Raw genomic sequence first — 47,248 nt, 5'->3', positions numbered from 1 at the left:
CTGACCAGTCCGGGGTATAAATCATAATTGGCACTGGCTTATCAAGCACCCTGTTGAGTTCTCAAAGAACAACCACACACCGCCCAGAAACCCCACACCGTGGAGCCCCCGACCCGGGGCATTTCGTCCGCGCCCCCGCCGCTCTCGCGCCGGGCACTTTTACTACGTTACCCAGTGATTTCCGCCGTGTCAAACCGCTTCGTAGCGATCCGCACCACTTCAATCCCATTTCCGGGCGCCACCCGACAACGGCTCGCGCCGTTCCCGAGAGTGGTTTCCGGCAGGCCGGCCGTCGCAGTCTCCCGCGAACTCGCCCGGTTCCCTACCGGCGGTGAACCATACCCGGTCGGCTCCGCCTCGCCAAATCCGCCTCGCGGCGAATCCGGGGCACCGCCCGGCCCGGGACCGACGAGTGCGACGCACCCGGCCCCGAAGTTCGTTCCCGCGCCCGGCCTACCGGAGCAATCGCCCCGTTCGTCCGTTCCGCGCTGGCAGAGAGAAAGTTACGCCTTCGGCGGATCGACCGTCAAATCCGCCGGGGGCGTCCCGCGTCACACAGGCCCGGCAGGCGCCGCCGTTCGCGGGGCACCACGCACCACCACCGCCACGCACCACCACCGCCACGCACCACCGCCGCCACCACGCACCGCGACCGCGACCACGCTCGTGCCCGCAGGAGGCCGCCAGGCCGATCGGCGCCGGGTCCACCGGCGTGCCGGCGGGCACGAGCGGACCGCAGCATCGGCGCGACCAACGGCGGCGCGGGGGCGGACGTACGGCTAGCCGCGCAGCTCGACCCCGGCGAACGACCGCTTGCCACGGCGCAGCACCAGGTACCGGCCGTGCAGCAGGTCGTCGGCGCCCACCGTGGCGTCGGTCTCGACAACCCGGGTGTTGTTCACGTAGGCGCCGCCCTCGGCGATCACCCGTCGCGCCTCCTTGAGGCTCGACACCAGCCCGGAGTCGCGCAGCAGGCCCGCGACGTCGGGCAGCTCGTCGACGTGGACCAGGCCGGCCTCGCTCAGCGCGGCCCGCAGCGTCGCCGGCGCGAGGTCGTCCAGCGAGCCGCGGCCGAACAGCGCCTGGCTCGCGGCGACCACCTGCGCCATCTCCCGCTCCCCGTGCACGAGAGTGGTCAACTCCTCCGCGAGCGCGCGCTGCGCCGCCCGGGCCGCCGGGCGTTCGGCGGTCTCCTTCTCCAACGCCTCCAGTTCCTCGCGGGACCGGAAGCTGAAGTACCGCAGGTAGCGGCCCACGTCCCGGTCGTCGACGTTGACCCAGAACTGGTAGAAGGCGTACGGGCTGGTCATCTCCGGGTCGAGCCAGATGGCGCCGCCCTCGGTCTTGCCGAACTTCGTCCCGTCGGACTTCGTCACCAGCGGCGTGGTGAACGCCTGCACCGGGCCGGCGCCACGCCGGCGGATGTAGTCGACGCCGGCGGTGATGTTGCCCCACTGGTCCGAGCCGCCGAACTGGAGCTGACAGCCGTGCCGCCGGTGCAGCTCGAAGAAGTCGTTGGCCTGGAGCAGTTGGTAGCTGAACTCGGTGAAGCTGATGCCGCTCTCCAGCCGCGCCCGGACCACCTCCCGGGCCAGCATCTTGTTGACCGGGAAGTGCTTGCCGACGTCGCGGAGGAACTCGACCACCGACATCTCGCCGGTCCAGTCCAGGTTGTTGACCAGCCGCGCCGCGTTCGCCCCCTCGTACGAGACGAAGGGGGCGAGCTGGTCGCGGATCCGCGCCACCCAGCCGGCGACCACCTCGGGCGGGTTGAGGGTCCGCTCGGCGCTCTCCTTCGGGTCGCCGATCTGGCCGGTGGCGCCGCCGACGAGCAGCAGCGGCCGGTGCCCGGCGAGCTGGAGCCGACGCGCCGTGGCGACCTGCATGAGGTGGCCGACGTGCAGGCTCGGCGCGGTCGGGTCGAAGCCCACGTAGTAGGCGGCGCCGCCGCCGTCGAGGAGCGCACGCAGCTCGTCGAGGCCGGTGGAGTCCTGGATCAGGCCCCGCCACCGCAGGTCATCGGTCAGGGAGTCCCGCCCGGACGGCGGGAGGCTGCTGCTGTCGGTCACGGTCACCGATTCTCCCCCATCACCGCGGACGGAACGTAGCGGGTTTGCCGGGCGGCCCACGGCGTAGGCTGGCGGCGCCGTGACCGAGGAGGGAGAGACCGTGGACATGCCGGATCTGACGGGCGGCTTCGTCGCCCTGCTCGGCCTCAAGCTCGACGAGGTCGGCGAAGACCGGGTGGTGATCCGTTGGCAGGTCCGCCCCGAGCTGCACCAGCCGGCCGGGATCCAGCACGGCGGTGTGTACTGCTCCGTGGTCGAGACGGCCGCCAGCATCGGCGGGTCGCTGTGGCTGCGCGAGCGGGGACGTGTGGTGGGCGTGTCGAACCAGACCGACTTCCTCCGCGCGGTGCACGACGGCGAGCTGACCGCGGTGGGCACCCCCGTGCACCGGGGGCGTAGCCAGCAGCTCTGGCAGGTGGAGATCACCGACGCCGACGCCCGGCTCGTGGCCCGCGGCCAGGTCCGGTTGCAGAACCTCTATCCGGCCTGACCGTTCAGCTGCGGGCCTCGTCCAGCACGGCCTCCGCGTCGCCGGGCACCGGCTCGGCCCGTCGGCGCAGGCGGACCCCGGCGATGGCCCGGTGGTCGATGCGGGTCACCTCCAGCTCCCAACCGTCGACGACGACGCTCTCCCCCGCAACGGTGGGGATGTGACCGAGACAGGCGAGCACGAGACCGGCGATGGTGGTGTAGTCGCCGCCGGGACGGCCGGGCAGCTCGACGCCGAGGTCGGCCAGGTCGTGCACGGGGAAGGTGCCGGGAAGCCACATCGCGCCGTCCGGCTCGGTGCGTACGGAGCGCACGTCCCGGTCGGTCTCGTCGTAGATCTCCCCGACGATCTCCTCGAGGATGTCCTCCAGGGTGACGATCCCGTCGACCGCGCCCCGCTCGTCCACCACCAGGGCGATGTGCTGGCGTTCGGCCTTGAACTGCCGCAGCGCGTCCACCACCGGCAGGGAGTCCGGCAGCAGCATCGGCGGGCGCACGCACTCGTCGACGGGCCGGTCCTCGGGGACGCCGACCAGGTCACGCAGGTGGATCACGCCGACCGCGTCGTCGAGGCCGCCGTGCCGGACCACCGGCGCCCGGGAGTGGCCGGTGGCCGCCAGCAGCAGCCGTGCGGCCTCCGCCGGGGTGCCGCTGTCGAGCGTGAAGACCTGCAACCGGGGTACGAGCACCGCCCGCAGCTGCCGGTCGGCGATCTCCACGGCGCCGGCGATGATCGTCCGCTGCTCCTTGGTGAAGCCGTGGTTGCCGGAGACGATGTCCCGCAGCTCGTCGGGGCCGATCTCCTCGGGCTCGTGCTTCGGGTTGAGCCCGACCAGGCGTACCACCAGGTCGCTGGTGGCGCCGAGGGCCCAGACGGCCGGCCGGGTCACGGAGGCCAGCAGGTCCAGCGGGCGGGCCACCAGCAGCGCCCACCGCTCGGCCGACTGCATGGCGATCCGCTTCGGGGCCAGCTCGCCGAAGACCAGGGTGACGAAGGTCAGCGCGAGGGTGACCACCACGATGGCGACGGTCTCGGCGGCGCCGCCGAACGCGCTGAGCAGCGGCACGAGGGGCTTGGCCAGCGACACCGCAGCCGCGGCCGACGCCAGGAAGCCGGCGAGGGTGATCCCGATCTGGATGGTGGCCAGGAAGCGGTTCGGGTCCTTGGCGAGGCGGGCCAGCACCCGGCCGGCCCGGCTGGTGCGCTCCAGCCGCTGGATCTGGCTGTCCCGCAGCGACACCAGCGCCATCTCGCTGCCGGCGAAGACCGCGTTGAGGACGACCAGGACACCGACCAGGGCCAGTTGGGTCCAGATGCTCTGCACGCCTGGCTCTCCTCACGCGGGACCGGTGACCGCCGGCACGGCGGGCACCGCCGGCCGAACGTCACGGCCGGCGTAGGCCAGTCTGTGCCCAGCGGGCCGGGCGGCGAATCCTCGACCGGCACACGACGTGGTCAGGCCCGCCCGGCGACCGGTGGGGCGGGCAGGTCGAGGACGTACGAGCGGCCCTCGGGGCGGAAGCCGAGCCGGTGGTAGTACGGGGCGACCATGCCGGGCGGGGTGACGACGCGGCGGAAGCCCCGGTCGGTGAAGAGGCTGCTGCGCCGGTAGACGAACTCGCCCGGGGTGAAGTCCCGGAACCGTCGGGTGACGTAGTCGAGGTCGACCTGCGCCACGCCGTCCGCCGCGGCGTGCGACAGCACCACGCCGACCACCTCGTCGGCGCGCACGACCAGGAACGCCGAGCGTTCGGCGGCGGTGCCGGGGGGCCAGCGGAAGCCGGGATTGAACCGGGCGATGTCGGCGGCGTGCACCTTCAGGGTGTGGGCCAGGAACTGGTCGTCGACCCCGACCTCGACCACCTGGTAGGTGTCCTCGTCGTGGCGGGTGGCGAGCATGCTCCGCAGGTACCAGACGTTGATCACGGCGAGCACGACGTTCAGCCCGACCATCGGCCAGACCTGCACGGCGGCGTTGTAACCGATCAGGATCAGGCAGCCGACCAGGTTCAGGGCACGCAGCCGGAGGATGCGCGTCTGCAGCAGCGACCAGACCAGCAGCGCGGAGCCGGTCCAGCCGATCAGTTCCAGCCAGTTCACGCCGCGAGAGTAGTGGTCGCCCGGTTGCGGCGGCCCGGCGGGCGGGCACGGGTCAGTCTCCGGCGAGCTCCAGCACCCACTCCTCCACCTCGGTGCCCCGGCCGTCGGCGTACCCCCGGTCCTCGCCGGTGACGACGAAGCCGCACTTGCGCAGCACCGCGAGCGAGGCCCGGTTGTCCTTGGCGGCGCGGGCGTGCACGGGCCGCTGCGGCAGCTCGCGCAGCAGCGCGGCGAGCGCCGCGGTGGCGTATCCCCGGCCCCAGCGTCGCGGGTCGATCCAGTAGCTGACCTCGGTCCGCTCGCCGACGGGGAAGGCTGCCACGCGGCCCACGACCTCGTCGTCGACGACCGCCGTGCGGGTGACGATCCGCTCGTCGGCGCGCACGCGACGCCAGTGCGCGTCGAACCGCTCCCGATCGGCCGGGTCCTTCGGCCCGAAGGCCGCCATCCAGTTGGCCTCGGCGTCCTGCTCGTGGCTGAAGAAGGCGGGCAGGTCGTCGTCGCGGACGGGACGCAGGCACAGGTCGGCGGTCACGACCCGAGGATAGGCCCGGGGGGTGACAGGTCCGGGACCTCCGGCCCGTCGCGGGGCGGCGGGTCGCTGCCGGCGAGGGGCGGCGGGCCCACCGGATCGTGACCGGACGCCGGGGGCACACGGGGACGTCCGCCGGGCGGCCCGCCGACAGGGGCCGGAGGTCCCGGGCCGGGACGGTCCTGAGCCTCTGCCCCGGCCCCGCCCCGGCCGGCACGCTGGTGGACGGAAGCGAGAAGCTAGTTGGGAGGCCCTCGATGCGAGCCACCGTCGTCACCGCGTTCGATCGTCCGCTGGAGATCTTCGACGTGCCGGTGCCGGAGCCCGGCCCCGGCCAGGTGCTGGTGCGCATCGAGGCCAGCGGGCTGTGCCACACCGACATCCACGCCGCCCGCGGCGACTGGCCGGTCAGGCCGAACCCGCCCTTCGTCCCGGGCCACGAGGGGGTCGGCATCGTCGAGCGGGTCGGCCCCGACGTCACCGAGCACGCCGTCGGCGACCGGGTCGCGCTGCCCTGGCTCGGCTGGGCCTGCGGCACCTGCGAGTACTGCGTCACCGGCTGGGAGACGCTGTGCGAGTCCCAGCGCAACACCGGCTACGCCATCGACGGCGCGCACGCCGAGTACGCCCTCGCGTCGGCCCGCTACGCGGTCCGGGTGCCGGCCGGCGTCGACCCGGCGGAGGCGGCCCCGCTGACCTGCGCGGGTGTCACCACGTACAAGGCGGTCAGGGTGGCCGGGGTGCGTCCGGGCGAGCGGGTCGCCGTCTTCGGCATCGGCGGCCTCGGGCACCTGGCGCAGCAGTACGCGCAGCTGCACGGTGCCGAGACCGTGGCCGTGGACGTCACCGAGGAGAAGCTGGCACTGGCCACCTCCCTCGGCGCGACCCACACGGTCGACGCGTCCCGGGTCGACCCGGTCGAGGCGATCACCGCCCTCGGCGGCGTCGACGTGGCGGTCGTGCTGGCCGCCAGCCCGGCCGTGATCGCGCAGGCGCACGCCTGCCTGCGTCGTGGCGGCCGGCTGGTGCTGGTCTCGCTGCCGAAGGACAACACGATGAGCCTGCCGGTCTTCGAGACCGTCCTCAAGGGGATCACCGTGATCGGCTCGATCGTCGGCACCCGCGCCGACCTGGCGGAGGTGTTCCGCCTGCACTCGGCCGGCCGCACCCGGGTCGTCCACCAGGTGCGCAAGCTCGACGAGATCAACGAGGCGATCGAGGACGTGCTGGCCGGGCGGGTCGCCGCCCGCCTGGTGCTCCAGCCCTGACCCGGCTGCCCGGCCGCCGTCACCGCGGCGGCCGGGCGGCACCCACCGGCGCTCGGAAGGAACCGAAGATGGCCGCGAACCAGCACCTGGACCCGTGGCGGGGCTTCGCCGCCGGCGACTGGCGGGAGTCCGTCGACGTGGCGGACTTCATCCGGCGCCACCACGAGCCGTACACCGGGGACGGGTCGTTCCTCGCCGGACCGACCGACCGGACCCTGGCGGTCTGGGGGGCGTTGCAGGAACTCTTCGTCGCCGAGCGCCGCCGGGGCGTGCTCGACGTGGACGCCGCCACCCCGTCGACGATCACGTCGCACGGCCCCGGATACATCGACCGGGAGAAGGAGCTGATCGTCGGCCTGCAGACCGACGCGCCGCTGCGTCGGGCGATCATGCCCGCCGGCGGGCTCCGGATGGTCGAGGCCGCCCTCGAGGCGTACGGCTTCGCGCCGGACCCCGTCGTGCACCGGATCTTCACCACCTACCGCAAGACCCACAACGACGCGGTCTTCGACGCCTACCCGGCCGACGTGCTGGCGGCCCGCCGCTCGCACGTCATCACGGGGCTGCCGGACGCGTACGGCAGGGGTCGGATCATCGGCGACTACCGGCGGGTGGCGCTGTACGGGGTGGACCGGCTCGTCGCCGAACGCCGGGCGCTGAGGGCGGCGCTGGATGCGCGGCCGTCGACCGACGAGGTGATCCGGGACCGTGAGGAGCTGGCCGAGCAGGCCCGCGCCCTCGGCGAGCTGAAGGAGATGGCCGCCGGCTACGGCCTCGACGTCTCCGCGCCCGCCGCCACCGCCCGGCAGGCCGTCCAGTGGTTGTACCTCGCGTACCTCGCCGCCACGAAGGAGCAGAACGGGGCCGCGATGTCGCTGGGGCGCACCGCGAGCTTCCTCGACGTCTACCTGCGGCGGGACCTGGCCGAGGGTCGGCTGACGGAGACGACCGCCCAGGAGTTGATCGACGACTTCGTGATCAAGCTACGGATCGTCCGGTTCCTGCGTACCCCCGAATACGACCAGCTCTTCTCCGGGGACCCGACGTGGGTGACCGAGTCGCTGGGCGGGATGGGCGCCGACGGCCGGCCGCTGGTGACCCGGACCAGCTTCCGCTACCTGCAGACCCTGTACAACCTGGGCCCGGCGCCGGAGCCGAACCTGACCGTGCTCTGGTCGCCGCGGCTGCCGGAGGGGTTCAAGCGGTTCTGCGCGCAGGTGTCGCTGGACACCAGCGCCATCCAGTACGAGAACGACGACCTGATCCGCCCGGCGTACGACGACGACACCGCGATCGCCTGCTGCGTGTCCGCGCTGCGGGTGGGTCGGGACATGCAGTTCTTCGGCGCCCGGGCCAACCTCGCCAAGGCGCTGCTCTACGCGGTCAACGGCGGGCGCGACGAGCTGACCGGCGAGCAGGTGGCGCCGGCCGCGCCGCCGGTCGGCGGGGAGGTCCTCGACCACGCCGAGGTGCTGGCCGCGTACGACCGGACGCTGGACTGGCTGGCCGAGACGTACGTGGACGCGCTCAACGTCATCCACCACATGCACGACCGGTACGCGTACGAGCGGCTGGAGATGGCCCTGCACGACCACCCGGTGCGCCGGTTCATGGCCACCGGCATCGCCGGCCTGTCGGTCGCGGTGGACAGCCTCGCGGCGATCCGGTACGGCCGGGTGAAGGTGCTGCGCGACGCCACCGGTCTGGCCGTCGACTACGTCGTCGAGGGCGAGCCTCCCGCCTTCGGCAACAACGACGACCGGGCCGACGAGATCGCCGTGTGGCTGGTGGAGACGTTCGCGGAGAAGCTGCGCCGGCAGCGCACCTACCGCGACGCCGAGCTGACGCTGTCGGTGCTGACCATCACCTCCAACGTGGTGTACGGCAGGCACACCGGCAACACCCCCGACGGGCGGCGTGCCGGCGAGCCGTTCGCGCCGGGCGCGAACCCGATGAACGGGCGGGACACGCACGGCCTCGTCGCGGCCGCGCTGTCGGTGGCGAAGCTGCCGTACGCCGCCGCCCGCGACGGCATCTCGCTGACCGGCACGGTCACCCCGGACGGCCTGGGCCACACCCGGCAGGAGCGGATCACGAACCTGGCCGGGGTGCTCGACGGGTACGCCGATGCGGGTGGGTTCCACCTCAACGTCAACGTGCTCGACCGGGCGACGCTGCTCGACGCGATGGCTCACCCGGAGCGGTACCCGCAGCTCACCGTCCGGGTGTCCGGGTACGCGGTCAACTTCGTCCGGCTCACCGCCGAGCAGCAGCGGGACGTGGTGTCCCGCACGTTCCACGGCGCGCTGTGAACACCGTCGAGCGGGAGCTGACCGGGGCCGTGCACTCCTTCGACCTGTCGATCGGGGTGGACGGTCCCGGCACCCGGTTCGTGGCCTTCCTCGCCGGGTGTCCCCTGCGCTGCCGCTACTGCCACAGCCCGGACACCTGGTACCGGCGCAGCGGCCAGCACCGGAGCGTGACCGAACTCGTCGCCGAGATCGAGCGGTACCGGCGGTTCATCACGGTGGCCGGCGGCGGGGTGACGATCAGCGGCGGGGAGCCGTTGCAGCAGGCCCGGTTCACCGGGGAGGTGCTGCGCCGCTGCCACGAGCTGGGCCTGCACACCGCGCTGGACACGTCCGGCTTCCTGGGCGACCGCGCCGACGACGCCCTGCTCGACGCCACCGACCTGGTGCTGCTGGACGTGAAGTCGTGGGACCCGGCGACGTACCGGACCGTGACCGGGACGGGCGAGGTCGCGCCCACCCTGCGGTTCGGCCGCCGCCTGGCGGCCAGGGGCACCCCGATCTGGATCCGGTTCGTCCTGGTGCCGGGGCTCACCGACGCCGTGTCCAACGTCGCCGGGGTGGCGGACTTCGCCGCCTCGCTCGCCACGGTCGAGCGGGTGGAGGTGCTGCCGTTCCACCGGCTCGGCGCACACAAGTACACGGAGTTGGGGCTGCGGTTCCCCCTCGTCGACACCGAGCCGCCCACGCCGGAGCTGCTGGAGCGGGTCCGTGGGCAGTTCGCGGCGCGCGGCCTGACGGTCTGCTGAGCCGGGGCCGTCCGCAGGGTGAGGCGGGCCGCTCGCCGGGCGCGGCGCGACGGTCCGCTGAGGCGGGGCGTGCGGGTGGAGCCGACGGGCGGGGGCGGACGGGTCAGCCCGCGGGCGGGGCGCCCACCGGGTAGCCGTACAGGTCGAGCAGCCGGCCCCGGGCCGCGTGCAGCCGGTCGACCACCACGCTCATGAAGCGGGTGGTGAGCTGCCGGCCGAGCGCGTCGTCGGACTCCATCAACCGGCGCACCCCCTCGGCGGTGAACTCCACCGCCGTGCTGCGCTGCGCGGCCACCGCCCCGAACTGCCAGCGGTACGGCGGGAACAGCCACGACCAGCCCAGCACTCCGCCCGGGCCGATCGTCTCGATCTCCACGTCGCCCCGGCCGGGCACCGCGAAGTCGAGCGCCACCCGACCGCTGCGGACCAGCCAGAAGCGCTCGGCCGGCCGGCCGGCCCGGAACAGCCGGTGCCCGGGGTGCCAGACCACCGGCCGGGCGTGACCGGCGAGCCGGGGCAGCCAGGGCTCGGGCAGCCCGGCGAGGAACGGATGCGCGTGCAGCACGTCCAGAGTGGTCATGCGGTGCCCCTTTCGTCGGGCGGGGCCGGCGGTGGCCGGGTGCCTGCGACGGGTCGTCCCAACGCCCATTGCACCGCGCGGCGTGGCCTGCCCGGCAGGGCCGTTGGTCCCGGCTCTGACGGGCGCAACTTCCCTGGCGGGCACGGCGCGACCGGACGAGAGTGGAATCGGGACGGTGCGCCGCGACGGCGCCACGGCAGGGTGGAGGACGATGTGGAACAGTCCGGACGGCGGCGACCTCGGGGGCGTACCGGTGCCCGCTGACACCTCGACCAGGCCGGCGGCCGGGCTCAGTACGGCGGAGGCCGCCGCGCGGCTGCGCGCGGACGGGCCGAACGCGGCGGTCGCGCCGGCCCGCCGCCACCTCGGTGGCCGCGTCCTGCACCAGCTCACCGATCCGCTGGTGGCGTTGCTGCTGGCTGCCGCCGTGGTCACCGCCGTGCTGCGCGACTACCCCGACACCGCGGTGATCGTGCTGGTGGTGCTGGTGAACACCGCCATCGGGGTGGTGCAGGAGATCCGCGCCGACCGGGCGATCGCCGCCTTGGACCAGCTCGCCGCGCCCACGGCCCGCGTGGTGCGCGACGGGCGGGACGTCGTCCTGCCCGCCGCCGACCTGGTCCGCGGTGACCTGGTGCGGGTCGAGGCCGGCGACGTGGTCCCCGCCGACCTGCTGCTCGCCGAGGCGGCGCGGCTGAGCGTCGACGAGTCGGCGCTGACCGGCGAGTCGGTGCCGGTGCTCCGGGCCGCGGGCGAGGAGGCCAGTGCGGGAACGGTGGTCACCACCGGGCGGGCCACCGGCACGGTGGTACGCACGGGCGCCGCCAGCGCGCTCGGCCGGATCACCGCCCTGGTGGCGTCCACCCGGCCCGCCGCCACCCCGCTGCAGCGCCGCCTCGCAGGGCTGGGCCGGATGCTCGGTTTCGCCGCGGTGGTGCTCTCGGGGCTGGTCTTCGTCATCGGCGTCGTCGGCGGACGGCCGGTGGTCGACATGGCGGTCACCGCGGTGAGCCTGGTGGTGGCGGTCGTGCCGGAGTCGCTGCCGGCGGTCGTCACCCTCGCCCTCGCCCTCGGCGCCCGCCGGATGGCCGGGGCGCGGGCCATCCCGCGCCGCCTGCACGCGGTCGAGACGCTCGGCTCCGTCACCGTCATCGCCTCGGACAAGACCGGCACGCTCACCGAGGGCCGGATGGCGGTGCAGCACGCCGTGACCGGCGACGGGTCCCGCTACGGGGTCACCGGCAGTGGCTACGCGCCGCGCGGCGCGGTGCACCAGCGGGGTGCGCAAGTGGCCGTACCGGACGAGCTGCGTCGCTTGGCGCGGGCCGGGCTGCTCTGCAACGACGCGACCCTGGCGCCGCCCACCGACGAACGGCCGGAGTGGACGGCCGTCGGCGACCCGCTGGAGGCGGCGCTGGTCGCCTTCGCCGCCCGGTGCGGGCTCGACCCGGAGCGCACCCGGTCGGCGTGGCCGCGGGTCGCGGAGCACCCCTTCGACCAGGATCTGCGCCGGATGACCACCGTGCACCGCTCCTGCGACCGGCGCTACCTGGTGGTGTGCAAGGGCGCCCCGGAGAACGTGCTGGCCGCGCCGCTGGTCGACGCCTCCGCCGAGGAGCTCGCCGAGCTGACCGCCGCCGCGCACCGGCTGGCCGCCGAGGGGCTGCGGGTGCTGGCGGTCGCGTCCGCCGTGGTGGACGCCCCGCCGGCCGACCCCGCCCGGCCGGTCGGGCTGCGCCCGGCGGGCCTGGTCGCCGTCGGTGACCCGCTGCGCGCGGGCGCGGCCGACATCGCGGGCAGTTTCGAGGAAGCGGGGGTCCGGCTGGTGCTGATCACCGGCGACCACCCCGCGACCGCCGCGGCGATCGGCGGCCAGCTCGGGCTCTGGCGCGAGGGCGACCCGGTGGTACGCGGCGACGACGGCGACCCGGCGCGGGCGCACCCGCAGGCGCGGGTGTTCGCGCGGACCCAGCCGGAGCAGAAGCTCGACATCATCGCCGGTCTCCAGTCGCGGGGGCACGTGGTGGCGATGACCGGCGACGGGGTCAACGACGCTCCGGCGCTGCGCCGGGCCGACATCGGGGTGGCGATGGGCGGCGGCACGGAGGTCGCCCGGCAGGCCGCCGACCTGGTGCTCGTCGACGACGACCTGTCCACCGTCGCCGCGGCGATCGGCGAGGGCCGCCGCATCTACGACAACATCCGCCGGTTCCTGCGCTACGCGCTCTCCGGCGGGGTGGCCGAGATCGCGGTGATGCTGCTCGGTCCGTTGTTCGGGCTGGCCGTGCCGCTGCTGCCGGCGCAGATCCTCTGGGTGAACCTGCTCACCCACGGCGTGCCGGGGGTGGCGCTGGGCGCGGAGCCGGCGGAGCCGGGCACGCTGCGTCGGGCGCCCCGATCCCCGTCCGAGTCGGTGCTCGGGGCCGGCCTGGGCCGTGACGTGCTGGTCACCGGCGCGCTGATCGCCGCCGTGGTGCTCGGCGCCGGCGTGCTGGCCGCGCACTGGGACCGGCCCTGGCAGTCGGTGGTCTTCGTGGTGCTCGGCCTGGCCCAGCTCGGGGTGGCGCTCGCGGTCCGCGCGCCGCGACCGCGCGGTGCCCGGCACGGCAACCGGGCGCTGCCGCTCGCGGTGGCGGTCTCCGCGCTGCTCCAGGTCGCCGGGGTGCTGCTGTCCCCGCTGCGGGACCTGCTCGGCACGCAGCCGCTCGGCGCGGCGGAGCTGCTGGCCTGCGCCGCCGTCAGCGTGCTGCCCGGGTTGATCCTGCGGCTGGCCCGCCGGCCGGCCGGCACCACACCGGCGGACGCCGCGCCCCAGGACCCGGCCGGGCAGGAAGCCGCCGCGGCGGACGCCGCCGCGTGGGGCCGGGCCGCTGCGGCCGGGGCCGGCCGGGGCGGGCGGCGCGCGCCGGGGGCGGACGGCCCGGCCGGCGGCGCGCAGGCCACGGTCCGGGACCAAGGTCCCACCCGTCGGGACGACCGCCCCTGACCGGTAGCGTCCGGATGCAGCAGGCTGGAGACGGACAGAAGGAGGAGTCGATGACCATCAAGACCGGTGCCCCCGTCGTGGTGGGTGTGGACGGTTCGGCCGCCGCACTGGACGCGGTCCGGGTGGCGGCGCGGGAGGCGGCCGACCGGCAGCGTCCGCTGCGGGTCGTGCACGCCTTCGTCTGGCCCCTGACGCGCGCCCCGCTCGGTGCCGCGGAGGGCGCGCCGGCCGGCGCCGGCCTGCGCAACCAGGCCGAGCGGTTCGTCTCCGAGGCGATCGCCGCGGCCACCAGGACCGCCCCGGACGTGCCGGTGACCGGCGTGGTGGTCGACGGCGCGGCGACCCCCGTCCTGCTCGAGGAGTCGCGGGACGCCGCCCTGCTGGTGCTGGGCCACCGGGGCCTGGGCGGCTTCGCCGGGCTGCTGCTCGGCTCCGTCACCGTGCAGGTCGCCGCCCACGCGCGGGTCCCCGTCCTGGTGGTGCGCGGCGAGGAGCGCGCCGACGGCCCGGTCGTGGTGGGCGTCGACGGCTCCGAGTGTTCCCTCGAGGCCGTCGCGTTCGCCTTCGAGGAGGCCAGTCGCCGGGGCGCCCCGCTGGTCGCGGTGCAGGCCTGGCTCTACCCCACGCCGGTCGGCCCGGGCGACATCCTGCCCCTGGTGTACGACCTGGACGCCCTCGCCGCCGACGAGGAACGCGCCCTCGCGGAGTCCCTCGCCGGCTTCGCCGAGCGCTACCCCGACGTGCCGGCGCAGCACCGACTGGTCCGGGGCTCCCCCGGCGGCGTGCTGGTCGAGGAGTCGAAGAAGGCCCAGCTGGTCGTCGTGGGGGCGCGCGGGCGGGGCGCGCTGGGCGGGCTGCTGCTCGGCTCGGTCAGCCACGCGGCGCTGCACCACGCGCACTGCCCGCTGGTGATCGTGCGGCACCCGAAGCAGGCCGACGCGTCCTGATCCGTCACCGCACCGCGACGCCGTCGCGTCGGCCGCTCCCCCGGCTGACGCGACGGCGTCGGCGCAAATGCCGGCGGGTCGGCGGTGCCCCGTCCACAATGACGTGATCGACCTTTGGGAGGGCTCATGAACCGACCCGTCGTGGTGGGTGTGGACGGATCGCCGCCGAGCCTGCTGGCGGCGGAGCACGCCGCGCGGGCCGCCGTGCTGCGGTCCCGCCCCCTGCACCTGGTGCACGGCTACCTGCATCCGCTCGGTTACGGCGTGCCGGTCAACCCGTACGACGTGGGGTTGCCGGCGCCGACCGAGGAGGCGCAGAAGATGTTGGAGACGACAGCGGCGGACCTCGCCGAGCGCTGTCCCGGGCTGGTCGTCGAGGTGCGTCAGGTGGCGGGCGGGCCGGGGGCCACGCTGGTCGAGGAGTCCCGGCGGGCCGAGCTGGTGGTGGTGGGCAGCCGGGGGCTGGGCGGTTTCGCCGGGCTGCTGCTCGGCTCGGTCGGCACGCAGGTGGCCGCCCACGCGCACTGTCCGGTGCTGGTGGTGCGCCCCGCCGAGGAGCCGATCCCGGTCGCCGGGCCGGTACTGGTCGGGGTGGACGGGTCCGAGCCCGCCGAGCTGGCGGTCGGGTACGCGGCCGACGAGGCGGCCCGCCGCGGCGACGGGCTGGTGCTGGTGCACGTCCAGCCGCCGGACGGGGCCGGCCCGGTGGCGGACGGGACGACCGGGGCGCACGCCGCCACGGGCGCGGAGTCCGCCGAGCTGCTGGCGACGGCCGCGGCGGCCGTACGGGGCAGCCACCCGGGGCTGGCCGTCGAGGAACGGATGCTGCGGGCGCCGGAGGCCGAGCAGGCGCTCGTCGAGGCCAGCGGGGACGCGGCGCTGGTGGTGGTCGGTTCCCGGGGCCGGGGTGGGTTCGCCGGGCTGCTGCTCGGCTCGGTCAGCCAGTCCCTCGTGCAGCACGCGCGCTGCCCGGTGCTGGTGGCCCGCCCGTACGGTCACGCCCGCTGACGTGCCCCGACCCGCCGGCGCCGGATCGGGTCGGCGGGTCGGCGGCCGTCAGCGGTCCCGGCGAGGGTGCGGCGGGTCATCGGCCCGCCTCCGCCCCGGCACGGTCGGCGGCGCCGCCCTCGGCGGCGGCCTCCCGGTCCGCGCTGGCGGCGGCGCGCAGCGACGCGTGGGTGGGCGCGGCGGGCACGTGCGCGGGACGCAGCGACTCGAACTCCTTGCGCAGCACGGGGACGACCTCCTCGCCGAGCAGGTCGAGCTGCTCCAGCACGGTCTTCAGCGGCAGGCCGGCGTGGTCCATGAGGAACAGCTGCCGCTGGTAGTCGCCGACGTAGTCGCGGAAGCCCAGGGTGCGGTCGATGACCTGCTGCGGGCTGCCCACGGTCAGCGGGGTCTGGGCGGTGAACTCCTCCAGCGACGGGCCGTGCCCGTAGACGGGCGCGTTGTCGAAGTAGGGGCGGAACTCCCGCACCGCGTCCTGCGAGTTGCGCCGCATGAACACCTGCCCGCCGAGGCCCACGATGGCCTGGTCGGCGGAGCCGTGGCCGTGGTGGGCGTAGCGCTGCCGGTAGAGCCCGACCATCCGCTGGGTGTGCTCCGGGGGCCAGAAGATGTGGTTGGCGAAGAAGCCGTCGCCGTAGTAGGCGGCCTGCTCGGCGATCTCGGGGCTGCGGATCGAGCCGTGCCAGACGAACGGCGGCACGCCGTCGAGCGGACGCGGCGTCGACGTGAACGACTGCAGCGGCGCGCGGAAGCGGCCCTTCCAGTCGACGACGTCCTCGCGCCAGAGCCGGTGCAGCAGGTCGTAGTTCTCGATGGCCAGGGGGATGCCGTTGCGGATGTCCTGGCCGAACCACGGGTAGACCGGGCCGGTGTTGCCGCGCCCCATCATCAGGTCCACCCGGCCGTCCGCGAGGTGCTGGAGCATCGCGTAGTCCTCGGCGATCTTCACCGGGTCGTTGGTGGTGATCAGCGTGGTGGCGGTGGAGAGCAGCAGGCGCTCGGTGCGGGCGGCGACGAAGCCCAGCATGGTGGTCGGCGACGACGGCACGAACGGCGGGTTGTGGTGCTCGCCGGTGGCGAAGACGTCCAGGCCGACCTCCTCGGCCTTGAGCGCGATGGCGACCATCGCCTTGATCCGCTCATGCTCGGTCGGCTCGCGACCGGTGGTCGGGTCGACCGTGACGTCGCCGACGGTGAAGACTCCGAACTGCATGACCAGCTCCTCGCGTCGTCCCTGGCCGGGGCCGCTGCGGCACCCGGACGCCCGACACAACATATTTGACGAGTCAACTATTCCACGGCCGGCGGTGCCGCCGGTGGCCGCCGTCACGCCACCCACGCTGATCGTGCGGCGGTCGCCGTCGGGCAGCCCAGGGGCCGCCACCCGGGCAGCCCCGCCGGATGCGACCACGGAGTCAGCGGCTGCGGGGCACGTGCCGGCGGTAGGCGCTCACGGTCGGGTCGCCGGCGATCCAGAACCGCCACGGCACGTCGTGCGCGCCGGTGACGCCGACCCGGGGCCCGGCGGCGACCGCGTCCGCGGGCACCGGCAGGTCGGCCGGGCGCAGCCGGAGCGGGCCGTCGCCGAGCAGCCAGCGGCCGTAGGCGCTCCGGTCGACGCCCAGCGCCGCGCAGAGCCGGGCGGGCCCGCGCGCGAGGTCGACGTCCCGGCGTACGGCGGGGCGCCGGGCGTGGGCCGTCTCGACGCCGTCGACCACCTCACCGGCGCGCAGCAGCACCGCCGAGGCCTCCCCGTCGGGGCCGGTGACCACGTTCATGCACCAGTGCATGCCGTAGGTGAAGTAGACGTAGGCGTGCCCCGCCGGCCCGAACATGACGGCGTTGCGCGGGGTGCGGCCCCGGTGCGCGTGCGACGCCGGGTCGCCGGCCGTCCCGGCGTACGCCTCGACCTCGGTGATCCGGACGGTGACGTCGCCGGCGGTGAGCCGACAGCCGAGCAGGCCCCGGGCGGCCGGCACCACCGCACCGGCGAGCAGGTCGGCCAGCCCCGCGAGGTCGGCGGGGCGGCGGTCGGAGTACGCCACCACGGCAACGACCCTATCCGCCGCAGCGACCGGCCGCCGCTCGGCGATCCAGTCTCTCAATACTGCCTTGACGACATCTTGTTGACGTGGTACCGCCCTGGCCGCCGGTGGGGCCGAGACCGAGCCCGGCGAGGAACCGGTCGACGACGCCGACCTCGTCGCGGCACTCACCCTCGCCCCGCACCTGCGCGCCGAGGTCGACGCGATGGAGGCGGGGCTGCTGACGCTGGCCCGCGGCCGCGGGCTGACCTGGCAGCAGATCGCGTTCGGGCTCGGCCTCGGCAGCGCGCAGGCCGCCAAACAGCGCCACGAACGGCTCTGCGCCCGCACCGCCGCCACCGGGTGACGCCCCCGATGGGCGAGACTGGGCCCGTGACCGGTGTCGAGGAGGACGCGATGACGCGCGAGGAGATGCTGGCGTACTGCCTGGAAAAGCCGGGGGCCTGGCTGGACCAGCCGTGGCAGGACGACGAGGTGGTCAAGGTCGGCAGCCGGATCTTCGCCTTCCTCGGCTCCGCCGGAGGCGACCCGACCGTCGGGGTGAAGTGCGGCCCGAGCCGGGAGGTGGCCGACGAGTGGCTGCACCGGCACCCGGGCGACGCGCGACCGTCGCCGTACATCGGGCGCTCCGGCTGGAACACGCTGCGCCTGGCCGGCGGAATCGGCGAAGAGGAGCTGACCGAGGCGGTCGACGACTCGTACGACGCGGTGGTGGCGAAGCTGCCGAAGCGGGAGCGCCCGGCGGGCTGAACCCCGCGCGGCACCGTCGGCGCCGCGCGGGGTCGGCGACCTCAGCGGGGCACGACCCGCTCGGCGGCCCACTCCCGCCAGCCGGCGAGCTGGTCGGCGGCGGTGGCGAGCTGGTCGGCGACCGGCCCCGGGCCGGTCGAGCCCGGCGTGATCCGGGCGGCGAGCGCCGAGCGGACCGAGAGCACGTCGCGCACCGACGGGTCGAGGTGCTCGCTGACCGCCGCGAGGTCGTCGTCGGAGACCTCGTCGAGGGCGCAGTCGCGGGCCGCGCAGAGCGCCACCAGCCTCCCGGTGATCTCGTGCGCGTCGCGGAACGGCACGTTGCGGCGGACCAGCCAGTCCGCGACCTCGGTGGCGAGCGAGAAGCCGACCGGCGCGGCGGCGACCAGGCGGTCGGCGCGTACGGTCATCGTGGAGATCATCCCGGCGAGGGCCGGCAGCAGCAGCTCCAGGGTGTCGACCGCGTCGAACGCCGGCTCCTTGTCCTCCTGCATGTCCCGGTCGTAGGCCATCGGCAGGCCCTTGAGCATCGTCAGCACGCTCATCAGCCCGCCGACGAGCCGGCCGGACTTGCCCCGGGCCAGCTCGGCGATGTCCGCGTTCTTCTTCTGCGGCATGATCGACGAGCCGGTGGCGAACGCGTCGTCCAGCTCCACCCAGCCGAACTCCTGCGACGTCCAGAGCACCACCTCCTCGCCGAGGCGGGACAGGTGCACCCCGGTCATCGCCGTGACGAAGAGGAACTCGGCGACGAAGTCCCGGTCCGCCACGGCGTCCATCGAGTTGGCAAAGGACGTGCGGAAGCCCAGCTCCTTGGAGACGGCCACCGGGTCCAGCGGCAGGCCGGAGCCGGCGAGCGCGCCCGCGCCGAGCGGGCTGACCGCAGTACGGTGGTCCCAGTCGCGCAGCCGCTCCAGGTCGCGCAGCAGCGGCTGCACGTGCGCCAGCAGCCAGTGTCCGAAGGTGACCGGCTGGGCGTGCTGCAGGTGCGTCATGCCCGGCGCGGCGGTCTCCACGTGCCGTTCGGCCTGCTCGACCAGTGCCTCGGCCAGCTCGACCAGCCGACCCGCCACGCCCCGGGCGTGGTCGCGCAGGTAGAGCCGCAGGTCGGTGGCGACCTGGTCGTTACGGGACCGGCCGGCGCGCAGCTTGCCGCCGAGGCTGCCGAGCCGCTCCAGCAGCCCCCGCTCCAGGGCGGTGTGCACGTCCTCGTCGTCGACCGTGGGGCGGAACTGCCCGGAGGCGCAGGCCGCCTCCAGGTCGTCCAGGGCGGCGAGGATCCGGCCCAGTTCCTCCGGATCGAGCAGGCCGGCCCCGGCGAGCACCCGGGCGTGCGCCCGGGACGCCGCGATGTCGTACGGGGCCAGCCGCCAGTCGAACTGCACGCTCACCGACAGTCGGGCCAGGGCCTCGGCGGGGCCGCCGGCGAACCGGCCGCCCCACAGGCTCGTGCGGTTGGTGGCGGCGCTGTTCTCGGTCAGGCTCTTGTCGTCCACGCCGCCTATTGTGGTGGCCACGGTCAGCAGCCGCCCAACCGGGCGTCCCGCGCGGCGGCCATCTTGCTGGGCAGACCCCAGAGTTGCACGAAGCCCTTGGCCAGTGACTGGTCGAAGGTGTCCCCGGTGTCGTAGGTGGCCATGCCGAAGTCGTAGAGGCTGGCCTCGGAGCGGCGCCCGGTGACGGTGGCCCGGCCGCCGTGCAGGGTCAGCCGCACCTCGCCGGTGACGTGCCGCTGCGCGTCTTCGATGAACGCGTCGAGCGAGCGCTTCAGCGGGGAGAACCAGAGGCCGTCGTAGACCAGCTCGCCCCAGCGCTGGTCGACGCCGCGCTTGAACCGGGCCAGGTCCCGCTCCACCGTCACCGCCTCCAACTCCTGGTGGGCGGTGATGAGCGCGATGGCGGCGGGCGCCTCGTACACCTCACGGCTCTTGATGCCGACGAGGCGGTCCTCGACCATGTCGAGCCGGCCCACGCCCTGGGCGCCCGCGCGCCGGTTGAGCTCCAGGATCGCCTGGTACGGGGTGACGGTCTCGCCGTCGATCGCCACCGGGACGCCGGCGTCGAAGGTGATCACGACGTCGTCGGCGTCGCGTTCCTGCGCCGGGTCGCAGGTGTACGAGTACAGGTCCTCGACCGGGGGATTCCAGATGTCCTCCAGGAAGCCGGTCTCGACGGCGCGGCCCCACAGGTTCTGGTCGACGGAGTACGGCGACTTCGCCGACACGTCGATCGGCAGCCCCTTCTCCTCGGCGAAGGCGATCGCCTTGTCCCGGGTCCAGGCGAAGTCCCGGGCCGGCGCGACGATCCTCAGGTCGGGCGCGAGCGCGCCGAGGCCGACCTCGAAGCGGACCTGGTCGTTGCCCTTGCCGGTGCAGCCGTGCGACACGATGGTCCCGCCGTGCTTGCGGGCCGCGGCCACCAGGTGCTTGGCGATCAGCGGCCGGGACAGCGCGGAGACCAGCGGATAGCGGCCCATGTAGAGCGCGTTCGCGCGGATGGCCGGCAGGCAGTACCCGGCGGCGAACTCGTCACGGGCGTCGATGACCTCCGACTCCACGGCGCCGCAGTCCAGGGCGCGCTGCCGGATGGCGTCGAGGTCCTCGCCGCCCTGCCCGACGTCGACCGCCACCGCGATCACCTCGGCGCCGGTCTGGTCGGCCAGGTACGGAATGGCGACGGAGGTGTCGAGGCCCCCGGAGTAGGCGAGGACGACCCGCTCGGTCATGGTGTGGTGTTCCCTTCGACGTTCTCTTCGCGGCGGGCCCAGCCGGCGAGCTTGTCGCCGAGCGCGGCCCCGCCGACGGCCTCGCGGGCTACGACGAGGATGGTGTCGTCGCCGGCGATGGTGCCGACGACCTCGGGCAGGCCCGCCCGGTCCAACGCGCTGGCCAGGTAGTGGGCTGCGCCCGGCGGGGTGCGCAGTACGGCGATGTTGCCGCTGGCGTCGACCCCGTTGAGCAGCTCCCGCAGCAGCCGGACCAGCCGGGCCGGTGCCGCCTCGGCATCGCGCAGCGGCCGGTGGCCGTCCTCGGGGATCAGGTAGACGGCCCGCCCGTCCCCACCGCGCGCGGTGACCGCGCCCAGCTCCTTGAGGTCCCGGGAGAGGGTGGCCTGGGTGACCTGGATGCCGTCGCCGGAGAGCAGGTCGGCCAGCTCGGTCTGCGAGTGGATCGCCTGGTCCCGGATCAGCTCGACGATGCGGGCGTGCCGGGCGGCGCGGGTCAACGGGGCGGTCATGGTGTCTCCCTGGTCACGACGACGCCCGGCGCCGTCGCGTCCGGGGCGGCGGGCGCGGCCCCGAGGAGGAACGTCAGCAGCGCCTTCTGGGCGTGCAGCCGATTCTCCGCCTGGTCGAACACCACGCTGCGCGGGCCGTCGAGCACCTCGTCGGTGATCTCCTCGCCCCGGTGCGCGGGCAGGCAGTGCAGCACGACGGCGTCGGGCGCGGCGTGCCCGAGCAGCGCGGCGTTGACCTGGTACGGCAGGAACGGGGTGATCCGGTCCAGCCCGTCGTCCTCCTGGCCCATCGAGGTCCAGGTGTCCGTGGCGACCACGTCGGCGCCGGCCACCGCCGCCACCGGATCGGTCGACGCCCGCACCGAACCCCCGGTGTCGGCGGCGATCTTCGCGGCCCGGGTGAGCACCTGCGGGTCGGGGCCGAAGCCGGCCGGCCCGGCGACCCGTACGTGCATGCCGGCGGTCGCCCCGGCGAGCAGGTACGAGTGGGCCAGGTTGTTCCCCGCGTCGCCGATGTACGCCAGGGTCCGCCCGGCGGTGCCGCCGCAGTGCTCGCGGACGGTGAGCAGGTCGGCCAGGAGCTGGCAGGGGTGGAAGCCGTCGGTCAGCGCGTTGACCACCGGCACGGAGGCGCCGTCGGCGACCTCGGCGATCCGGTCGTCGCCGTGGGTACGCAGCACGATCGCCGCGACGTAGCGGGACAGCACCCGGCCCGCGTCGGCGAGGGTCTCGCCCCGCCCGAAGTGGGTGACCTGGGTGTCCACCACGAGCGGGTGCCCACCCAACTCGGCGATGCCGACGTCGAACGAGAAGCGGGTACGCAGGCTCTGCTTGTCGAACAGCACCGCCACCGACCGGGGCCCGGCCAGCGGCCGGTGGCCGAACCGGTCGGCCTTCATCCGGGTCGCGAGGTCGAGCACGGCCGACTGCTCGGCGGGGGTCAGGTCGTCGTCGCGCAGGAAGTGCCGGATCACGCGCCCGCCTCCGTCGTGTTCGGCATCGCCACGGTGGGTGCGGCGGGCGTGGGCACGGCGGCCGGCGTAGGCGCGGTAGGCGGCGTGGACGCGGTAGGCGGCGTGGACGCGGTAGGCGGCGTGGACGCGGTAGGCGGCGTGGACGCGGTAGGCGGCGTGGACGCGGTAGGCGGCGTGGGCACGGCGGGCGGCGTCGAGATCTTGGTAGGTTCCGGCCCCTGGAGGGGCCGTTCCTCACCAAGATCCAATGCGGAGCCGGCGGCAGCCGGGGACGCGCCGGCAGCAGCCGGGACGGAGGCGGCAGCGGCGGCCGGGGACGCCGCGTCGAGAGCGGCCGGGAGGGCGGCCAGGAAGGCGTCGGCCTGGGCGACGGTGAGGATCAGCGGCGGAGCGAGCCGTACGACGCCGGGCTGCACCGGGTTGACCAGGAAGCCGGCCTCGCGCAGCGCCTCGGCGAGCACCTTCGCGACGGGCGCGGCGAGCACCACACCGAGCAGCAGGCCCGCGCCGCGTACGCCGTCGACCAGCGGGTGGCCCAGCGCCTCGATCCCCCGACGCAGCCGCTCGCCGACCCGTTTGACGTGATCGAGCAGCCCCTCGCTGGCGATGGTCGACACCACGGCGAGGGCGGCTGCGCAGCTCACCGGGTTGCCGCCGAAGGTGGTGCCGTGCGAACCGGGGGCGAGCAGCTCGGCGGCGCGGCCGAAGGCCAGGCAGGCGCCGATCGGCAGCCCGCCGCCGAGCCCCTTGGCCAGGGTCACCACGTCGGGCTCGACACCCTCGGCCTGGTACGCGAACCAGTGCCCGGTGCGCCCGACGCCGGTCTGCACCTCGTCGAGCACCAGCAGCGTGCCGTGCCGGGCGGTGATCCGGCGCGCGGCGGCCAGGTAGCCGGCCGGCGGGACCACCACGCCGCCCTCCCCCTGCACCGGCTCCAGGATCACCATGGCGGTGGCGTCGGTGACCGCCGCCTCCAGGGCCGCCACGTCGCCGTAGTCGACGTGGGTCACCTCGCCGGGCAACGGGCGGAACGGGTCGGCCTTGGCCGGCTGGCCGGTGAGGGCGAGCGCGCCCATGGTCCGCCCGTGGAAACCGCCCCGGGTGGCGACCACGTGCGAACGGCCGGTGAGCCGGGAGAGCTTGAACGCCGCCTCGTTGGCCTCCGCACCCGAGTTGCCGAAGAAGACCCGCCCGGGTCGCCCGGCCAGGGCCAGCAGCAGCTCGGCGAGGGCCACCGGCGGTTCGGCGACGTAGAGGTTGGAGACGTGCCCGAGGGTGGCGACCTGCTTCGACACGGCCGCCACCACGGCCGGGTGGGCATGCCCGAGGGCGTTGACCGCGATGCCGCCGACGAGGTCGACGTACCTCCGGCCGGCGTCGTCGACCACGACGGCGCCGCAGCCGCTGACGAGGGCGAGCGGCGGCGTGCCGTAATTGTCCATCATGGACTGCGCCCAGCGCTCGACGAGCGTGCTCATCCGGCGACCCTGCCTTCCTGGTTGGCGTCCACGGGGCTCGCGGATGCACTCCTCGCGCTCACCGCGCCGTCCTGGTTCACGACTGCGGGGCTCGCAAGCTCACTCCTCGCGCTCACCGCGCCGTCCTGGTTCACGACTGCGGGGCTCGCAAGCTCACTCCTCGCGCTCACCGCGCCGTCCTGGTTCACGACTGCGGGGCTCGCAAGCTCACTCCTCGCGCTCACGACCATGGTGCCGAATCCTTCGGAGGTGAAGACCTCCAGCAGCGTGGAGTGGGCCACCCGGCCGTCGACGACGTGCGCGGCCGGTACCCCCTGCCGCACCGCTCGCAGGCACGCCTCCATCTTCGGCACCATGCCACTGGACAGCGACGGCAGCAGCGCCGCCAACTCGTCCACAGTGATCTCGCTGACCAGGCTGTCGGTGTCGGGCCAGTCGGCGTAGAGGCCGGGCACGTCGGTGAGGACGACCAGCTTGCGGGCGTCGAGGGCGACGGCGAGCGCGGCGGCGGCGGTGTCGGCGTTCAGGTTGTGCAGCACCCCGTCGGCGTCGGGCGCCACGGTGGAGATCACCGGGATGCGGCCGGCCGCGATCAGGTCGGTGACCGCCGAGGCGTCGACCGACTCGACGTCGCCGACCTGCCCGACGTCGACCGCCTCCCCGTCGACGTACGCGGGCCGCCGCACGGCGGTGAACAGCCCGGCGTCCTCGCCGGAGAGGCCCACCGCGAACGGCCCGTGGGCGTTGATCAGGCCGACGAGTTCCCGGCCGACCTGGCCGACCAGCACCATCCGGACCACGTCCATCGCCTCCGGGGTGGTGACCCGCAGGCCGCCCCGGAACTCGCTGGCGATGCCCAGCCGGCCGAGCATGGCGGAGATCTGCGGACCGCCCCCGTGCACCACGACCGGCCGGAGGCCGGCGTAGCGCAGGAAGACCATGTCGGCGGCGAAGGCCCGTTGCAGCTCGGGGTCGACCATCGCGTTGCCGCCGTACTTGACCACGAGGGTCGAGCCGGAGAAACGGGCCAGCCAGGGCAGCGCCTCGATCAGCGTGGCCGCCTTCGCCTGGGCGCGGGCGAGATCGGTGGAGAGGCTCATGTCGAGTAGGCCGAGTTCTCGTGCACGTACGCGTGGGACAGGTCGTTGGTCCAGATCGTGGCCTCGGCGGCGCCGGCGTGCAGGTCGATCCGGATGGTGACGTCCCGCCCGGCCAGGTCGACCTTCGACCGGTCCTCGGCGGCGGCGCCGGAACGGCACACCCAGACGCCGTTGACGGCGACGTCGACCCCGTCGGGCTCGAACGCGGCGGCGGTGGTACCGACGGCGGCGAGGATCCGGCCCCAGTTCGGGTCGTTGCCGAACAGCGCGGTCTTGACCAGGTTGTTGCGGGCCACCGACCGCCCCACCTCGACGGCGTCGTCCTCGCTGGCCGCGCCGACCACGTCGACGGCGATCTGCTTGGTGGCGCCCTCGGCGTCGGCGACGAGCTGCTGGGCCAGGTCGTGGGCGGCGGCGGTGACCGCGGCCGCCAGCTCGGCCGGAGTCGGTGCGATGCCACTCGCGCCGCTGGCCAGCAGCAGCACCGTGTCGTTGGTCGACATGCAGCCGTCGGAGTCGATCCGGTCGAACGTGACCCGGCACGCCTGGCGCAGGGCGGTGTCGAGGTCCTCGGGTCCGGCCACCGCGTCGGTGGTCAACACGCAGAGCATGGTGGCCATCGCCGGCGCGAGCATGCCGGCGCCCTTGGCCATGCCGCCGACCGTCCAGCCGCTGCCCCGGGCCACCGCGGTCTTGGGGCGGGTGTCCGTTGTCATGATCGCTTCGGCGGCGGCCGGGCCGCCGTCGCGCGAAAGCCGACGGATCGCCGAGCGTACGCCGGGGAGCAGCTTCTGCATGGGCAGCCGCTCGCCGATCAGGCCGGTCGAACAGACCGCCACGTCGGCGGCGCCGAGCATCAGCCGGGCGCTGGCCGAGGTGAGCGCGGCGGCGGTGTGCTCGGCGGTGGCGTGGGTGTCCTGGAAGCCGGCCGGGCCCGTGCAGGCGTTGGCGCCGCCGGAGTTGAGCACCACGGCGCGCGCCACCCCGCCGCGCACCACCTGCTGGGTCCAGAGCACCGGCGCGGCCTTCACCCGGTTGGCGGTGAAGACGCCGGCGACACCGGCGTCCGGGCCGTCGTTGACGACCAGCGCGACGTCGCTCGCGCCGCTGGCCTTGAGCCCGGCGGCCACCCCGGCCGCCCGGAACCCCCGCGGAGTCGTGACACTCACCGTGCTGCTCCTTCGTTCGCGACCGCGGGGCTCCGCCGCGCCGCACTCCTCGCGCTCACGGCGCGATCCCCCAGACGGACAGGCCCGTCGTCTCCGGCAGGCCGCACATGAGGTTGGCGTTCTGCACGGCCTGGCCGGCGGCGCCCTTGCCGAGGTTGTCCAGCGCGCTCAGCACGATCGACCGGCGGGAGTCGACGTCGACGGTGGCCTGCAGGTGGCACGAGTTGGAGCCCAGGGTGGCGGCGGTGTGCGGCCAGGCGCCCTCCGGCAGGACGTGCACGAAGGGCGCGTCCGCGTAGGCCTCGGCGAGCACCGCACGCGGGTCGACGCCCCGGGCCGGTACGGCGGTCACCGTGGCGAGGATGCCCCGGGGCATCGGCGCGAGCACAGGCGTGAGCGAAAGGCCCGTCGCGCCGGTGGCCTGCTTGATCTCCGGGACGTGCTGGTGGGTGCCCACGCGGTAGGGCGACAGGTCGCCCATCACCTCGCTGCCGAGCAGGTGCGGTCTGGCCGCCTTGCCGGCACCGGAGGTGCCGGAGGCAGCCACGACCACCACGTCGGCCGGGGCGGCGGCACCGGCGGCGACCAGCGGGGCGAGGGCCAGGATGATCGCGGCGGCGTAGCAGCCGGTGTTGGCGACCCGGGTGGCGCCGGCGATCAGCTCCCGCTGGCCGGGCAGCTCGGGCAGGCCGTAGGTCCACGGCCCGGCGTGCGTGCCGCCGTAGTAGTTGGCCCAGGCGTACGGGTCGGCGAGGCGATGGTCGGCGCCCAGGTCCACGACGCGGACCTCGGGCGGGAGCTGGGCCGCCAGGGCCGCCGACTGGCCGTGCGGCAGGGCCAGGAAGACCAGGTCCGCCTCGGCCAGCGCCGCCGCGTCCGTCTCACCGAGGACCATGTCCAGGCCGGCGAGCTGCGGGTGTACGACGTCGAGCCGGTGCCCGGCCTGGCTGTGCGCGGTTGCGGCGACCAGGTCGAACTCCGGATGCCCGGCGACCAGTCGGATCAGCTCGCCCCCGGCGTAGCCGCTCGCTCCGGCGACCGCGACTCGGATACCCATCCCCACCTCCGCATGACTATGCAGGGGAGGCTAGCAGGGCGTCGCCACACACTGCAACATCATGCATCGGATTGCATGATGATGTCACGGAAAGCGGGTCACCCGTCATGCCGACGACACCATCGCTCGTCGGGCCTGCTGCCGATCTGCCGGTAGAGCCCCGCCGCGCGGAGACGATCGCCGCACACGTAAGCCTCGGCGGCCTCCCGCCAACCGGTGGGCGCGGCGGCCCCGAGCAGGCTGGTCGGCATGCCGTACGAGCGCAGTAGAGCCGGCAGCACCACCCCGACCTCGGCGGGGACGAAGCCGGACCCGACGACGTCGACCGCCTCCTCCACGAGGTGGCCGAGCCGGGCGGATGACCTCCGTCGCCGGGCGACCGCCGCGGCCAGCAATGGCCGGTACAGCGCCGCCGACCAGAGCGAGCCCTGCGAGGTGGACGCGGCCAGTCGCTCCAGCACACCGGCCGCCCCCCGCCGGTCACCCGACAGCAGTGCCAGCCGTCCCCGCAGCCACAGGCAACGGTCGGTCAGGAAGTGGCCGTCCTCGCAGGCCAGCCAGCGTCGGACCCGCCGGTCGGCCGCGACCAGGTCACCGGCCCAGAAGTCACGCCAGGCGAGGTTCGCCTCCAGGTGCCGCAGGTCCAGGGCGGTGCCGCGGGCGCGGGCAGCGGGTACCGCCCACTCGAGCACCTCCCGGTAGCCCCGGAGATCACCCGACGTCGCCGTCGCGTCCATCAGGTTGACCGCGAAGCTGGACGCGATCCAGCCGGCGCTCGCCCGGTGCACGTCCACCGCGGCCTGGCAGTCCCGCACCGCCGCGGGATGACCCAGGTAGAGCCGGGCCAGGCCCCGGTTGCCCAGCAGCCGCGCCCACTCGTAGTCGGGCGAGGGCGGACCGGCACGACGGACGACGGCCTCCGCCACGTCCACCCCGTCCTTCGCCTGCCCGGTGACCGCGAGCATTCCGACCAGCGAGGCCGCCATGGGCACGGGCCAGTCCGCCAGGGGAACAACGCCGAGACGACGGCGCGCCCGAGTCAGGGCGCGCGTCGCGGCCGCTCCGTCACGCACGTACCAGAAGAGGCGCGAGATGGTCAGCTCGGCCTGCACCACGCCGAGCCGGTCACCCCGGTCGGCGAAGAGACGGTACGCCGCCCGCGCCTCCTCGGCCCCCGTTCCGGTGTCCCGGGAGCGGTGTTCGGCCAGCCGCAGCAACAGCGCCGGCCGGTCGGGCTCCTCCGGCCCGGTCGTCGCCAGCACCGCCCGGAGGCATTCGTAAGCCTGCCCGTGGCCCCCCATCCGCTCGGCGAAGTCGGCGGCCCGAAGGAGCGCGTGGCGGGCGGCGACGGCACGTGCGGGGCCCGTCGACAGGCCTGCCGCCGGGGGACCCACGCCCAGCCGCCGCACCTGGCGGCACGGTCCACCGGCCCGGCCCGCCGCCAGATCCAGGCGCGCGAGGAGGTCGATCGCTTCCTGCCGCCCCCGAGTCAGGTCCCGGACCTCGGGCCAGCCGGCCACCGAGGGATACGCCCCGCCGAGGACCGGACCGGCCGAGAGGTCGACGACACGGCGGAGAAGATCGGCGGCGACATCGGCACGGCCCTCGCCGACGAGCCTGCGCGCCTCCCGCAGGTCCCGGCGGAAGGCCAGCACGTCGAGGTCGAGGTCGGTGACGTCCAACCCGTAACCGCCGGCCTCCATCCGGATCCGTCGGGGGCCGTCGTCGACGCCGGCGAGGACGCGACGGAGGCGGTGGATCTGCACCTGGGCGGCCGGTCGCATCGCGGCGGGCTGCCGGTCCGGCCACAGGGCGGTGGCGATGCGCTCCAGGGCCACCGGCGCCGGGGCGCGCAGCAGCAGCAATCCCAGCAGCAGCGGGCGTCGACGCCCGGCCACGGGCACGGGTGTCCCGTCGACCTCCCAGGCGACACCGCCGAACACCTGCCCTCGAGCCCGTCGCCCGATCCGACAGGACGCTCCAGCAGATCGTTGCACATCGATAAGACTCGGTCACTCGTCCGGCCGCCGCAAGCCCGCAGAGCGATGCGGCGGTGACGGCCTGGTCGACGATTCCCGGCCACTTTCATCGCCCTTACATCCCGACGCCCCTTCTTGCCCGCCGACACGGCCCTTCGCACACTGACCGCCACACGTTCCAGAGTCGCCCCGCCGTACCCGGCCGGAGCGGCGGCACAGCCGGGAGGTTCCCGTTGTCCCTTGCTCACCGTGCCGGCACGGTGCTGCCGGGCCGCCTCACCCCGCACGTCGAGGAGGCCGTGGCGGCGGTGCACGCCGCAGTCATCGCCGAGTTCCCCGTGCTCGAACGACTGCCGGCCGAAATGTGGGCGACGATCCGACACGCCGTCGGCATCCTCCTGCGCCGCGAACTGACGCTCGCCGCCCGCAACGAGCCCTGGACCGACGAGGACCTGGCCTTCGCCGGGGAGCAGGGTCGGCTCAGCGCCGCGCACGGGGTCTCGGGCGACATGCTGGACCGTTGCCTGCGGATCTGCGTGAGTGCCAGCCTACGGACCTTCTGGTCGGCCGTCGACGAAACCGGCACCGAGGAGGTGCTGGCCCTCAGCGCCTGGGTGCACCGCAACCTGGCTCCCGCCCGGCGGGTGGTGGCGCGCGAGCACCGCCGGGAACTGATCCGGCTGCGCGGTTCGGCGCAGGTCCGCCACCTGCTGGCGGAGCAGTTGGTGTGCGGGACCGCCGACCTCGCCGTACCCGCCGTCGGTGGGCACGGCTCCACCGACTCCTTCCTGGTCGTCGTCGTCCGCGGGGCACCGGCCGACGCCGAGCCTCCCGACACGGTCCTGTGGGTCGTCGACGACGCCGACCTGGTCCTCCTCGTCGCGTCGCCGGACACCGACCCGGAGCGTCGCACCGCCGAGTCGACCGCGCGGGACGTCGTCGGACGGCTGGCCGCCCGCGCACCACGCCTCGCGGCCGGCAAGGCGTGGGCCGCCCGGCCGTGCGACGTACCGCAGGCGCGCGCCGAGGCCGGACGGGTCGCCCGCCTGGCCGGGGCCACCGGCGATCACACCCGCCTGCACGGTGCCGACGATGTCGTCCTCGAGTCGGCCGTGGCGCAGGCCGGGCCAGCGGCGGACCGGCTGGCGGGGTTGCTCGACGTCCTCGAAGCACGACCGGAACTCCTGGCGACCCTGGAGACCTTCTTCGCCCACGACTACGACCGGACCCGGTCCGCGCGGGCACTCTTCCTGCACCGGCGGACGCTGCAGCTGCGACTGCACCGCATCTGCCAACTGACCGGCCACTCGCCCACCACGGCCCGAGGCTCGCTGGTCCTGAACGCGGCCCTGTCCGCACGACGCCTGCGCCCGTCCTGACCGGACCCGGCCAGCGGACGGCAGGTGCCGGGGCGGCGGCCGCCCCGGCACCGTCAGCGCGCGGTCACGGTGCCGAGTAGGTCACGCAGCGCGCGTTGCCGTACACGTAGCAGACGGTGTACGGCTGCCCGGCGCTGTCCCGACGCACCGTCACCTCGCCGGTGAAGAACATGTACGACCGGCCGCTGCCGGAGTCGTATCCGCCGCTGAAGGTGACGCCGCGGTAGCTGCCGGTGATGCTGCCGACGACGTTGCCGGGCTTCTCCATCTTCGCCTTCACGTAGCAGCGGGAATAGTAGTAGGAGCCACTCCACAGGTTGTTGGTGCACGACACCAGCGTCTGGCTGCCGTAGCCCACGGCGTTCCACCCGTTGTAGGGCTGGATGGCCAGGATGGCCCCGTAGACGCTGGGCCGGCCGTTGACGTAGTCGAGGCTGAGGCGGTAGTCGTACCAGCCGACGTTGTAGGTGCTGCCCCACGACGTGTAGGCCATGATCATACGGTCGCCCTGGACGGACACCGGGGCGGCGAGGGCCGGCGATCCGGTGCCGACGGTGACCAGCGTGACCGAGAGGACGGCGGTCAGCAGCGCTGTCAGGGCCCGTGCGGTGAGGCGGCGGGCGCGGTGCAGTGTGGCAGACATGACACCCCTTTCGCGGAAGACAATGATCGGGTTGGATCAATCGTCTTCGGTGCCGGGGGACGTCGGCCATTGGGCAGGTGCGCAGAGCCTGCGGGTGGGGCTGCCCACGTGGGCAGCCCCACCCGCACCGGCCGGTGGGATGGGTCCTCGGCCTCGCTCAGCCGCCGCGCAGGGTGGCGCCGAAGCGCTCCGCGGCGCGGGCGACCGCCGCGTCGCGGGCGGCCACCGCCTCCTTTACCGTCAGCGTCCGGTCCGGCGCCCGGAAGGTGAGCTTGTACGCGAGCGACCTGCGGCCCGCCCCGAGCTGCTCCGAGGCGTACACGTCGAACAGGCGCACCCCCTCCAGCAGGCCGCCGGCGCCCTCGACGAGGGCCTGCTGCACCTGCTCCGCGGGCACCGAGGAGTCGACGACCAGCGCCACGTCGATCAGCGCCGGGGGGAAGCCCGACACGACCGGCGCGGACGCCACCGGCGGCGCCGGCAGCACGTCCAGGTCGATTTCCATGGCGCTGGTCCGTCGGGGCAGTTCCAGCGCCGCCACGACCGCCGGGTGCAGCTCGCCGGCGTGCCCGACCACGGTGCCGTCGACCAGCAGCTCGGCGCACCGGCCGGGGTGCCAGGGGGCGTGCTCGGCGGCCCGGACCTCGATCCGCTCGGCGGGGACCTCGGCGGCGGCCAGCACGTCCCGGCCGGCCTGCACCGCGTCCGCCCAGCCCGCCGGGCGGCCCGCGCCCCACCAGCCGGCCGGTTCGACGTCGCCGGTCAGCACGACGGCGACGTGCCGGGGCTGGTCGGGTACCACCGCGTCGGCGGCGGCGAACTCCTCGTCGGTGGGGCGCCGGTCCACGCCCATCGTCGGCGGGCGGCCCGCGCCGGGACGCGGGTGGAACACCGCGCCGATCTCGTAGAGGGCGAGGTCGCGCTGGCCCCGGCCGAGGTTGCGCCTGACGATGCCGAGCAGCGGGCCCAGCAGCGTGGTGCGCAGCAGCGGCTCCTCCTCCGACAGCGGGTTGGCCAGCCGCACCGCCCGCCGACGTTCGTCGTCGGCGGGCAGACCGAGCTGGTCGGCCAGCCCGGGGGCGACGAACGGGTGCGCGAGCACCTCCACGTACCCCCGCTCGGCGAGCGACCGGGCCACGGCCCGGCGGCGCCGCTGCTGCCAGGTCAGACCCCGGCCGGGCGGCGCGGTCGGCAACACCGACGGCACCTCGTCGTACCCGTCGAGGCGGACCACCTCCTCGACCAGGTCGGCCGGGTCGGTCAGGTCGGGCCGCCAGGTCGGCGGGGTGACGCTGAGCGCGTCGTCGGCACCGGCGCCCACGCCGACCTCGCCCGGGTCCTCGGCCAGCCGGTCGGCACCCCGGACGACCGTGCAGCCGGCCTGCTCGAGCAGGGCCACCACCCGCGCCGGTGGGTAGCTCACGCCGATCCGCCGGCTCGGCAGGTCGACCGGCAGCACGACCGGGGTACGCGGCCGGACGTGGTCGAGGTCGAGGATCTCGTCACCGGCCGCGCCACCGGCGTGCTCGGTGAGCAGCCGGACCGCCCGCTCGATGGCCACCAGCGGCAGGGCCGGGTCGACGCCCCGCTCCCACCGCTTCGCCGCCTCGCTGAACAGCTTGTGCCGGCGGGCCGTGCGCCCGACCATCACCGCGTCCCAGTGGGCGGCCTCGAAGAGCACGTTCACCGTCCCGGGGACGACCTCGCTGGTCTCGCCGCCCATCACGGCGGCCAGCGAGATCGGAACGCCGGTCCCCTCGCCCGCGAGGGAATTCGGCAGCCCGGCGTCGCAGATCACCATGTCCTCGGGCGCGAGGGCGCGGGTGACCCCGTCCAGGGTGGTCAGCTTCTCCCCCGCCCCGGCGCGCCGGACCACCAGCGGCCCGGCGATCCGGTCGGCGTCGAAGGCGTGCATCGGCTGGCCCAGCTCGAGCATCACGTAGTTGGTGATGTCGACCGGCAGCGAGATGCTGCGGATGCCGGCGGCGGTGAGCCGCCGCTGCATCCAGCCGGGGGTCGGCGCCGCCGGGTCGACGCCACGCACGAGGCGGGCGGCGAACCGGTCGCAGCCGACGGTGTCGCGCACCTCGACCGGGTAGGCCGGCGTGTCGGTGCCGCCGGGCGCGGGCGCCAGGCCCGGGTCGCGGAACGGCACGCCGAGGGCGTGCGACAGCTCCCGGGCCAGGCCGCGGACGCTCATCGCGTACCCCCGGTCCGGGGTGATCTCCACCTCGACCACGACGTCGTCGAGCCCGACGACGGGCCGCGCGTCGTCGCCCGGCTTGGCGGGGGTGTCCTCCGGCAGCACGATGATGCCCGAGTGGTCGTCGCCCAGGCCCAGCTCCTTGGCGGAGCAGATCATGCCGTTGGAGTTGCGCCCGTACGTCCTGCGCGCGCCGATGGCGAACCCGCCGGGCAGCACGCCACCGGGCAGGATCACCACGACCCGGTCGCCGGGGACGAAGTTGCGCGCCCCGCAGACGATCTCCTGCGGCTCGCCGGTGCCGTTGGCGTCGCCGACGTCGACCCGGCAGAACCGGATCGGCTTCTTGAAACCGGTCAGCTCCTCGATCTGGAGGACCTCACCCACGACCAGCGCACCGGTGACGGTCTCCCGCAGGTCCGCCACGGACTCGACCTCGATGCCGAGGCCGACCAGGGCCTGCTCCAGGTCGGCCGTGGGCAGGCCGGCGGGGAGATCCACGTACTCCCGAAGCCAACTGACAGAAACTCGCATGACTCAGACCACCGTCTCCGTGACTCGTACCCGCATCGCCTACGCCCCGACCCCGAACGAGCGGGTGAACCGCACGTCGCCCTCGGCCATGTCCCGCATGTCGCTGACCCCGTGCCGGAACATCACCGTCCGGTCGATGCCCATGCCGAACGCGAATCCCGAGTAGACCTCGGGGTCGATGCCGCAGGCGCGCAGCACCCGCGGGTTGACCATGCCGCAGCCGCCCCACTCGACCCAGCGCGGGCCGTCGCGGTGCTCGGGGAACCAGACGTCGAACTCGGCGGACGGCTCGGTGAACGGGAAGTAGTGCGGCCGGAAGCGGGTCTTCGCGCCCTCGCCGAACATCGCCCGGGCGAAGTGGTCCAGGGTGCCGCGCAGGTGGGCCATGGTGATGCCCCGGTCCACCACGAGACCCTCCACCTGGTGGAAGACCGGCGCGTGGGTGGCGTCCAGCTCGTCGGTGCGATAGACCCGGCCCGGCACGATCACGTAGATCGGCGGCCTGCGGGTCAGCATGGTGCGCGCCTGCACCGGCGAGGTGTGCGTACGCAGGACGAGACCGGAGCCCTCCGTGCCCTCCGGCGCCGCCACGTGGAAGGTGTCCATCAGGCCGCGCGCCGGGTGGTCTGCGGGGATGTTGAGGGCGTCGAAGTTGGTCCACTCCAGCTCGACCTCGGGCCCCTCGGCCACCTCGTAGCCCATGCCGACGAACAGGTCGCTGACCTGCTCCATCAGGGTGCTGATCGGGTGCCGGGCGCCCCGTGGCCGCCGATCGTGGGGCAGCGTCACGTCGACGCGCTCCTCCACCAGCACCCGCTGCGCCTGCTCCCGGTCCAGGACCTCCTGGCGGGCCGCGTACGCGGCCTCCACGGCGCGGCGGGCCTCGTTGACCCGCTTGCCGGCGTCGGACTTCGCCGCCGGCGGCAGCGCGCCGATCTCGCGGCGGGCCAGCGAGATCGGGGAGCGGTCACCGAGGTGCGCCGGGCGCAGCGCGGTCAGCGCGTCCGGGTCGGCCGCCTCGGCGAACGCCTTCTCGGCGGTGGCGACGGCCTCGGCCAGGGCGGCCGGGTCGAGCAGGGCGACCTGCTTCGGATCGTACGGATCGTTGCGGTAGCTCATGGCGTACGGGCACTCCCTCACGGCGGCGCCGGCCCTCACTCAGGCGGCGAAGCGAGTCTACGGACGCGCGGCTGTGCCGCAGCCCGCCGGTGGGAGTTGTGCGGAGAGCAGGTCAGGCCCGCCGCCCGCCGACACCGGCGGGCTGGCTAAACGAACGCCGTGGTGCGCTCATGGGCGCAGGCTCTCCCCTGTGGTCCGTGCCTGGGGCGGCCGGCTCACGGCCGCCGCTGTGCTCTCGCTGAAGCGTACAGGCAGACGGCGGCGGCCGCAGCCAGGTTCAGGCTCTCGGCGCGACCGTGCAGGGGCACCCGGACGCGGGCGTCGGCAGCGACGGTGAGCGCCTCGGGCAGGCCGTGCGCCTCGGAGCCGAAGAGCCAGGCGGTGGGGGCGGCCAGCCGCCCGTCGTCGGCGAGGTCGTCGAGGTCGTCCTCGCCGTAGCCGGTGGCGGCGAGCACGGTGAGCCCGGCGGCGCGCAGCGCCGCGACGACGTCCACCGGGTCGGGCGCGCGGACCACGTCGACGTGGAAGAGGCTGCCGGCCGAGGCCCGCACACACTTGCCGTTGTAGGGGTCGACGGCCTCGCCGGCGAAGACGACCGCGCCGGCGCCCGCGGCGTCGGCGGTGCGCAGCACGGTGCCGGCGTTGCCCGGGTCACGGATCTCAGCGAGCACCGCCACCAGGCGGGGCCCGTCGGCCAGGGCCCGCTCCAGGGGCACGTCGAGGTGGCGACAGACGGCGACGAGGCCCTGCGGGGCGACGGTCTCGGCCAGCGCGGCGAGCGCCTCGTCGGTCGCCTCGGAGACGGGCACGTCGGCGCGGGCCGCGACGGCGGCCAGGTCGGCGTGCCGGTCCAGGGCCGCGGGCGTACCGAAGAGCTCGGTGACCACCCCCGGCCGGGCCAGTGCCTCGCGGACCGCCTGCGGCCCCTCGGCCAGGAAGCGCCCGGCGGCCTCGCGGTCCCGGCGGCGCTGCAACCGGCGGGCGGCGACCACCCTGGGCGTACGCGGGGTGAAGGGGCCGGAGACAGCGTCGAGGCGTCTCCCGCGCGATGGTGACTGCATGGGAGACGCCTCGATCTGCTGGTGCGCGGGGATCAGGCGGCCTGGGCCGCCGCGCCGCCGGTGCCCTCGGCCGCGACCGCGGCCCGGGCCAGCTCGACGATCGCCGCGAAGGCGGCGGCGTCGTTGACGGCCAGGTCGGCCAGGATCTTGCGGTCGACCTCGATGCCGGCCAGGCGCAGGCCCTGGATCAGGCGGTTGTAGGTCATCCCGTTGGCACGGGCACCCGCGTTGATCCGCTGGATCCACAGCTGCCGGAAGTCGCCCTTGCGGTCGCGACGGTCCCGGTAGGCGTACTGCATCGAGTGCAGCACCTGCTCCTTGGCCTTGCGGTAGAGGCGGGAGCGCTGACCGCGGTAGCCGCTCGCGGTCTCCAGCAGGGTACGGCGCTTCTTCTGGGCGTTCACAGCCCGCTTGACGCGTGCCATCTCAACTCCTAGTTACGTAAGGTGGCGCGCGTCAGCGGCCGAGCAGCTTCTTGATGCGCTTGACGTCGGCCTTGGCCAGCACCACGGTGCCGGTCAGCCGACGGGTGCGGGTGGAGGACTTCTTCTCCAGGTTGTGGCGGAGGCCGGCCTGCTGGGCAACGATCTTGCCCTTGCCGGTCACCTTGACCCGCTTGCCCATCCCCGTGTGGCTCTTCATCTTCGGCATGTGGAACGTCTCTCCCCTGTTACTCGCCGCTGTTGTCGGCGACTGTGCCGGTGTCACCGGCCGCTGCGGGATCGCCGGCCGGGGCGCCCTCGGCGTCGCGCTCCCGTGGCCCGCCCCGGGTGGCCGTGGCGGCGACCGCGGCGGCCTTGGTGGCGCGGTGCGGCGCGAGCACCATGATCATGTTTCGACCGTCCTGCTTGGGAGCGGCCTCGACGTATCCCAGCTCCGAGATCTCCGACTCGAGCCGGCGCAGGAGCCGGTAACCCAGCTCCGGGCGGCTCTGCTCGCGACCGCGGAACATGATCGTCACCTTGACCTTGTCGCCGGCCTTCAGGAACCGCACCACGTGACCCTTCTTGGTCTCGTAGTCGTGCGGGTCGATCTTCGGCCGGAGCTTCATCTCCTTGATGACGGTCTGCTGCTGGTTACGCCGCGCTTCGCGCGCCTTGAGTGCGCTCTCGTACTTGAACTTGCCGAAGTCCATGAGCTTGCACACCGGCGGGCGCGCCATCGGCGCAACCTCGACCAGGTCCAGGTCGACGTCCGCGGCCAGCTGAAGGGCGCGCTCCAGCGGGACGATGCCCACCTGCTCACCCTCGGGGCCGACCAGTCGGACCTCACGTGCCCGGATCTGCTCGTTCACGCGTGGTTCGACGCTGATGGGGCCTCCTCGAGTCAAGATCTCTGCGTGGCCGACCCCGCGGCTCCCGGGTGGGAGCCGACCTGGAAAGCAGAAGGCCCCGGCGCATGCCAGGGCCCGCTCGACCGGTCGGCACGATCACATGATCGCGCATCCGGTGCCGGGACGTGCCCGGAACCGGTGACCGGACCCGGCCACCGTGGCGGCGACTCGGGTGGGAGCAGGCGCTCCTCTTTCAAGGCTGTGTGCGTGGCGCGACTGCGCGCACGCGGGGACAGCCTGGTCGACTCGCCCACACTACACCCCCGCCCGGGCGGGGGCCCACCCGGGCACCCGGTCAGCGGCCGGTGGCGCCCTCGGCCAGCCGCGCCTGGTGCGCCTGGTGCAACCGGCGCAGGGCGCGGACCCCCTCGACGGCCCGCTCCTTGTCGGCGGCCTGGAGGGCGATCACAGGCAGCAGGTCGTCGTCGTGCAGCTCCAGGCTGGCCCAGGGTGCGCCCCGGTCGAAGCGGACCCCCCGCACGACCTCCCACGGCAGCTCGTACGAGCCGACGACGTTGCGTACGCGCACCCCCCGCGCGTTCGCGTCGACCCGGGGGCGGGTGAAGATCAGGAAGGCGAGCGCACCCATCACGCCGAGCCCCACCATCGCGACCTGGTCACCCCGCTGGAAGCTGCCGTAGCCGTTGCCGGTCGCGCCGCTCAGCGTGGTGGCCACCAGGGCGAACACCACGAACAGCACGGCCGCGCAGCCCCAGCAGACCAGCCGGACGCGGTGCGGGCGGAGGTGGACGGACTCGGTTTCGCTCACCCCACCAGTCTGCCACCCGCGGCCGGCCGCTCCCGCGCCGCCACGCGTTGCGGCCCCGCCCGGCGCAGCCCCTCACCCCTCCTCGGCCGCCAGCTCGCCCATCCGTCGCAGGCGGGGCAGGTCGCGGACCGTGATCCGGCGGTAGTCCGTGTCGACCAGGCCCTCCGTACGCAGCTCACGCAGGACCTTCTGGATCGAGGTCTCGGCGGCGCCGCAGATGCTGGCGAGTTCGGGCTGCGTGAGCCGCACGTCGATGACGACGCCGTCGCGAACCTGGCGGCCGTGGGTGCGGCAGAGCTCGGCGACGACCCGGGCGACCCTGATCTTCACCGGATAGGAGGTGAAGTCGATGCGCCGCCGGTTGGACCAGCGCAGCCGGTCCGACACCATCGCCGCCAACTCCAGCGCGGCGTCCGGGTGCTCCTTGAGGAACATCTTGAACCGGTCGGGCTGGATGACCCGGTACGTCGCCGGCCCGCAGGTGGTGACGCTCGCCGAGCGTGGCCGGTCGTTGAGCGCCGACATCTCGCCGACGAGGTCGCCGCCGACGCGCAGGGCCAGCAGTGCGGCCCGCCCGTCCGGAAGGGTCGCGGTGACCTTCGTCAGCCCCTCCTCGAGCAGCACCAGGTGCGACTCCCGTACGCCCTCGTGGATGACGATCTGTCCGGGCGGGACCCGCCGGCGCACCCCCAGCTCCAGCAGGGCGGCACGAACCGGGGGGCCGAGCCGTTGCAGGAACGTGCCGTACGGCCAGGTGACGTCGGACAGTTCGGCTGGTCGTCGCATCAGCGCTCTCATCCTCCTCGGCCAGCGACAGCCGTCGAAGCGTAGCCGGCCCTGCGCGTAGCGCGACGCCCGCAGGCGCAGGGCGGCGGCGACGGCGAGCTGGACGATCACCCACGCCAGCAGGACGCCCGGCGGCCAGCCGACCGCGAGCAGCAGCTCCATCAGCCCGATCCTCATACGACCAGGACACCGGCCCACCGCGTGCCGGACCCCCGAACAGGACGGGATGACGCCCCACCGACAGTTCCGGGCGATGCCGTACTTCTACGGGGTTCCGCCGGGCCCGCCCCGGTTCGATGTCCCCTGCGGTGCCCGCCTGTGGGGCGGGTCGGGCGACGAAGGGCGGCACGACGATGCGACATCCCGAGCGACGACTGTTGATCTCCGTGGACATGGAGCGGTACAGCCGGCGCACCAACCTCCAGCAGTACGAGGCGCAGAAGCACTTCCGGGAACTGCTGCACGAGGCGGCCGGCGACGTCGGCCTGGACCGGGTCGCCTGGACGACGCAGCAGGCCGGCGACGGCGAGCTGGCGATCCTCCCCCGCGACGTGGCCGAGTCCCGCGTCATCGGCCGCTTCGTACCGGAGCTGAACAGGCGGCTGCGCAGCTACAACAGCAGCCGGGTGCCGGCCGCCCGGATCCGCCTGCGGGTCGCCGTCCACCAGGGACTCGTCCACCTCGACGGGGCCAACGGCTTCCCCGGCAACGCCGTCGTCCTCGTCTGCCGGCTGTGCGAGGCGGCACCCGTGAAGCGGGCCCTGGCGGCCTTCCCCGACGCCGGGGTAGCGCTGGTCGTGTCGGCCGAGATCTACCGCGACGTCGTCACCGAGTACCCGGAGGAGATGCGCCCCGAGCGGTTCCGGCGGGTCGAGGTGACCCACCCGGACAAGGGGTTCCGGGAGGACGCCTGGTTCTGCGTCGTGGACGAGGACATGTCCGCCCTGCCGGCGGCGGAGGACGCCGGTACGCCTTCCCCGGCACCCGTCTCCACGACGCCGCCCGCTTCGGGAGGCGGGGCCCCGGGTGGGGAGCCGCCGGAGTCCCCGGCGACCCGGACGCCGCCGGGCGCGGGCGACATCCGCACGGGTGACATCCGGGTCGACGGCCAGAACGCGATCGGGCACGGCGCCACGGCGATCGGTTCCGTCGGGCGGGACCTGACCTTCGGTGGCGGACGGGAGGGCCGGGCACGGTGACCGCACCTCACTTCCCGTACCCGCCCGTCGTCGGCGACGACGACCCGGACGGGCCCCGGGACGCCCCCGGTGACGACGGGTACGACCGTCCCACGGAAGGCCCGGCGGCAGGCCCGGACCAGGACCCGCCGGACGGGCGGACGGACCCGGCGGACCCGGCGGACCCGGCGGACCCGGCGGGGACCGGGTCGGCGGAGGGCTGCGAGGCGGACGAGCCGGAGGAGCCGCTCGACTCGGCGGACGTCATCCGCGGACTGGCCGACCTGCTCGGCGGCGCCACGATCGGCTTGGGCGACGTACGGGTACGGGGCCAGAACGCCACCGGGCACGGCGCCGTCGCGATCGGCACCGTCAACGTGACCACCGCGGGAGCCGACGGCACGGGGCGGATCTGGTACGAGAGCCTGAGCGGGAACGACGTCGGGGAACTGGCGCAGGGGTACGCGCCGACGTCCAGCGACCAGCAACTCGACCGCCACCTCAAGCGCCGCCACCTGGTGTGCCTGTCCGGCCCGTCCGCCAGCGGCCGGTTCACCTCCGCCGTCCTCGCCACCGCCCGCAGGCACGGGCACGACCGCGCCTGTGTCCTCGGCGCGGAACAGCCCGCCGACCTGCTCGGGTCGAGCGAACGGTTGCCCGCCGGACGCGGGTACGTGCTCCGGCTCGCGGACACCGCGGCGAACGCCGTCGACGGGTTCACCCTCGTGGCGCTCGCGGCACGGGCCGAGGCAACCGGCATGACGCTGATCCTGGTCGGGGACTTCTCCCGGCGCGGTCAGGACCTCGCCGGGCACGTCGTGGAGCATCGGGTGCCGCCAGCGGTGGAGGTGTTCCGGGCGCGGCTGCGCCAGCAGTTGGCCGGGCTGTGCGTCGGCTGGTGCCCGGACGGATGCGACGGCACCTGCGTGGAGCGGTACGTCGACGACGAGTGCGTCACCCATCCGCTGCTCTCGGCCTACCTCGCCGGCGAGCCCCGTCCGGGCGAGGTGGTGCCCGTCGTGGAGCTGATCGCCCGGACGGTTCCGCACGGCCCCGCCCTGACCGAGCGGTTGGAGCAGCTACTCCCCCGCCAGCTACGGGAGCGCGCGGCGCAGATCCTCGACGCCGGCCGACCCGACGGCCCGGACGGGGTCGACGCCTGGGCGGCCGACCGGGCCCGCGCCTTCCGGCTCACCTGTGCCGTCCTGGCCGGGCAGCCGGTGGCGGAGATCGATCAGGCGGCCCGACGGTTGGCCGGGACCGACCCGACCGGGACCGCCTCCGTCGGACCCCGGCTGCGCGGCCCCGAACTGGACACGCTCCTCGGGTCGACGCTGCGCCAGGCCGTCGTCGTGGTCGGCGACGAACGCGCTGCGGGGGGCCGGCGGATCGAGTTCGGCGCCGGCAGCGAGCAGCTCCGTTCGACGTTGCTTGAGGTCGCCTGGACGGACTGGTGGCTGCCCGGGCAGCTGCTCGGCTGGCTGGCGGACCTGGTCCGCTCCGACGTGCCGGGGATCCGGCAGGCCGCTGCGGGCGCCATCGGCTGGTCGGCCGGGCGGGACGTGCGGGCAGCCCTGGAGACGGTCGGCGACCTGGCCCGGGAACGGCGGGCGGGCGTCCGGCAGGCCGCCGCCATCGTGCTGGTCGCCATGGCGATGCAACCCGGCCTGCGCCAGCGCGTACGGACCGAACTCGACCAGTGGGCCGCCGGGCCGGCGGCGCACCTGCGGGACACCGTTGCGCGGGCGTACGGCCTCGGACTGGCCCGCCTCTGGCCCGACGCCGCCCTCGTGCAGTTGCGCCTGGTGGCGCAGGCCCGCATGCAGCGGCGGAACAACTCCGTGGTCCGGGGCCTGGTCGAGGTCTACCGGGACGGCCACGCGGCCACGCTCGTGCCGGAGCTGGTCGACTGGACGTCCGACGACCCGGAGGTGCGGCTGCACGCGGCGCGGACGCTGCGTGTCCTCGCCGACCGCTGGGCCGAGCCGCCCAGGGAGCACTGGCCGGAGCTGCTGGACCTCGTCCGGCGGCGGATCGTCAGCCCGGGCGACGTGGCCGCGCTCTGGGCCGTGGCGCTGGGCATGCCGCAGACGGCCTACCGCTCGTGGCGGACGCTCGGCTTCTGGCTGAACCGGGCGGACGGCAATCCCGAGGTCGCCGCCCACTGCGTGGCCCTGCTCCGGCACGTGATCGCCGGTCGGCCGCCGCTGCGGCACCGCCTCGACCACCAGGTCCGCCACGTCTGGCGGCCCATCATGCCGCGCAACGACCTGCTCGACGCCGTACACGCACTCATCGACGAGGACCTGTCATGACGACTCACCCCACCGGGCCACCCCCCACGGCAGCGTTCGTACCGCCCCAGCCGGAGCGCCGCCGCTGGTGGCACGCCTTCTTCCCGCCGGTCCAACCGGTCCCTCCCGCCGGGCCACCGGCGCCCCCGGTCCCCGACACGGTGACGTTCCGCCACGACGTGCCGCAGCCGATCCTGGTCCCGGCCAGGGGCGACGCCTTCGACTTCCGGCTGCACGTCGTCTACAACTGGACCGCGCAGAACATGCCCTACGAGGCGCTGCGGCTGCGGGCCGAGCGGTATCTCGCCTGGGCGGGTGGCATCGTCCGGGAGCGGGCGGTGGATCTGGCCCGCCAGTACGAGCCGCACCGCTCGCACGACCTGGAGCGGGCGCTCAACGACCGGCTGGCCGGTCAGCGCTGGCCCCGGGAGGGTTCCCAGCCCTACTTCTGGGTGCAGGTGCGGGTCAGCCCGGACGAGCGGGTGCGGGAGCGGCTGCGGCCGTACTGGGAGCAGCGGATCAAGCTCGAGTGCGACCACGAGCTGCAGAAGATCAGGGCCCAGCAGGCCGACGAGCTGACCCGCCGGTGGTGCGCCGTGCTGCAGAGCCTGGAGGACGATCCGGTCACCGCGCACGCGGCCCGGCTGACCGGTGAACAGTTCGCGGAGGTCTTCCGCCGGTACGTGGAGGAGCGCCGGGGGACGGTGCCGGACCTGGTGCAGCTGCTGCGGGAGGCCGTGCGGGGGCACGGCGACCTCGGCATGGGGCCGTCGGAGTACACCGAGGCGTGGGACGCGGCGATCCGGACGTACGAGCGACGGCACGGGCTCTCCGAGCGGACGAACTGACCGACGAGCCCCCTCCCGCGTACCGCCGGATCGTCGGCGCCTACCCCGGCGTCGCTGATCCGACGGTCGCGGCGGGGGCCCCCGGACCGGTGGCGGTCGGCGGCACGGCGTCGCGCGGACCTCGGCGGCCGGTCCCCCGGCCGGCGACCAGGGCCGCCGCCAGGGTGAGCAGCGCCCCGGCCAGCACCGGCAGCCGCAGGCCGGGGCCACCCGGCAGCAGCGCGTCCAGCAGCAGGGCACCGCCCAGCTGGCCGGCGACCAGGGCGAGCCCGGTGCGCAGCACGCCGACCGCCGGGACCCCGACCAGCAGGGCGGCCACGATGACGACGCCGAGCAGGCCGCCCGTGTAGAGGTACCAGTCGCCCGGCCAGGTCGGGCCCGGCCCGGTGAGGGCCCCGGCCAGCGCCGCGACCAGCAGTACGACGGGCGTGGCCGTGGCGAAGTTGACCACCATCCCGGCGGCGGCCGAACCGGCGGCGGAGACCCGCGCGTTCAGCGCGGACTGGAGCGCGACGCCCAGCCCGCCGGCCACGGTGAGCAGGACCAGGCCGAGGGCGAGGTCGCCGACGGGCTGGCCGAGCTGGGCCAGCGTCACGGCCGCCACGCCCAGCAGCGCCCCGGCCACCCGCGGTCGGGTGAGCGCCAGCCGCCCCACCGGCGCGAGTCCGGCCCGGTCGACGGCCAGCCCGCCGAGGCTGCCGCCGGCGACCTGGGAGATGGTGAAGACCGCCACCCCGAGCACCGGCACGATGTACGCCCCGGCCAGCACGATCGCCGCCCCGCCGAGCCCGCCCAGGTAGGTCCACCAGGGCAGCCGGGCCCGGCGCAGCGCGACGAGGCCGGTGCGGGCCGACGGCAGCGCCAGGACCCCGAGGCCGACCAGCAGCGCGCCGCCGACGTTGTTGACCACCGCGCCCAGGCTCGGGTCGCCGGCCCGCTCGCCCAGCTCGGCGTTGACCGCGCCCTGGGCCGCCGAGGCGACGCCGGCCAGGACGACCAGGGTCAGCGCCACCCGTGGCGGCAGGGCACGCGGCACCGGGGACGGCACCGCGGCGCCCGCCGCCACGGGCGGGCGACTCACAGCCGGCAGGCGTGGATGTTGGTGACCAGGATCGCGCGGGCGCCCAGCTCGTACAGCTCGTCCATGATCCGGTGGACGTCGTCGCGGAGCACCATCGCCTGCACCGCCACCCAGCCCTCGCGGTGCAGCGGCGAGACGGTCGGCGACTCGATGCCCGGCGTCAGCGAGCTGGCCCGGTCGAGCAGGCCGGCCGGCACGTCGTAGGCCAGCATCACGTAACGGCGGGCGACCAGCACCCCGTGCAGCCGGCGCAGCAGTTGCGCGCACTGCGGGTGGGTCGGGGCCTCGGCGCGTCGGACCAGCACCGCCGACGAACGCAGCAGCGGCTCGCCGAAGACCACCAGGCCCGCCTGGCGCAGCGTGGCGCCCGTCTCCACCACGTCGGCGACCACGTCGGCGACGCCGAGTCGTACGGCGTTCTCCACCGCGCCGTCGAGGCGGATCACCTCGGCCTTGACCCCCAGCTCCGCGAGGTGCCGCTCGACCAGCCCCGGGTACGCGGTGGCGATGCGGTGCCCGCCCAGCTCCCGTACGGAGGCGATGTCGTCGGGGCGGGCGGCGAAGCGGAAGGTGGCCCGGCCGAAGGCCAGGTCGACGACCTCCTCGGCGGGGGCGCCGGAGTCGATCAGCAGGTCCCGGCCGGTGATGCCCAGGTCCAGGTCGCCGGAGCCGACGTAGGTGGCGATGTCCTTCGGGCGCAGGTAGAAGAATTCGACGTCGTTGGCCTCGTCCCGGCAGACCAGGTCCTTCGGGTCGGTGCGCTGGCGGTAGCCCGCCTCGCGCAGCATCTGGGCGGCCGGCTCGGCCAGGGTGCCCTTGTTGGGGATGGCGACACGCAGCATGACGGAGTGCTCCTTCGATCGAAACTGATCAACGACGGGGCGCACTCACAGATGTCGGTAGACGTCCTTCAGGTCGAGACCGCTGGCCAGCATCAGCACCTGGACCTGGTAGAGCAGCTGGGAGATCTCCTCGGCGGTACGCTCCGGCCCCTCGTGCTCGGCGGCCATCCACGACTCGGCCGCCTCCTCGACGACCTTCTTGCCGATGAAGTGCACGCCCTTCTCGAGCGCGGCGACCGTGCCCGAGCCGGGGGTGCCCGCGGCGGCCTTGGCCTGCAGCTCGGCGAACAACTCCTCGAACGTCTTCACACCGCGATTCTTCCAGTCGCCCCGCCGCCCCCGCCGCGCCGGGTCGGCCCCCGCTCACCGACCGGGAACGCCGCACCGCGGCGGTGCGTCCCCGGCCGGGCGGGGTCAACCGCCGAAGCCGACCCGGTGACCGAAGCTGGCGAGGTCGCGGATGGCCAGGGCGGCGTCCAGGGCGGCGACGGTGGCCGCCCAGCCCTTGTCCTCCGCCGAGCCGGGCAGCCCGGCCCGGTCCCGGGCCTGCGCGAGGGTGTCGACGGTGAGCACGCCGTGCGCGACGGGCCTGCCCTCGTCCAACGCCACCCGGGTCAGCCCGTCGGTGACCGAACGGCACACGTAGTCGAAGTGGGCGGTGGCGCCCCGGACCACCACGCCGAGGGCGACCACCACGTCGCAGCGGCGCGCGAGGGCCTGGGCCACCACCGGCAGCTCGACCGATCCCGCCACCCGGGCGGTGACCGCCCGGGCCCCGCACGCCTCGGCGGCGGCGACCGCCCGGTCGAGCATGTGGTCGGTCAGCTCGCCGTGCCAGCGGGCCGCGACCACGCCGACGGTCATTCCGGCGGCGTCGACCGCCGTCACGCCCGGTTCACCGAAACCCGCCATGCCTACGCTCCGATCTCGTCGCCGAGGACCGGGCGGCCCATCGGGGCCTCGGTCACCTCGTCCAGTTCGTCCAGCAGGTGCCCCATCCGGTCCCGCTTGGTGCGCAGGTAGCGCACGTTCTCCGGGTGTGGGCGCACCGGCAGCCCCTCGCGGCCGGTGACGGTCAGCCCGTAGCCCTCCAGCCCGGCGCGCTTGGCCGGGTTGTTGGTGAGCAGCCGCATCGAGCGGACCCCGATGTCGTAGAGGATCTGCGCGCCGGTGCCGTAGTCGCGGGCGTCGGCCGGCAGGCCGAGGTCGAGGTTGGCGTCGACCGTGTCGCGGCCCTGGTCCTGGAGCTGGTACGCCTGGAGCTTGTGCAGCAGGCCGATGCCGCGCCCCTCGTGGCCGCGTACGTAGAGCACCACGCCCCGGCCCTCCCGGGCGACCCGGCTGAGCGCGGCGTCGAGCTGTGGGCCGCAGTCGCAGCGCACCGAGCCGAACACGTCGCCGGTGAGGCACTCGGAGTGCACCCGCACCAGCACGTCGCGTCCGTCGCCGATCTCGCCCGTGACCAGGGCGACGTGCTCGGCCGAGTCGTGCTCGCTGCGGTAGCCCAGGGCCCGGAACACGCCGTGCCGGGTGGGCATCCGGGCGTCCGCGACCCGCTCGACCTGCTTCTCGGTCCGCCGCCGGTACGCGACCAGGTCGGCGATGGTGATCAGGGTCAGGGAGTGCTCGGCGCAGAACTTCTCCAGGTCCGGCACCCGCATCATGGTGCCGTCGTCGTTGACCAGCTCGCAGAGCACGCCGGCGGGGCGCAGCCCGGCCAGCCGGGTCAGGTCGACGGCAGCCTCGGTGTGGCCGGGCCGGCGCAGCACGCCGCCCTCGCGGGCCCGCAGCGGCACCACGTGCCCGGGGCGGGCCAGGTCGGCGGGGCCGGTGCCGGGGTCGGCGAGCAGCCGGATGGTGTGCGCCCGGTCGGCGGCGGAGATGCCGGTGCTGACGCCCTCCCGGGCGTCGACGGTCACCGTGTAGGCGGTGCCGCGCCGGTCCTGGTTGGTGTGGTGCTGCGGCGGCAGGTCCAGCCGGTCGCACTCGCTCTCGGTCAGCGGCGCGCAGATGTAACCGGACGTGTGGCGCACCATGAACGCGAGCAGCTCCGTCGTCGCCAGCTCGGCGGCGAAGATCAGGTCGCCCTCGTTCTCCCGGTCGGCGTCGTCGACCACGACGACGGGCCGGCCGGCGGCGACGTCCGCCACCGCCTGCTCGATACTGCCAAAGGTGGTCATGCCGGCACTCCGCTTCGCTCCGTGCCGCCATGAGGCACCACCAAACCCAGCCCGATGATTCGCTCGCTTCGCTCACTCATGCCACGGCCTCCGAGTAGGTCGACGGGATCGGGGCGGGCACCGGGCGGGCGACCCGCGAGGTGCGCCACCAGGCGAACAGGCCCCAGGCGC

At 74.5% G+C, this 47,248-nt stretch carries 42 protein-coding genes and 2 pseudogenes (1 of these 44 only partly in view); 13 read left to right on the top strand and 31 right to left on the bottom strand.

Annotation, left to right across the window (positions count from 1 at the left end; genetic code table 11):
• Window positions 1–779: 779 nt before the first annotated feature.
• Entirely contained in the window at window positions 780–2,069 is a 1,290-nt protein-coding gene (tyrS, locus tag KBX06_RS12615; protein WP_210834689.1) for a tyrosine--tRNA ligase, read from the bottom strand.
• Window positions 2,070–2,175: 106 nt separating this feature from the next.
• Here tyrS and KBX06_RS12610 point away from each other — a divergent pair, with 106 nt between their 5' ends.
• The gene (locus KBX06_RS12610; RefSeq protein WP_210834687.1) at window positions 2,176–2,559 is read left to right on the top strand and encodes a PaaI family thioesterase; all 384 of its coding nucleotides are present in this window, start codon (window positions 2,176–2,178) and stop codon (window positions 2,557–2,559) included.
• A gap of 4 nt (window positions 2,560–2,563) precedes the next feature.
• Here KBX06_RS12610 and KBX06_RS12605 read toward each other — a convergent pair whose 3' ends face one another.
• The 3 genes from KBX06_RS12605 to KBX06_RS12595 all read right to left on the bottom strand — a co-directional run bounded on the left by KBX06_RS12605 (window position 2,564) and on the right by KBX06_RS12595 (window position 5,194).
• Window positions 2,564–3,883 (bottom strand): hemolysin family protein, encoded by a 1,320-nt coding sequence (locus KBX06_RS12605; protein ID WP_210834657.1) that lies wholly within the window; start codon window positions 3,881–3,883, stop codon window positions 2,564–2,566.
• A 131-nt stretch (window positions 3,884–4,014) separates the two neighbouring features.
• Window positions 4,015–4,659 (bottom strand): hypothetical protein, encoded by a 645-nt coding sequence (locus KBX06_RS12600; RefSeq protein WP_210834656.1) that lies wholly within the window; start codon window positions 4,657–4,659, stop codon window positions 4,015–4,017.
• Window positions 4,660–4,711: 52 nt separating this feature from the next.
• The gene (locus tag KBX06_RS12595) at window positions 4,712–5,194 is read right to left on the bottom strand and encodes a GNAT family N-acetyltransferase (protein ID WP_210834655.1); all 483 of its coding nucleotides are present in this window, start codon (window positions 5,192–5,194) and stop codon (window positions 4,712–4,714) included.
• A gap of 254 nt (window positions 5,195–5,448) precedes the next feature.
• Here KBX06_RS12595 and KBX06_RS12590 point away from each other — a divergent pair, with 254 nt between their 5' ends.
• The 3 genes from KBX06_RS12590 (at window position 5,449) to pflA (ending at window position 9,517) form a co-directional block, all read left to right on the top strand.
• Window positions 5,449–6,459: an alcohol dehydrogenase catalytic domain-containing protein gene (locus tag KBX06_RS12590; protein WP_210834653.1), complete on the top strand. Its 1,011-nt coding sequence runs from the start codon at window positions 5,449–5,451 to the stop codon at window positions 6,457–6,459.
• A 68-nt stretch (window positions 6,460–6,527) separates the two neighbouring features.
• Entirely contained in the window at window positions 6,528–8,771 is a 2,244-nt protein-coding gene (gene pflB, locus KBX06_RS12585; protein ID WP_210834651.1) for a formate C-acetyltransferase, read from the top strand.
• The gene (pflA, locus tag KBX06_RS12580; protein WP_210834650.1) at window positions 8,768–9,517 is read left to right on the top strand and encodes a pyruvate formate-lyase-activating protein; all 750 of its coding nucleotides are present in this window, start codon (window positions 8,768–8,770) and stop codon (window positions 9,515–9,517) included. The genes pflB and pflA overlap by 4 nt, the downstream gene beginning before the upstream one ends.
• Before the next feature lie 103 nt (window positions 9,518–9,620).
• Here the strand turns inward: pflA and KBX06_RS12575 are convergent, their stop codons facing one another.
• Window positions 9,621–10,097, bottom strand: coding sequence for a cyclic nucleotide-binding domain-containing protein (locus tag KBX06_RS12575; RefSeq protein WP_210834648.1), 477 nt, complete (start codon window positions 10,095–10,097; stop codon window positions 9,621–9,623).
• 211 nt (window positions 10,098–10,308) lie between these two features.
• Between KBX06_RS12575 and KBX06_RS12570 the strand changes: the two genes are divergently transcribed.
• The 3 genes from KBX06_RS12570 (at window position 10,309) to KBX06_RS12560 (ending at window position 15,038) form a co-directional block, all read left to right on the top strand.
• Window positions 10,309–13,083 (top strand): cation-transporting P-type ATPase, encoded by a 2,775-nt coding sequence (locus tag KBX06_RS12570; protein ID WP_247685719.1) that lies wholly within the window; start codon window positions 10,309–10,311, stop codon window positions 13,081–13,083.
• A gap of 50 nt (window positions 13,084–13,133) precedes the next feature.
• Window positions 13,134–14,030 (top strand): universal stress protein, encoded by an 897-nt coding sequence (locus tag KBX06_RS12565; protein WP_210834647.1) that lies wholly within the window; start codon window positions 13,134–13,136, stop codon window positions 14,028–14,030.
• Window positions 14,031–14,156: 126 nt separating this feature from the next.
• The gene (locus tag KBX06_RS12560; protein WP_210834645.1) at window positions 14,157–15,038 is read left to right on the top strand and encodes a universal stress protein; all 882 of its coding nucleotides are present in this window, start codon (window positions 14,157–14,159) and stop codon (window positions 15,036–15,038) included.
• 76 nt (window positions 15,039–15,114) lie between these two features.
• Here KBX06_RS12560 and KBX06_RS12555 read toward each other — a convergent pair whose 3' ends face one another.
• Window positions 15,115–16,251 carry an LLM class flavin-dependent oxidoreductase gene (locus KBX06_RS12555; RefSeq protein WP_210834644.1) on the bottom strand — a complete coding sequence of 379 codons (1,137 nt, stop codon included), beginning with the start codon at window positions 16,249–16,251 and terminating at the stop codon, window positions 15,115–15,117.
• A gap of 202 nt (window positions 16,252–16,453) precedes the next feature.
• Window positions 16,454–17,083: a DNA-3-methyladenine glycosylase gene (locus tag KBX06_RS12550; protein WP_374225623.1), complete on the bottom strand. Its 630-nt coding sequence runs from the start codon at window positions 17,081–17,083 to the stop codon at window positions 16,454–16,456.
• A gap of 205 nt (window positions 17,084–17,288) precedes the next feature.
• Here KBX06_RS12550 and KBX06_RS27770 point away from each other — a divergent pair, with 205 nt between their 5' ends.
• Together KBX06_RS27770 and KBX06_RS12540 are read left to right on the top strand one after the other, a co-directional pair.
• Window positions 17,289–17,429 carry a hypothetical protein gene (locus KBX06_RS27770; protein WP_247685718.1) on the top strand — a complete coding sequence of 47 codons (141 nt, stop codon included), beginning with the start codon at window positions 17,289–17,291 and terminating at the stop codon, window positions 17,427–17,429.
• Window positions 17,430–17,479: 50 nt separating this feature from the next.
• Window positions 17,480–17,833: an MmcQ/YjbR family DNA-binding protein gene (locus KBX06_RS12540; protein ID WP_210834685.1), complete on the top strand. Its 354-nt coding sequence runs from the start codon at window positions 17,480–17,482 to the stop codon at window positions 17,831–17,833.
• 41 nt (window positions 17,834–17,874) lie between these two features.
• Here the strand turns inward: KBX06_RS12540 and argH are convergent, their stop codons facing one another.
• The 9 genes and pseudogenes from argH to KBX06_RS12490 form a co-directional block, all read right to left on the bottom strand.
• Complete coding sequence (argH, locus tag KBX06_RS12535; protein WP_210834683.1) at window positions 17,875–19,338, bottom strand: argininosuccinate lyase; 1,464 nt, start codon at window positions 19,336–19,338, stop codon at window positions 17,875–17,877.
• A gap of 14 nt (window positions 19,339–19,352) precedes the next feature.
• The gene (locus KBX06_RS12530) at window positions 19,353–20,558 is read right to left on the bottom strand and encodes an argininosuccinate synthase (protein ID WP_210834642.1); all 1,206 of its coding nucleotides are present in this window, start codon (window positions 20,556–20,558) and stop codon (window positions 19,353–19,355) included.
• A complete protein-coding gene (locus tag KBX06_RS12525; protein ID WP_210834641.1) occupies window positions 20,555–21,070 on the bottom strand; it encodes an arginine repressor in 516 nt (171 codons plus the stop codon). The genes KBX06_RS12530 and KBX06_RS12525 overlap by 4 nt, the downstream gene beginning before the upstream one ends.
• Window positions 21,067–22,044, bottom strand: a complete 978-nt coding sequence (gene argF / locus KBX06_RS12520; protein ID WP_210834640.1) for an ornithine carbamoyltransferase — start codon at window positions 22,042–22,044, stop codon at window positions 21,067–21,069. Before argF ends, KBX06_RS12525 begins: the two co-directional genes overlap by 4 nt.
• Before the next feature lie 191 nt (window positions 22,045–22,235).
• Window positions 22,236–23,522 (bottom strand): annotated as a pseudogene (locus KBX06_RS12515) (acetylornithine transaminase); the annotation flags it as partial.
• Between the two features lie 215 nt (window positions 23,523–23,737).
• Window positions 23,738–24,622, bottom strand: a pseudogene (argB, locus tag KBX06_RS12505) (acetylglutamate kinase); the annotation flags it as partial.
• On the bottom strand, window positions 24,619–25,791 hold the full coding sequence (argJ, locus tag KBX06_RS12500) for a bifunctional glutamate N-acetyltransferase/amino-acid acetyltransferase ArgJ (RefSeq protein ID WP_210834639.1): 1,173 nt from the start codon (window positions 25,789–25,791) through the stop codon (window positions 24,619–24,621). The pseudogene argB and the gene argJ, both read right to left, overlap by 4 nt.
• A 55-nt stretch (window positions 25,792–25,846) precedes the next feature.
• On the bottom strand, window positions 25,847–26,848 hold the full coding sequence (argC, locus tag KBX06_RS12495) for an N-acetyl-gamma-glutamyl-phosphate reductase (protein ID WP_210834638.1): 1,002 nt from the start codon (window positions 26,846–26,848) through the stop codon (window positions 25,847–25,849).
• Between the two features lie 98 nt (window positions 26,849–26,946).
• On the bottom strand, window positions 26,947–28,791 hold the full coding sequence (locus KBX06_RS12490; RefSeq protein WP_210834637.1) for a BTAD domain-containing putative transcriptional regulator: 1,845 nt from the start codon (window positions 28,789–28,791) through the stop codon (window positions 26,947–26,949).
• 269 nt (window positions 28,792–29,060) lie between these two features.
• Here KBX06_RS12490 and KBX06_RS12485 point away from each other — a divergent pair, with 269 nt between their 5' ends.
• The gene (locus tag KBX06_RS12485; RefSeq protein ID WP_210834636.1) at window positions 29,061–30,206 is read left to right on the top strand and encodes a CdaR family transcriptional regulator; all 1,146 of its coding nucleotides are present in this window, start codon (window positions 29,061–29,063) and stop codon (window positions 30,204–30,206) included.
• Between the two features lie 64 nt (window positions 30,207–30,270).
• Here KBX06_RS12485 and KBX06_RS12480 read toward each other — a convergent pair whose 3' ends face one another.
• The 9 genes from KBX06_RS12480 to KBX06_RS12440 all read right to left on the bottom strand — a co-directional run bounded on the left by KBX06_RS12480 (window position 30,271) and on the right by KBX06_RS12440 (window position 38,831).
• Window positions 30,271–30,849, bottom strand: coding sequence for a hypothetical protein (locus KBX06_RS12480; protein WP_210834635.1), 579 nt, complete (start codon window positions 30,847–30,849; stop codon window positions 30,271–30,273).
• 157 nt (window positions 30,850–31,006) lie between these two features.
• Entirely contained in the window at window positions 31,007–33,586 is a 2,580-nt protein-coding gene (pheT, locus tag KBX06_RS12475; protein ID WP_210834634.1) for a phenylalanine--tRNA ligase subunit beta, read from the bottom strand.
• A 39-nt stretch (window positions 33,587–33,625) separates the two neighbouring features.
• Window positions 33,626–34,705 (bottom strand): phenylalanine--tRNA ligase subunit alpha, encoded by a 1,080-nt coding sequence (gene pheS, locus KBX06_RS12470; protein ID WP_210834633.1) that lies wholly within the window; start codon window positions 34,703–34,705, stop codon window positions 33,626–33,628.
• Between the two features lie 215 nt (window positions 34,706–34,920).
• Window positions 34,921–35,766, bottom strand: coding sequence for an RNA methyltransferase (locus KBX06_RS12465; protein WP_210834632.1), 846 nt, complete (start codon window positions 35,764–35,766; stop codon window positions 34,921–34,923).
• Between the two features lie 32 nt (window positions 35,767–35,798).
• Entirely contained in the window at window positions 35,799–36,191 is a 393-nt protein-coding gene (gene rplT, locus KBX06_RS12460; RefSeq protein ID WP_030335718.1) for a 50S ribosomal protein L20, read from the bottom strand.
• A 31-nt stretch (window positions 36,192–36,222) separates the two neighbouring features.
• Window positions 36,223–36,417 (bottom strand): 50S ribosomal protein L35, encoded by a 195-nt coding sequence (rpmI, locus tag KBX06_RS12455; protein ID WP_210834631.1) that lies wholly within the window; start codon window positions 36,415–36,417, stop codon window positions 36,223–36,225.
• A 19-nt stretch (window positions 36,418–36,436) separates the two neighbouring features.
• Entirely contained in the window at window positions 36,437–37,060 is a 624-nt protein-coding gene (gene infC, locus KBX06_RS12450; RefSeq protein ID WP_210834630.1) for a translation initiation factor IF-3, read from the bottom strand.
• A 334-nt stretch (window positions 37,061–37,394) separates the two neighbouring features.
• Window positions 37,395–37,868, bottom strand: a complete 474-nt coding sequence (locus KBX06_RS12445) for a PH domain-containing protein (RefSeq protein WP_210834629.1) — start codon at window positions 37,866–37,868, stop codon at window positions 37,395–37,397.
• A gap of 72 nt (window positions 37,869–37,940) precedes the next feature.
• The gene (locus KBX06_RS12440) at window positions 37,941–38,831 is read right to left on the bottom strand and encodes a Crp/Fnr family transcriptional regulator (RefSeq protein WP_247685716.1); all 891 of its coding nucleotides are present in this window, start codon (window positions 38,829–38,831) and stop codon (window positions 37,941–37,943) included.
• Between the two features lie 176 nt (window positions 38,832–39,007).
• On the opposite strand from KBX06_RS12440, the gene KBX06_RS12435 reads away from it, so the two are divergent.
• From KBX06_RS12435 to KBX06_RS12425, 3 genes are read left to right on the top strand one after another with little or no spacing between them, the layout of a single operon-like run.
• The gene (locus KBX06_RS12435) at window positions 39,008–39,853 is read left to right on the top strand and encodes a hypothetical protein (RefSeq protein WP_210834628.1); all 846 of its coding nucleotides are present in this window, start codon (window positions 39,008–39,010) and stop codon (window positions 39,851–39,853) included.
• A complete protein-coding gene (locus tag KBX06_RS12430; RefSeq protein WP_210834627.1) occupies window positions 39,850–42,147 on the top strand; it encodes a hypothetical protein in 2,298 nt (765 codons plus the stop codon). Before KBX06_RS12435 ends, KBX06_RS12430 begins: the two co-directional genes overlap by 4 nt.
• Window positions 42,144–42,974, top strand: a complete 831-nt coding sequence (locus KBX06_RS12425; protein ID WP_247685715.1) for a hypothetical protein — start codon at window positions 42,144–42,146, stop codon at window positions 42,972–42,974. Before KBX06_RS12430 ends, KBX06_RS12425 begins: the two co-directional genes overlap by 4 nt.
• Window positions 42,975–43,014: 40 nt before the next feature.
• Here KBX06_RS12425 and KBX06_RS12420 read toward each other — a convergent pair whose 3' ends face one another.
• From KBX06_RS12420 to pnuC, 6 genes are all read right to left on the bottom strand, one after another.
• Complete coding sequence (locus KBX06_RS12420; protein WP_307854606.1) at window positions 43,015–44,055, bottom strand: DMT family transporter; 1,041 nt, start codon at window positions 44,053–44,055, stop codon at window positions 43,015–43,017.
• Window positions 44,052–44,897: an ATP phosphoribosyltransferase gene (gene hisG, locus KBX06_RS12415; RefSeq protein ID WP_210834626.1), complete on the bottom strand. Its 846-nt coding sequence runs from the start codon at window positions 44,895–44,897 to the stop codon at window positions 44,052–44,054. The genes KBX06_RS12420 and hisG overlap by 4 nt, the downstream gene beginning before the upstream one ends.
• A 45-nt stretch (window positions 44,898–44,942) precedes the next feature.
• On the bottom strand, window positions 44,943–45,206 hold the full coding sequence (locus KBX06_RS12410; protein WP_088947482.1) for a phosphoribosyl-ATP diphosphatase: 264 nt from the start codon (window positions 45,204–45,206) through the stop codon (window positions 44,943–44,945).
• Between the two features lie 105 nt (window positions 45,207–45,311).
• Window positions 45,312–45,809: a 6,7-dimethyl-8-ribityllumazine synthase gene (ribH, locus tag KBX06_RS12405; protein ID WP_210834625.1), complete on the bottom strand. Its 498-nt coding sequence runs from the start codon at window positions 45,807–45,809 to the stop codon at window positions 45,312–45,314.
• A gap of 2 nt (window positions 45,810–45,811) precedes the next feature.
• On the bottom strand, window positions 45,812–47,077 hold the full coding sequence (locus KBX06_RS12400; RefSeq protein WP_210834624.1) for a bifunctional 3,4-dihydroxy-2-butanone-4-phosphate synthase/GTP cyclohydrolase II: 1,266 nt from the start codon (window positions 47,075–47,077) through the stop codon (window positions 45,812–45,814).
• Between the two features lie 76 nt (window positions 47,078–47,153).
• A protein-coding gene (gene pnuC / locus KBX06_RS12395; protein WP_210834623.1) for a nicotinamide riboside transporter PnuC crosses the window boundary here: on the bottom strand, window positions 47,154–47,248 show its 3' portion. Its footprint extends 604 nt past the window's final position; the window shows 95 of its 699 coding nt (coding positions 605–699); the start codon falls outside the window, past its right edge — the gene reads right to left on this strand; the stop codon is at window positions 47,154–47,156.

This window comes from Micromonospora sp. C31 (assembly GCF_018070575.1).
Classification (GTDB): Bacteria; Actinomycetota; Actinomycetes; order Mycobacteriales; family Micromonosporaceae; genus Micromonospora.
The sequence above is the reverse complement of the archived record's forward strand: the minus strand, read 5'-3'. Positions and strand labels throughout refer to the sequence as shown.

Coding starts and splice junctions, on each gene's coding strand:
- KBX06_RS12540 (WP_210834685.1), top strand. CDS start 17,480: ATGACGCGCGAGGAGATGCTGGCGTACTGCCTGGAAAAGCCGGGGGCC.
- KBX06_RS12480 (WP_210834635.1), bottom strand. CDS start 30,849: ATGTCTGCCACACTGCACCGCGCCCGCCGCCTCACCGCACGGGCCCTG.
- rpmI (WP_210834631.1), bottom strand. CDS start 36,417: ATGCCGAAGATGAAGAGCCACACGGGGATGGGCAAGCGGGTCAAGGTG.
- KBX06_RS12425 (WP_247685715.1), top strand. CDS start 42,144: ATGACGACTCACCCCACCGGGCCACCCCCCACGGCAGCGTTCGTACCG.
- KBX06_RS12525 (WP_210834641.1), bottom strand. CDS start 21,070: ATGACCGCCCCGTTGACCCGCGCCGCCCGGCACGCCCGCATCGTCGAG.
- KBX06_RS12575 (WP_210834648.1), bottom strand. CDS start 10,097: ATGACCACTCTGGACGTGCTGCACGCGCATCCGTTCCTCGCCGGGCTG.
- KBX06_RS12565 (WP_210834647.1), top strand. CDS start 13,134: ATGACCATCAAGACCGGTGCCCCCGTCGTGGTGGGTGTGGACGGTTCG.
- hisG (WP_210834626.1), bottom strand. CDS start 44,897: ATGCTGCGTGTCGCCATCCCCAACAAGGGCACCCTGGCCGAGCCGGCC.
- pheS (WP_210834633.1), bottom strand. CDS start 34,705: ATGAGCTACCGCAACGATCCGTACGATCCGAAGCAGGTCGCCCTGCTC.
- argC (WP_210834638.1), bottom strand. CDS start 26,848: ATGGGTATCCGAGTCGCGGTCGCCGGAGCGAGCGGCTACGCCGGGGGC.
- KBX06_RS12530 (WP_210834642.1), bottom strand. CDS start 20,558: ATGACCGAGCGGGTCGTCCTCGCCTACTCCGGGGGCCTCGACACCTCC.
- KBX06_RS12465 (WP_210834632.1), bottom strand. CDS start 35,766: ATGCAGTCACCATCGCGCGGGAGACGCCTCGACGCTGTCTCCGGCCCC.
- KBX06_RS12560 (WP_210834645.1), top strand. CDS start 14,157: ATGAACCGACCCGTCGTGGTGGGTGTGGACGGATCGCCGCCGAGCCTG.
- pflB (WP_210834651.1), top strand. CDS start 6,528: ATGGCCGCGAACCAGCACCTGGACCCGTGGCGGGGCTTCGCCGCCGGC.
- KBX06_RS12400 (WP_210834624.1), bottom strand. CDS start 47,077: ATGACCACCTTTGGCAGTATCGAGCAGGCGGTGGCGGACGTCGCCGCC.
- KBX06_RS27770 (WP_247685718.1), top strand. CDS start 17,289: ATGGAGGCGGGGCTGCTGACGCTGGCCCGCGGCCGCGGGCTGACCTGG.
- KBX06_RS12435 (WP_210834628.1), top strand. CDS start 39,008: ATGCGACATCCCGAGCGACGACTGTTGATCTCCGTGGACATGGAGCGG.
- KBX06_RS12555 (WP_210834644.1), bottom strand. CDS start 16,251: ATGCAGTTCGGAGTCTTCACCGTCGGCGACGTCACGGTCGACCCGACC.
- pheT (WP_210834634.1), bottom strand. CDS start 33,586: ATGCGAGTTTCTGTCAGTTGGCTTCGGGAGTACGTGGATCTCCCCGCC.
- ribH (WP_210834625.1), bottom strand. CDS start 45,809: ATGGCGGGTTTCGGTGAACCGGGCGTGACGGCGGTCGACGCCGCCGGA.
- KBX06_RS12440 (WP_247685716.1), bottom strand. CDS start 38,831: ATGAGGATCGGGCTGATGGAGCTGCTGCTCGCGGTCGGCTGGCCGCCG.
- KBX06_RS12570 (WP_247685719.1), top strand. CDS start 10,309: ATGTGGAACAGTCCGGACGGCGGCGACCTCGGGGGCGTACCGGTGCCC.
- KBX06_RS12590 (WP_210834653.1), top strand. CDS start 5,449: ATGCGAGCCACCGTCGTCACCGCGTTCGATCGTCCGCTGGAGATCTTC.
- KBX06_RS12610 (WP_210834687.1), top strand. CDS start 2,176: ATGCCGGATCTGACGGGCGGCTTCGTCGCCCTGCTCGGCCTCAAGCTC.
- rplT (WP_030335718.1), bottom strand. CDS start 36,191: ATGGCACGCGTCAAGCGGGCTGTGAACGCCCAGAAGAAGCGCCGTACC.